34 protein-coding genes (1 of these 34 running past the window's edge) are annotated in these 50,680 nt (G+C 69.4%); 22 read left to right on the forward strand and 12 right to left on the reverse strand.

What is annotated here, in order from left to right:
• Together ABT300_RS01680 and ABT300_RS01685 are read right to left on the reverse strand one after the other, a co-directional pair.
• A protein-coding gene (locus tag ABT300_RS01680) for a Mu transposase C-terminal domain-containing protein (protein ID WP_502977857.1) crosses the window boundary here: on the reverse strand, positions 1-1,357 show its 5' portion. It extends 515 nt beyond the left edge of the window; only the first 1,357 of its 1,872 coding nucleotides appear in the window; the start codon lies at positions 1,355-1,357; its stop codon lies beyond the left edge, outside the window.
• Complete coding sequence (locus ABT300_RS01685) at positions 1,354-2,106, reverse strand: TnsA-like heteromeric transposase endonuclease subunit (protein ID WP_351670539.1); 753 nt, start codon at positions 2,104-2,106, stop codon at positions 1,354-1,356. The genes ABT300_RS01680 and ABT300_RS01685 overlap by 4 nt, the downstream gene beginning before the upstream one ends.
• 290 nt (positions 2,107-2,396) lie before the next feature.
• Between ABT300_RS01685 and acnA the strand changes: the two genes are divergently transcribed.
• Positions 2,397-5,114: an aconitate hydratase AcnA gene (gene acnA / locus ABT300_RS01690; RefSeq protein WP_351670542.1), complete on the forward strand. Its 2,718-nt coding sequence runs from the start codon at positions 2,397-2,399 to the stop codon at positions 5,112-5,114.
• Positions 5,115-5,753: 639 nt separating this feature from the next.
• Positions 5,754-6,830, forward strand: coding sequence for a lytic polysaccharide monooxygenase auxiliary activity family 9 protein (locus ABT300_RS01695; RefSeq protein ID WP_351670545.1), 1,077 nt, complete (start codon positions 5,754-5,756; stop codon positions 6,828-6,830).
• 209 nt (positions 6,831-7,039) lie between these two features.
• On the opposite strand, the gene ABT300_RS01700 is transcribed toward ABT300_RS01695, so the two are convergent.
• Entirely contained in the window at positions 7,040-8,032 is a 993-nt protein-coding gene (locus ABT300_RS01700) for an acetylxylan esterase (RefSeq protein ID WP_351670548.1), read from the reverse strand.
• Positions 8,033-8,310: 278 nt separating this feature from the next.
• Between ABT300_RS01700 and ABT300_RS01705 the strand changes: the two genes are divergently transcribed.
• Genes ABT300_RS01705 through ABT300_RS01730 form a run of 6 tightly spaced genes read left to right on the forward strand, consistent with a single transcriptional unit; the run spans position 8,311 to position 16,319 of the window.
• Positions 8,311-9,306, forward strand: coding sequence for an ABC transporter permease (locus tag ABT300_RS01705; RefSeq protein WP_351670551.1), 996 nt, complete (start codon positions 8,311-8,313; stop codon positions 9,304-9,306).
• Positions 9,303-10,217 (forward strand): carbohydrate ABC transporter permease, encoded by a 915-nt coding sequence (locus tag ABT300_RS01710; RefSeq protein WP_502977858.1) that lies wholly within the window; start codon positions 9,303-9,305, stop codon positions 10,215-10,217. The genes ABT300_RS01705 and ABT300_RS01710 overlap by 4 nt, the downstream gene beginning before the upstream one ends.
• A 33-nt stretch (positions 10,218-10,250) precedes the next feature.
• Positions 10,251-11,906 carry an ABC transporter substrate-binding protein gene (locus ABT300_RS01715; RefSeq protein ID WP_351670557.1) on the forward strand — a complete coding sequence of 552 codons (1,656 nt, stop codon included), beginning with the start codon at positions 10,251-10,253 and terminating at the stop codon, positions 11,904-11,906.
• The gene (locus ABT300_RS01720) at positions 11,903-13,561 is read left to right on the forward strand and encodes a GH39 family glycosyl hydrolase (protein WP_351670560.1); all 1,659 of its coding nucleotides are present in this window, start codon (positions 11,903-11,905) and stop codon (positions 13,559-13,561) included. Before ABT300_RS01715 ends, ABT300_RS01720 begins: the two co-directional genes overlap by 4 nt.
• On the forward strand, positions 13,558-14,277 hold the full coding sequence (locus ABT300_RS01725) for a hypothetical protein (RefSeq protein ID WP_351670564.1): 720 nt from the start codon (positions 13,558-13,560) through the stop codon (positions 14,275-14,277). The genes ABT300_RS01720 and ABT300_RS01725 overlap by 4 nt, the downstream gene beginning before the upstream one ends.
• A complete protein-coding gene (locus ABT300_RS01730; protein ID WP_351670567.1) occupies positions 14,274-16,319 on the forward strand; it encodes a beta-galactosidase in 2,046 nt (681 codons plus the stop codon). The genes ABT300_RS01725 and ABT300_RS01730 overlap by 4 nt, the downstream gene beginning before the upstream one ends.
• On the opposite strand, the gene ABT300_RS01735 is transcribed toward ABT300_RS01730, so the two are convergent.
• The 3 genes from ABT300_RS01735 to ABT300_RS01745 form a co-directional block, all read right to left on the reverse strand.
• Entirely contained in the window at positions 16,313-18,364 is a 2,052-nt protein-coding gene (locus tag ABT300_RS01735; RefSeq protein ID WP_351670570.1) for an alpha-glucuronidase, read from the reverse strand. The two genes, ABT300_RS01730 and ABT300_RS01735, sit on opposite strands and share 7 nt — an antisense overlap.
• Before the next feature lie 80 nt (positions 18,365-18,444).
• The gene (locus tag ABT300_RS01740) at positions 18,445-18,969 is read right to left on the reverse strand and encodes a hypothetical protein (RefSeq protein WP_351670572.1); all 525 of its coding nucleotides are present in this window, start codon (positions 18,967-18,969) and stop codon (positions 18,445-18,447) included.
• Positions 18,970-19,074: 105 nt separating this feature from the next.
• The gene (locus ABT300_RS01745; RefSeq protein WP_351670636.1) at positions 19,075-22,860 is read right to left on the reverse strand and encodes a GH92 family glycosyl hydrolase; all 3,786 of its coding nucleotides are present in this window, start codon (positions 22,858-22,860) and stop codon (positions 19,075-19,077) included.
• Between the two features lie 637 nt (positions 22,861-23,497).
• On the opposite strand from ABT300_RS01745, the gene ngcE reads away from it, so the two are divergent.
• The 9 genes from ngcE to ABT300_RS01790 all read left to right on the forward strand — a co-directional run bounded on the left by ngcE (position 23,498) and on the right by ABT300_RS01790 (position 36,087).
• Entirely contained in the window at positions 23,498-24,898 is a 1,401-nt protein-coding gene (gene ngcE, locus ABT300_RS01750) for an N-acetylglucosamine/diacetylchitobiose ABC transporter substrate-binding protein (RefSeq protein ID WP_351670639.1), read from the forward strand.
• Positions 24,899-24,941: 43 nt separating this feature from the next.
• The gene (locus ABT300_RS01755; protein WP_351670642.1) at positions 24,942-25,868 is read left to right on the forward strand and encodes a carbohydrate ABC transporter permease; all 927 of its coding nucleotides are present in this window, start codon (positions 24,942-24,944) and stop codon (positions 25,866-25,868) included.
• 2 nt (positions 25,869-25,870) lie between these two features.
• Positions 25,871-26,803 (forward strand): carbohydrate ABC transporter permease, encoded by a 933-nt coding sequence (locus tag ABT300_RS01760; RefSeq protein WP_351670575.1) that lies wholly within the window; start codon positions 25,871-25,873, stop codon positions 26,801-26,803.
• Positions 26,804-27,358: 555 nt separating this feature from the next.
• Positions 27,359-28,558: an ROK family transcriptional regulator gene (locus ABT300_RS01765; protein WP_351670578.1), complete on the forward strand. Its 1,200-nt coding sequence runs from the start codon at positions 27,359-27,361 to the stop codon at positions 28,556-28,558.
• Between the two features lie 134 nt (positions 28,559-28,692).
• Positions 28,693-29,781, forward strand: coding sequence for a sugar ABC transporter substrate-binding protein (locus ABT300_RS01770; protein WP_351670581.1), 1,089 nt, complete (start codon positions 28,693-28,695; stop codon positions 29,779-29,781).
• Between the two features lie 314 nt (positions 29,782-30,095).
• Complete coding sequence (locus tag ABT300_RS01775) at positions 30,096-30,887, forward strand: ATP-binding cassette domain-containing protein (protein ID WP_079041026.1); 792 nt, start codon at positions 30,096-30,098, stop codon at positions 30,885-30,887.
• Positions 30,884-32,257 (forward strand): sugar ABC transporter permease, encoded by a 1,374-nt coding sequence (locus ABT300_RS01780; RefSeq protein WP_351670586.1) that lies wholly within the window; start codon positions 30,884-30,886, stop codon positions 32,255-32,257. The genes ABT300_RS01775 and ABT300_RS01780 overlap by 4 nt, the downstream gene beginning before the upstream one ends.
• A 232-nt stretch (positions 32,258-32,489) precedes the next feature.
• Entirely contained in the window at positions 32,490-34,409 is a 1,920-nt protein-coding gene (gene dxs, locus ABT300_RS01785; RefSeq protein ID WP_351670645.1) for a 1-deoxy-D-xylulose-5-phosphate synthase, read from the forward strand.
• A 157-nt stretch (positions 34,410-34,566) separates the two neighbouring features.
• Positions 34,567-36,087: an amino acid permease gene (locus ABT300_RS01790; protein WP_351670589.1), complete on the forward strand. Its 1,521-nt coding sequence runs from the start codon at positions 34,567-34,569 to the stop codon at positions 36,085-36,087.
• 90 nt (positions 36,088-36,177) lie between these two features.
• Here ABT300_RS01790 and ABT300_RS01795 read toward each other — a convergent pair whose 3' ends face one another.
• Positions 36,178-36,549, reverse strand: a complete 372-nt coding sequence (locus ABT300_RS01795; RefSeq protein WP_351670592.1) for a PIN domain-containing protein — start codon at positions 36,547-36,549, stop codon at positions 36,178-36,180.
• 236 nt (positions 36,550-36,785) lie between these two features.
• On the opposite strand from ABT300_RS01795, the gene ABT300_RS01800 reads away from it, so the two are divergent.
• On the forward strand, positions 36,786-37,802 hold the full coding sequence (locus ABT300_RS01800; protein ID WP_351670595.1) for a DUF8189 domain-containing protein: 1,017 nt from the start codon (positions 36,786-36,788) through the stop codon (positions 37,800-37,802).
• Between the two features lie 319 nt (positions 37,803-38,121).
• Complete coding sequence (locus tag ABT300_RS01805) at positions 38,122-38,679, forward strand: DUF3291 domain-containing protein (protein ID WP_351670598.1); 558 nt, start codon at positions 38,122-38,124, stop codon at positions 38,677-38,679.
• Between the two features lie 259 nt (positions 38,680-38,938).
• Here ABT300_RS01805 and ABT300_RS01810 read toward each other — a convergent pair whose 3' ends face one another.
• From ABT300_RS01810 to ABT300_RS01825, 4 genes are all read right to left on the reverse strand, one after another.
• Positions 38,939-41,071: a 3-hydroxyacyl-CoA dehydrogenase NAD-binding domain-containing protein gene (locus tag ABT300_RS01810; RefSeq protein WP_351670601.1), complete on the reverse strand. Its 2,133-nt coding sequence runs from the start codon at positions 41,069-41,071 to the stop codon at positions 38,939-38,941.
• Positions 41,068-42,288: a thiolase family protein gene (locus ABT300_RS01815; RefSeq protein WP_319278193.1), complete on the reverse strand. Its 1,221-nt coding sequence runs from the start codon at positions 42,286-42,288 to the stop codon at positions 41,068-41,070. The genes ABT300_RS01810 and ABT300_RS01815 overlap by 4 nt, the downstream gene beginning before the upstream one ends.
• Before the next feature lie 157 nt (positions 42,289-42,445).
• Positions 42,446-43,483 carry a LacI family DNA-binding transcriptional regulator gene (locus ABT300_RS01820; protein WP_351670605.1) on the reverse strand — a complete coding sequence of 346 codons (1,038 nt, stop codon included), beginning with the start codon at positions 43,481-43,483 and terminating at the stop codon, positions 42,446-42,448.
• Positions 43,480-45,900: a glycoside hydrolase family 2 protein gene (locus ABT300_RS01825; RefSeq protein ID WP_351670608.1), complete on the reverse strand. Its 2,421-nt coding sequence runs from the start codon at positions 45,898-45,900 to the stop codon at positions 43,480-43,482. Before ABT300_RS01825 ends, ABT300_RS01820 begins: the two co-directional genes overlap by 4 nt.
• A 169-nt stretch (positions 45,901-46,069) precedes the next feature.
• On the opposite strand from ABT300_RS01825, the gene ABT300_RS01830 reads away from it, so the two are divergent.
• From ABT300_RS01830 to ABT300_RS01840, 3 genes are read left to right on the forward strand one after another with little or no spacing between them, the layout of a single operon-like run.
• Positions 46,070-47,392 (forward strand): extracellular solute-binding protein, encoded by a 1,323-nt coding sequence (locus ABT300_RS01830; protein ID WP_351670612.1) that lies wholly within the window; start codon positions 46,070-46,072, stop codon positions 47,390-47,392.
• The gene (locus ABT300_RS01835; RefSeq protein ID WP_351670615.1) at positions 47,389-48,396 is read left to right on the forward strand and encodes a carbohydrate ABC transporter permease; all 1,008 of its coding nucleotides are present in this window, start codon (positions 47,389-47,391) and stop codon (positions 48,394-48,396) included. The genes ABT300_RS01830 and ABT300_RS01835 overlap by 4 nt, the downstream gene beginning before the upstream one ends.
• On the forward strand, positions 48,393-49,223 hold the full coding sequence (locus tag ABT300_RS01840; protein ID WP_351670618.1) for a carbohydrate ABC transporter permease: 831 nt from the start codon (positions 48,393-48,395) through the stop codon (positions 49,221-49,223). Before ABT300_RS01835 ends, ABT300_RS01840 begins: the two co-directional genes overlap by 4 nt.
• A gap of 86 nt (positions 49,224-49,309) precedes the next feature.
• Here the strand turns inward: ABT300_RS01840 and ABT300_RS01845 are convergent, their stop codons facing one another.
• Positions 49,310-50,614: an HRDC domain-containing protein gene (locus tag ABT300_RS01845; protein ID WP_351670621.1), complete on the reverse strand. Its 1,305-nt coding sequence runs from the start codon at positions 50,612-50,614 to the stop codon at positions 49,310-49,312.
• Between the last annotated feature and the right edge of the window lie 66 nt (positions 50,615-50,680).

Consider the following 50,680-nt stretch of genomic DNA (forward strand, 5'->3'; position numbering starts at 1 on the left):
AGTTGATCGCCTGCCAGCGCTCCGGCAGCAACTCGACGTAGTCCTCGCCGCTGAACGGGGCCGGAACATAGCCGCACGACTCCAGCAGCATCGCGTACTTCTCGTTCGGCGTGAACGCGCGCTTCGGCGAGTCCGGGTCCCGCAGCGCGTCGTGCGGGCGGTTCTGCCAGATGACGATCCACTCGTCCAGCAGACCCTGGAGTTCGGGCAGGGACCACAGCGGCCCGTGCTCCAAGCCCCGGCCCCGGCGGTCCACCGACCGGCCGGTGTAACCCGCGACGAACTGGGCGAACAAGGTGGCCACCGAACCCAGCGTCTTCTCGATCGCACCCTTCTCGAAAGGCGACGCCTTGTGCGTCGGCTGAAGGCTGATGCCCAAGTAGCGGCAGGACGCACGGAAGTTGTTCGAGATGAAGACCTTGCCGTGGTCGCAGACGATCGTGTCCGGCACGATCACCGGCCTGCCAGCCGCATCCTCCAGCCGCTCGTCCAAGGCCGTCAGCCGCCGGTGCGGCAGCACCGATCTCGACATCCGAAGAGCTTCCGGCCAGCCAGGCCGCATCATCTCAGGGGTAATGCTTCGCGCCAGGAGAGCGGAGGCGTCGGCCGCTTTCGTCGTCGGCCGTAACACTGCGGTGGTCAGTGACCTGGTCGCAAGGTCGATCATGGCCGTCAGCTCGACCTTCCCGGCGATGCCGTCGTCCAGCCGGACCAGGACGTCCAGTGGTGTGGAGTCGATCTGCATCCACTCGCCCGGCGCGCAGGCCGGCACCTCCCCGAACGGCCCGGCCGGACGCGCGTTCACCGAACGGCGTGTGGTCGCCGAGCCCGTCGCGTGCGTGCCCGCGGCCAGCTTGTCGAACAGCCGGTAGAGCGTGCGCTGCGAGGGAACCTCGATGCCGTCTGCGTCCTCACGGGCGGCCAGGATCTGTGTCGCCCGCCAGACCACGAAGCCGATCGTCCTCGACGACGCCTCGGCCGTCTCGTCGATCGCCTGCCGCATCACCTCGACCACCGCCGGGGCTACCCGGCCGAAGGACGGCATCTGCTTGGCCGCCCGGCCGTCGGCCAGTCCGTCCCTCTGGTAGCGCTGGCGCCGCTGCTTGACGCCGCTGGCCGTCATCGCATGCCCGGCCGCCGTCAGCTCGGCCGCCTTGGCCCGCTCCCGCTGGGCCAGCGAGCTGTGTTCCGGGTCGAACTCCGGCCGTGGCACCGTCCCCGCAGGGGCGTCCGGCGGCAAGCCGTCCAGCACCTCCAGAATGTGCCTCTCCCACCAGCGGGCCTGTTCCGCAGCGGTCTGCGGGAACTCCGCGATCCTGGCCGAAGCGGGCACCCGCCGCTCTTTCGCCCCTGTCACCGCACACTTCCCTCCGCCAGGCGCACGATGGTCGACGGCCCCAACAGTGCGAATGCCAGCCCCTCGGCGGCCAGCTCGCGCAGCCAGAGCAGATGGAACAGGACGGGGAGCGTCTCAAGCCGGTCACCGGCCGCATCCGCACCGGCCATCAACAGGGCCGGTGCTGTGAAGATCTCCCGGAGGCGGTCCACGACCGGCCCGCGCCGGCACCGGGGATGCCGGTAACGCGACAGCCACCGGACGTTCGCCAGCAGCACTTCCTCCGGAACCCCCACCCGCTCGAAACCCCACCCCGCCTGACGGCAGGCCCGGCGCGTCACCTCGAACGCCTCCGCGTCCCTCTCCTCGATCCGCTCATCGGCACGGACATCCACGACCACGGCCGAGCCGTCCACGCGGCGCACGAAGTAGTCCGGAGCATGCCGACGCTCACGCTCGCCGTCGTGCCAGTGCAGCCAGAACGGCTGCGAGGCGACCCCCACCACCCCGGGATCGAAATCCATCAGCACAAGCCGGTCCCGCTCCAGCCACGACTCGAAACCCACATGCCGCCCGGTCGTCGCCGCCCAGTACCAGCCCGGGAAGTGACGCTCACCACGCGACCAGCGAAACGGCCGAACAGCGGCCACGTCCTCGAACCGAGCAGTCACGCAGTCCAGCAGCGGACGCCGCCGACACTCGCGTACAGCGTCCACGTACGACAACTCGACGTACGGCTCCGCAAGATCCACCCCGACCGGTACGGCCACCCAGCACCCCCAGTACGTCCCCTCGTACGACTAGGTTCGCTGGCAAGGAAGCCGGAACGACTGGGTTCGCTGTCAAACGCCTCGATTGGATGACAGCGGACAGGCGAGCCCGGGCATGACCATTCCGCGCCCATGTACTAGAGTTATCTCGACATCGAGATATCTGCCGAGGCGCACCGCAGCCGCCACGCCAGTAAGGCTTGCCTAACTTAGCTTGCCCTGAGCTGATCGGCCAAGTCCGCGTGACGGCAGGATGCGGTGGTACGCGCACATCAATGAAGGAGACTGTCGTGTCGGCGAACAGCTTCGACGCCCGCAGCACGCTGCAGGTGGGCGACGAGTCGTACGAGATCTTCCGGCTGGACAAGGTGGAAGGCTCGGCTCGCCTTCCGTACAGCCTGAAGGTGCTGCTGGAGAACCTGCTCCGTACCGAGGACGGCGCGAACATCACCGCCGACCACATCCGTGCCCTCGGCGACTGGGACTCGCAGGCCCAGCCGTCGCAGGAGATCCAGTTCACGCCTGCCCGCGTGATCATGCAGGACTTCACCGGCGTGCCCTGCGTCGTCGACCTCGCCACCATGCGTGAGGCCGTCAAGGAGCTCGGCGGCGACCCGGCGAAGGTCAACCCGCTCTCCCCGGCCGAGCTGGTCATCGACCACTCCGTCATCGCCGACAAGTTCGGCACCAACGACGCGTTCGCCCAGAACGTCGAGCTGGAGTACGGCCGCAACAAGGAGCGCTACCAGTTCCTGCGCTGGGGCCAGACCGCGTTCGACGACTTCAAGGTCGTCCCGCCGGGCACCGGCATCGTCCACCAGGTGAACATCGAGCACCTGGCGCGCACGGTCATGGTCCGTAACGGGCAGGCCTACCCCGACACCCTGGTCGGCACCGACTCGCACACCACCATGGTCAACGGTCTCGGCGTGCTGGGCTGGGGCGTCGGCGGCATCGAGGCCGAGGCCGCGATGCTCGGCCAGCCGGTCTCCATGCTCATCCCGCGCGTCGTCGGCTTCAAGCTCACCGGCGAGCTGCCCACCGGCACCACCGCCACCGACCTCGTCCTCACGATCACCGAGATGCTGCGCAAGCACGGCGTCGTCGGCAAGTTCGTCGAGTTCTACGGTGAGGGCGTCGCCGCCACCTCCCTCGCGAACCGCGCGACCATCGGCAACATGTCGCCGGAGTTCGGCTCCACCGCCGCGATCTTCCCGATCGACGACGAGACCCTGAACTACCTCAAGCTGACCGGCCGTTCCCAGCAGCAGGTCGCGCTCGTCGAGGCGTACGCCAAGCAGCAGGGCCTCTGGCTGGACCCGAAGGCCGAGCCGGACTTCTCCGAGAAGCTCGAGCTGGACCTGTCGACCGTCGTCCCGTCGATCGCCGGCCCGAAGCGCCCGCAGGACCGCATCGTCCTCGCGAACGCCGCCGAGCAGTTCAAGCAGGACGTCCGCAACTACGTCGACGACGTCGACGAGGCCGGCAAGGAGTCCTTCCCGGCCTCCGACGCCCCGGCCGTCGCCCCGAACGGCGCCCCGTCCAACCCGGTCACCGTGACCGCCCCCGACGGCTCGACGTACGAGATCGACCACGGCGCGGTGACGGTCGCGGCCATCACCTCCTGCACCAACACCTCCAACCCGTACGTCATGGTCGCCGCCGCGCTCGTCGCGAAGAAGGCCGTGGAGAAGGGCCTGACCCGTAAGCCGTGGGTCAAGACCACCCTCGCCCCGGGTTCGAAGGTCGTCACCGACTACTTCGACAAGGCGGGCCTCACCCCGTACCTCGACAAGGTCGGCTTCAACCTCGTCGGCTACGGCTGCACCACCTGCATCGGCAACTCCGGCCCGCTGCCGGAGGAGGTCTCCAAGGCCGTCAACGACCATGATCTCGCGGTGACTTCGGTCCTCTCCGGCAACCGGAACTTCGAGGGCCGCATCAACCCCGACGTCAAGATGAACTACCTGGCCTCCCCGCCGCTGGTCGTCGCGTACGCCCTGGCGGGCTCGATGAAGGTGGACGTCACCAAGGACGCCCTGGGCGTCGACCAGGACGGCAACCCGGTCTTCCTCAAGGACATCTGGCCCTCCGAGGCCGAGGTCAACGACGTCGTGGCGAACGCCATCGGCGAGGACATGTTCAACAAGTCCTACCAGGACGTTTTCGCGGGCGACGCCCAGTGGCAGGCGCTGCCGATCCCGACCGGCAACACCTTCGAGTGGGACGCCGAGTCGACCTACGTCCGCAAGCCCCCGTACTTCGAGGGCATGACGATGGAGACCACCCCGGTCTCCGACATCACCGGCGCGCGCGTGCTGGCCAAGCTGGGCGACTCGGTCACCACCGACCACATCTCCCCGGCCGGCGCCATCAAGGCCGACACCCCGGCCGGCAAGTACCTCACCGAGCACGGTGTGGAGCGTCGTGACTTCAACTCCTACGGCTCGCGCCGAGGCAACCACGAGGTCATGATCCGCGGCACGTTCGCCAACATCCGCCTGCGCAACCAGATCGCGCCGGGGACGGAAGGCGGTTACACCCGCGACTTCACGCAGGACGGCGGTCCGGTGTCGTTCATCTACGACGCCTCCCGCAACTACATCGAGCAGGGCGTCCCGCTGGCCATCCTGGCCGGCAAGGAGTACGGCTCGGGCTCCTCGCGCGACTGGGCCGCCAAGGGCACCGCGCTGCTCGGCGTCAAGGCCGTCATCGCCGAGTCGTACGAGCGCATCCACCGCTCGAACCTCATCGGCATGGGCGTCCTCCCGCTCCAGTACCCGGAGGGCGCCTCCGCCGACTCCCTCGGTCTGACCGGCGAGGAGACCTTCTCCTTCACCGGCGTCGAGGAGCTCAACAACGGCACCACACCGCGCACGGTCAAGGTCACCACCGACACGGGCGTCGAGTTCGACGCGGTCGTCCGCATCGACACCCCCGGTGAGGCCGACTACTACCGCAACGGCGGCATCATGCAGTACGTGCTGCGCAGCCTGATCCGCAAGTAACGAGCACGGCAACCGGTTCGGAGCCCCGATCCTGGTCCGCATGTATCAGGCGCGGCAAGCGATTGGGTAACCCGATCCGCGAGTAACGGCACGGCAAGCGGTTGGGTAACCCGATCCGCGAGTAACGGCACGGCAAGCGGTTCGGAAACGGAAATCGCTGACGGAACGCGTGCGAAGTGCTGATCGAGGGCCGCATCCCCGTTGACGGGGGTGCGGCCCTTCGCCGTGTCCGTGCCGATCCATGACCGGCCCATGAAGGGGCACAGGTCCCCTCGGCCTTCGGGGGCGGAATCCGGACATGACCGCCGCACCCGGCCCGCGGGAGTGGGCTCGCTGAAAGTTTCTGCGTAGCCACGAAATGTTGCGCTCACCGTTTACAAGTGAGCCGTACGGCGCTACCTTCCGCCACAGGTGGAGTGGGAGCGCTCCCATTTTGTTCGCGTCCGGCGGACCGGAACCTGCCGGACCGGGCCAGGGCGCTCCCGCTTCGCGCAGCCGACATGCCGGGACAGCGCTGCATCCAACCCGCAACGTCCTGGAGCCCCTGTCGAACCGCGTTACCCGTCCCCGCATCCGCAGTGCACCCATGCATGCGCGGTCCGTACACGGAAGGCGGACTCACTGAGCATGAAATCTGTCATGATCACGTCAATATCGAAATCGTGCGCAAGGACGCGTCTGCGCACCAGAGCCCTCCTCTTGGTTCTCCTGGCCCTGCTGGCCACGGTCCCCGCACTCGGCCTCATCGTGACCGCCGGCGGGGAGGCCCAGGCTCATGGAACCCCCATGAAACCCGGCAGCCGCACTTTCCTGTGCTGGCAGGACGCGCTGACCAACACCGGTGAGATCAAGCCGATCAATCCCGCCTGCAAGAACGCACAACAGGTAAGCGGTACCACACCGTTCTACAACTGGTTCTCCGTGCTGCGTTCCGACGGCGCGGGCCGTACCCGCGGCTTCGTGCCGGACGGCCAGTTGTGCAGCGGCGGCAACACCAACTTCACCGGGTTCAACGCAGCCCGCAACGACTGGCCGCTGACACATCTCACCTCGGGCGCGACCGTCGACTTCTCCTACAACGCCTGGGCGGCGCACCCGGGTTGGTTCCACGTCTACGTCACCAAGAACGGCTTCGACCCCACCCGGACGCTCGGCTGGAACGACATCGAGGACCAGCCCTTCCTCTCCGTCGACCACCCGCCCCTCCATGGCAGCCCCGGCACGGTCGAGGCCAACTACTCCTGGACCGGGACGCTTCCGGCCAACAAGTCGGGCCGCCACATCATCTACATGGTCTGGCAACGTTCCGACAGCGCCGAGACCTTCTACTCCTGCTCCGACGTCGTCTTCGACGGCGGGAACGGCGAAGTGACCGGCATCCACGAGCCGGGCAACCCCAGCGAGCCGGTTCCCGGGACCTGTACCGCTTCCCGCAGGACCACCAACAGCTGGAGCGGCGGCTACCAGTCGGAGGTGACCGTCACCAACTCGGGTGATGTCCCGATGCTCGGCTGGATGGTGGACTGGACGCTGCCCGGCGGTCAGTCGGTGGCGAGCCTCTGGAGTGGCAACGCGACCTACAACGGCCAGGCGGTGATGGTCCACAACGCCGACTGGAACGGTTCGCTGAGTCCCGGCCAGAGCGCGACGTTCGGATACGTGGTCTCAGGCGCGGGAGGTGACACCGCCACGAGCCTCCCCTGCAGAGTCGGTTGAGCGACCAGAGTCGGTTGGTCGACAGCGGCTCCGAACGGACGCTCGGGCGGACGGATCCGAGCGGAGCCGGTGGGCGGGTGAGCGGTGCCCACCGGCTCAGGCGCCGTGGGCAGGACTGCCCACGGCGCTGCCGTGCAGCTCGCCCGTACGGGCGACGGCGGATCGAGCCCGCCCGGCCGGTGAGCGCGCCGCCGGACGGCGATCCGCGATCAGTGGACCAACCGGGCCTGTAGCCAGCTCAGTTGTCGTCTTACCTGCTCAGCCTCACCCCCTTCGTGACCGTTGAACGGATAGGCGTGGATCTCGTTGTGAGGATGCCCGCCGCCGCTCAGCTCGCCGTACCGGTTGAACGCCGCGTACACCCCGCTCGGCGGGCAGACCGTGTCGCGCAGGCCCGTGCCGAAGTGGGCGGGAGCCTGCGCCCGGCGGGCGAAGGACACGCCCTCCACGTACGAAAGAGTTCGGTAGGCGGTTTCCTCGCTGCCGCGGCGGACGGACAGGTAAGCCGAGATCTCACCGTACGGCCCCGCGTCCGTGAGCTCCAGCGACCGCCGGATCCCGCACAGGAACGGAGCCGTGACGAGGACGGCCGTCAGGTCGTGGACCAGGCCCGCGACCGCCAGGGCCAGTCCGCCGCCCTGACTGTTGCCGACGACGGCCGTGCGCGCCGGGTCAACACCGGGCAGCGACCGCACCGCCGTCACCGCGCGCACCGCGTCCGTGATCAGGCGCCGATAGTAGTAGTCGGGCGGGGAGAGAAGGCCGCGGACGGCCGGCCCGGGGCCGCCGGACACGACGGTGTGCGGGTCGGGGGTGTCGCCCCCGCTGCCGTACTGGTCGCCCTGGCCGCGGTTGTCCATCAACAGATGGGCGTAGCCTGCGTTCACCCAGGTCAGCCGCTCGTGCGGGAGACCGCGCCCGCGCCCGTAACCGATGTACTCGACGACTGCGGGCAACGGCTTCCGCGCGTCCGCCGGGAGGCCGAACCAGGCCCGGATCGGATCGCCCGCGTAACCCCGGAACGTCACATCCCAGGTCCGCGTCAGTCGGAGACCGGTTTCGACAGGTCGTACCGACACCAGGGGGTCCCGCTGTGCGGCTTCCTTCCGGGCGGCGGCCCAGTAGGCGTCGAAGTCGTCGGGCTCGGCGGGTTCGGGGCGATAGCGCTCCAGATCCCGTAACGGCAGGTCGAACGCAGGCACGAGGGCTCCTCACACGACATGGGCCAACGATTGTTGCGCTGATCGTCCAGAAATTTGCGGAGTCCCGTAGCGCTCGGCTCCCCGCACGCACACGGGTTCTACCCCGTCCCGCAACGGATTCCACGCCGCGCAACTCCCACCAGCCCGCCGTGCAGCACCCATTGACAGCGCTTTCCGTGACCCCGTACGTTGCCGCAGAGTTACCGGTAAGGGCACGAAAGTTTCGAGATCCCGCACTGAGATCCGAGTGTTTCGAGAACGCCCCGGGAGGCCTGAGCATGAGCACCTCCACCACATCGGCCCCACCCCCCGACACCCAGGACCCGGACCCCTCTGCGAAGACCCCGGGCCGCGCGCCGCGTGCAGCCGCGCAACGAAGCTGGCGCAGGGCGTGGCGCCGCGACTGGCAGTTGTACTCGCTGGCCGTCCTGCCCCTGACGTTCTTCGTGGTCTTCCGCTACGTGCCGATGATCGGCAACGTGATCGCCTTCCGCCGCTTCGAACCCGGCGGTTCGATCCTCGGGGAGCAGTGGGTGGGGCTGCGGTACGTGCGGATGTTCCTGACCGATCCCACCTTCTGGCAGGTCTTTCGCAACACCCTGTGGCTCGGCGGGCTGACGCTGCTCTTCTGCTTCCCCCTGCCTCTTGTGCTGGCGTTACTGCTCAACGAGGTGCGCCGGCGTTCTCTGCGACGGTTTGTGCAATCGGTTTCGTACCTCCCGCACTTCCTGTCGATCGTGATCGTCGCGGGCGTCACCCTGCAGATGCTGGCCACGGACGGTCCGGTCAACCATGCGCTGGGCCTGCTCGGCCACGATCCGGTGCGGTTCATACAGGAGCCGGGCTGGTTCCGGACGGTCTACGTCGGTTCGGAGATCTGGCAGACCGCCGGCTGGGGGACCATCCTCTACCTCGCCGCGCTCACCACCATCGACGAGGACCTCTACGAAGCGGCCCGCATCGACGGCGCGAGCCGCTGGCGGCAGATCTGGCACGTCACGCTGCCCGGAATCCGCCCCACCATGATCACGCTGCTCATCCTCAACATCGGCACCTTCATGGCGGTCGGGTTCGAGAAGGTCCTGCTCCTGTACAACCCCCTGACCTATCCGACGGCCGACGTGGTCTCCACCTACCTCTACCGCGCGGGCGTCGAGTCCAACAGCTTCAGCTACGCCGCCGCGATCGGGCTCTTCGAAGCGATCATCGGCCTCGTGCTGATCACGAGCGCGAACCAGCTGTCGCGCCGCACCGTCGGGACGAGCCTGTGGTGAGCCTCCTGACGCCACGTCCCCGGCGTCCCCGCACGTCCGTCAGCCAGCCGACGCGCGGATACCGTGTGTTCCAGGGCGTCAACGGAGTGATTCTCACCCTCGTCGTCCTGGTGACCCTGTATCCCTTCGTCAACATCATCGCGCGGTCCTTCAGCGGTGAAAGGCACATCCGGGCCGGCGAAGTGGCCCTGTGGCCCAAGGGATTCAACCTCACCACGTACAGAATCGTGTTCCAGGACTCGATGTTCTGGCGGAACTACGGCAACACCGTTTTCTACACGGTCGTCTCCACGGTCATCGCCATGGTTCTGACCACGTGTTACGCCTACGTGCTGTCGAAGCGGAACCTGAAGGGGCGCGGGCTGCTGGTCGGCGTCGCGGTGTTCACCATGTTCTTCACCGGCGGACTGATCCCCAACTACGTCCTGGTCACCAGCCTCGGCCTGAAGAACTCCGTCTGGGCCATCGCCCTGCCGAACGCGATCAGCGTCTTCAACCTGCTGGTGATGAAGGCGTTCTTCGAGAGCCTTCCGACCGAGCTCGAGGAAGCAGCCGAGATCGACGGGCTGAGCACCTACGGAATCCTGCTCAGGATCGTGTTGCCGCTGTCCAAGGCCGTCGTCGCGACGATGGTCCTCTTCTACTCGGTGTCCTTCTGGAACTCCTGGTTCTCGGCCTACCTCTACATGGACCGCACCGAGCTCATGCCGGTCACCGTCTATCTGCGCAACCTCATCGCAGGTGCCACCACCGGGGGCAACGCCGGCGCCGCAACCGACCAGCTGAGCCAGGTCGGGGCGAACATCCAGGCGGTCACGATCGTGTTGACCTCGCTGCCGATCCTCTGCGTGTACCCGTTCGTCCAGCGCTTCTTCGTCTCGGGCGTGATGCTCGGCGCGGTCAAGGGCTGAGATCCGCACCTCCTACGGAACAAAGGAGCAACCGTGAAGAATGCCGGTCAGTTGTCTCGACGTCAGCTCCTCGCGGCCGCAGGCCTCGTCGGCCTCGCTTCTCTCACCGGCTGCGGGAGCGGCGACGAAGGTGAGGACGGCAAGGACCTGTCCAAGAAACAGAACGGAGCGATGAAGGAGTATCGCGTCGGCGAGCAGTTCAAGGCGTCGAAACCGCTGTCCTTCTCTCTTCTGCACAACAACAACCCCGTCTATCCGATGAAGGACGGCTGGCTGTTCTGGAACGAACTGACCAGGCGCACCGGTGTCACCCTGAAGCCGATCGCCGTTCCGTTGAGCGACTACGAGAAGAAACGCAGTGTCCTCATCGGCGCGGGGGACGCACCGTTCCTGATTCCCAAGACGTACCACCCGTCGGAGGTCGCCTTCGTCTCGTCGGGCGCGATTCTCCCGGTCAGCGAGTACACGCATCTCATGCCCAACTTCCGCGACAAGGTCAGAAAATGGAAGCTGGAGCCGGAACTCGACTCCATCCGGCAGTCCGACGGGAAGTACTACCTCCTGCCGGGCCTGCACGAAAAGGTCAAGTCCGGTTACTCGTTGTCGCTGCGCACCGACGTCCTGGACAAGCTCGGACTGAGCCTGCCCACCACCTGGGACGAGGTGTATGACGTCCTCAAGGCGATCAGGGCCGAGTATCCAGACCGGTACCCCTTCTCCGACCGCTGGAGCACCAACACCCCGTTTCCCGCAGCGGCGCTGTGCAGCTACCTCGGCCAGTCCTTCGGTGTGCGGGCCGGCTGGACCTACGACAACATCAGCTTCGACGGCAAGAGGGACGCATTCGTCTTCACCGGCGCGACGGACGGCTACCGTCAGATGGTCGAGTACCTGAGGAAACTCGTCGCCGAGAATCTGATGGACCCGGAGAGCTTCACCCAGACAGACGACGACGCGTTGCAGAAACTCCTCGCCCAGAAGTCCTTCGCGATCAGTGCCAACCCGCAGGAGCTGGTCCAGAGCTACCGCTACAACCTGGAAAAACAGGTCAAGGGAGCGAAGATCGAGATGATCCCGGTTCCGCTCGGCCCGGCCGGACCCGTGCTGCTGGGCGGCGCCCGGCTGGAAAACGGTCTCATGATCTCCACCAAGGCCCTCAAGAGCGACACCTTCGTCGCGATGATGCAGTTCGTCGACTGGCTGTGGTACTCGGACGAGGGGCAGCGGTTCGCCAAGTGGGGTGTGCAGGACACCACTTACACCCTGGACGGCGGGCGGTACCGGCCCGGGCCCGGGATCAGCCTCATGGGCTCGGACCCGAACGCCCCGAAGGACCTGCAGAAGGACTACGGATTCTTCAACGGCGTGTTCACCTACGGCGGCAGCTGGGCGCTCGTCTCGTCCTCCTTCAGCCCGGACGAGAGGAAGTTCCAGGACGCGATGTCGCAGCGCGAGCAACTGCCCGTCGGGCCGGCTCACCCACTGCAGTCCGTGGAGCAGGAGCAGGCCTCCCTCTGGGACACGCCGCTGAGGGACCACGTCACCCAGAACACCCTCAAGTTCGCCCTCGGCAAGCGTCCGCTGTCCGAATGGGACGACTACGTGAGCGAGCTCAAGGGCAAGAACATGGACCGCCTCGTCGGCCTCCACAACAAGGCGCGCGAGCGGTTCGCGAAGGAGAAGGCGTGATCCGGGTACCTGAGGAGCTCGTGGGCCGGCACACCGATGCCTGGCGTCACTGTGTCGGCACCGGCCGCATCGAACTCGCCCTGCGCCGCGACTACCAGGACTCCCTCGCCCTGATACAGCGTGACATCGGTTTCCGATACATCCGAGGCCACGGCCTGCTCAGCGACGGCATGGGCGTGCACCGGCCGTACGACCACGAGGGCGCACGCCGCGTGCATCATGCCTTCACCTACGTCGACCAGGTCGTCGACGCCTATCTCGAGGCGGGTCTGCGTCCTTTCGTCGAACTCGGTTTCATGCCGTACGACCTCGCCTCGGGTTCGCAGACGGTCTTCTGGTGGCGCGGCAACGTCACCCCGCCGCGCTCGTACCGCGAGTGGGCGCACCTGGTGCGGGCGGTCGTCGTCCATCTCGTGGATCGCTACGGCATCGAGGAGGTCCGCACCTGGCCGATCGAGGTGTGGAACGAGCCCAACCTGCCCGACTTCTGGCAGGACGCGGACGAAAAGGCATACCACCGGCTCTACGAGGTGACCGCGCACACCGTGAAGGACGTGGACGCCGGCCTCCAGGTCGGCGGTCCGGCGATCTCCCCGGGCGCCGACGACTGGCTGGAACGGTTTGCGGACTTCGTGGAACAACGCGAAGCCCCCGTCGACTTCGTCTCCAAGCACGCCTACACCTCCGGGCCCTCCCAGCACGTCCCGTTCGGCGTTCACCAGACGCTGGGTCCGGCGTCCGACCTGCTCGACCAGTTCGCCACACCGCGTAGACGCCTCGCAGGCACCCGGCTGGCCGACCTGCCGGTGCACATCACCGAGTTCAACTCCTCCTACCGCCCCGACAACCTGATCCACGACACCGCCTTTCACGCCGCCTACCTGGCCCCGGTCCTCGCGCACGGCGGCGACCTCGCGGACTCCTTCTCGTACTGGACGTTCAGCGACATGTTCGAGGAGACCGGCGTCCCCACCGGCCTGTTCCACGGCGGCTTCGGGCTGCTCACCCACCGGCAGGTCAGGAAGCCCACGTACCACCTGTACGCGTTCATGGCCCGGACGGGCCCCGAACTGCTCGCCCGCGGCGACGACCACCTGATCACCCGGCACCCCGACGGCAGGGTCATGGTCCTGGCCTGGGCGCCCGTCGACCCCACCGGCGAGACCGCGGGCCCCGACCGCCACGAGCTGCGTCTGTCCCTCCCCGTCACGGCCCGAAATTCCTCCGGGGCTCCAGGGATCGTCGGGGCTGGTGGCGCCGATGGCACCGGTGGAGCCGGCACGGCCCGCCAAGACCGGGAAACCCGAAGGAACGGCGTGCGAAGGGTCCTCGACGGTGACCGGGACCCTACGGCCGGAAACGCTCAGGAAGTCTTCGTCCGCCGTTCCAGCGTCGACGAAGAACACGGAAACGCTTACACAACCTGGCGGCACATGGGCAGCCCGCGCTCACCGAAGCCCGCACAGCTGGACATCCTGCACCAGGCGTCCGAACCGGGCCGCAGCCACCGCAGGCTGCCCGTGCGTCAGGGCAGGGCAGAGCTGAGCCTCGTCCTGGCCCGCCACGAGATCACCCTCGTCGAACTCACGCCCGTCGTCGACGAGACGCCGCCCTGGTGGGACGAACGCCGCCTCCTCGGCCAGGCGGCCCCATGAGCCCCACAAGCCCCACGATCCCCACGAGCGCCAGCGGCACGGTGAGCGCCGCAGGCTTCGGCGCCGGTCCTCTCTCCCGAGCCGCCGCCCTGCTGCACACCCTCCTCGTCGTCGAGGCCCTGTTCCTCGCGGCGGCCGCCCCGGGGTTCGCCGGCTTGCTGCTCCTGGGCCCCGACCCGGCCAACCTGCCGCTGGCCGCGGTCTGCCTGCTGCCCCTCGGCCCGGCCGGCTCCGCGGCGCTCTACGCCCTGCACCACCGCAGCAGCGACCTCACCGACCTCCACCCGGCCCGCGCCTACCTGCGAGGGTGGCGTCTCAACGCGCTGCCGGCGCTGCGGATCGAGGCGCCCCTGCTGGCCTGGCTGACGGTGATCGTCTTCACGCTCACGCATTTCACCGCCACCGGACTGCCCGACTGGTGGGCGGTACTGCTCGGGGCCGTCGGCGTGGCATCGCTCCTGTGGGGGGCCCACGCTCTCGTCCTCACCTCGTTGTTCACGTTCCGCACCCGCGACACCGCCCGCCTCGCCGCGTACTTCCTGCTCCGCCGGGGGAGCGCCACCGCGGCCGCGGCCTCCCTGCTCGTCCTGACGGGCGGCCTGACCGCGCTGTTCACGGAGGCCCTCCCCGCCCTGCTGGCCGCCCCGCTGCTGCTCTCACTGCTGCGCTCCAGCCGCCCGGTGATCGTCGAGACCCAGGAGGACTTCACCGCATGACCGCACCCCGCACCGGAGACGACGGCCGACTCCCGCACACCGGCAGGATCCCGTACGGCGGTGACTACAACCCCGAGCAGTGGCCCGAGGAGGTCCACGACGAGGACCATCGCCTCTTCACGCTGGCCGGCGTCGACACCCTCACCGTCGGGGTCTTCAGCTGGTCACTGACCCAAACAGCCGAAACCGATTACGACTTCACGATCTTGGACCGGGTCCTCGACCGCGTCGCCGCCGAGGGCCGCCAGGTCTGCCTGGCCACCGGGACGGCCGCGATCCCGCCCTGGCTCGCGAAGAAGTATCCGGAGGTCAACCGCACCGACTTCGAAGGCCGCCGGCGCCGCTACGGCCAGCGGCACAACTTCTGCCCCAGCTCGGCCGCGTACCGGAGGCTGTCCACGGCCCTGGCCGGCCGCCTCGCCGAACGGTACGCCGCACACCCGGCCCTGCTCGCCTGGCACATCAACAACGAGTACGGCGGCGCTTGTTACTGCGAGCGCTGCGCCGACGCGTTCCGGGTCTGGCTGCGCGCCCGGCACGGCACACTGGACGCCCTCAACGACGCCTGGTGGACCGCGTTCTGGTCCCACCGCTTCACCGACTGGGACGAGATCGAGCCCCCCAGCACACTCACCGAGCACTGGCGCGGCCCCGACCACACGGCCTTCCAGGGCATCACCCTCGACTACCGGCGCTTCATGACCGACGCCCTGCTCGGCTGCTTCACCGCGGAGAAGGAGGCCATCCGCGCCCACGACCCGGACACACCGGTCACCACCAACCTCATGGGCGCCTACCAGCCCCTCGACTACCACCGCTGGGCGCCCCACCTGGACTTCGCCTCCTGGGACAACTACCCGCCCCTGGACGCCCCGCCCACCCGTCCCGCACTGGGCCACGACCTGATGCGCGGTCTCAAGGGCGGCGCGCCCTTCTGGCTGATGGAACAGACCCCGTCGACCACGGCCTGCCGCGACGTCAACCCCCTGCGCCGCCCCGGCGAACTCCGCCTCGCCACCTGGCAGGCCATCGCCCACGGCGCGGACGCCGCCCTCTATTTCCAGATGCGCGCCGCACGCGGAGCGTGCGAGAAGTACCACGGCGCGGTCATCGGCCACGCCGGCCGCGACGACACCCGGGTCTTCCGCGAGGTGGCCTCACTCGGCGAGGAGCTGCGCGCACTGGGCCCCGTCACGCTCGGCGGCCGCACCCCCGCCCGCACCGCCCTGCTGTTCGACTGGGCCAGCTGGTGGGCCCTGGAGATGTCCGACGGACCCTCCCGACTCGTCCGCTACACGGACGTCGTACACGCTTACTACCGGGCGGCGCGCGAGGCCGGCGCCGACGTGGACGTCGTGGCCGTGACCGCGGACCTCACGCCGTACGACGTGGTCCTCGCCCCGGTGCTGCACCTCGTCGGGGCGGATCTCGCCCCTCGGCTCGAGGAGGTGGCCCGGCGCGGCGGAACCGTGCTCGCCACCTTCCTCACCGCCCGCTCCGACGTGCACGACCGGGCCTTCCTCACCGACGTCCCCGGCCCGCTGGCCCCGCTCCTGGGCATCTGCGTCGACGAGTGGGACGCACGGCCCGCGGACGTCGAGAACCCGGTGCGGTTCACCGGGTTCACCGCACCGGGCCGCCTGGTCTTCGAGATCGTCCGGTTGCGCGGCGCCGAGGCGGTGGCCCGCTACGAGGGCGACTTCTACGCCGGAACCCCGGCCGTGACCCGCAACGGTCACGGCGCCGGTCAGGCCTGGTACGTGGCGACGGCCCTCGACCAGCCGGGCGTCGACCATGTCGTCCGCCGTGTCCTCGCCCGCCACGATCTGATCGGCCCCCACGCGGGCCATCGCGGCGTGGAGACCGCCACCCGGGTCACCCCGGACGGCGCTCGCCTCCTCTTCCTGCTCAACCACGGCGCCGAGCATGCCCGCCTCACCGCTCACGCCGCGGCCACCGACCTCCTCACCGGCAAGAGCCACGACCGGGGCGAGACGCTGGTGCTGGACCCGCGGGGCGTGGCCGTCCTGCGGCTTCAGTAGATCGTGCGACCCCGCTCGTCGGCGACCCCGGACTTGCGCAGGAAGTAACTGTTCACCTGGTCGCGCCACTCCCGCGCGCAGCGCACCTGCTCCTCGTAGCGCTCGGCCACCCGCGCATGACGCCCCGGTTCGACCAGGTCCGCGAGGCCCGCCCACACCCGGCGGGCCTCCTCGGCCTCCTCCACGCCCTCGAAATGGGTGTCGTAGATGTGTTGCACAACCGTCTTCCCGCTTTTCAGCACATGCCCGTACGGCACATGGTGGAAGAACAGCAGCAACTCGTCCGGACAGGAGTCGGGCGACTCGTACAGCCCCGCCCACGGCTCGGCGTACTGCGCCGCGTACCCGGTGCCGGTGGCCGCGCTCCGGTCCACGCCGATCCCGTCCCGGTCCGCGAAGTGGTACGTCCCCCACGGGCTGTACTCGTAGCCGTCGACGCCGGGCCCGTAATGGTGCCCCGGCTGCACCATGAAGCCCACACCCAGCGGCGCGGTGTACTTCTCGTACGTCCGCCACGAGCCGTGCAGCACCGTACGCAGCCCGTCCGCCAGGCGTTCGGCGGCCGACGGGAAGGTCAGCGCGATCCACTCGTCCAGAATCCGGCGAGGGTCGGCGTCCGGTTGCCAGGCCAGCCGGCCGAAGGTGTAGAGGTTCGCCTGCGCCAGCGGATGCCCGGTCCAGAAACGGTCGTCCCCCACGTTGGACACAGCGACCAGGCCACCCCGAGTCAACTCGCCGACGGAACAACCGTGTTCGCCCTCGGGGCGGAACCGCAGCACCTCGCTCCACATGGGCCCGAGCCAGCACACGTGCCGCTGCTGCCCGGTGTACTCCTGCGTGGCCTGCACCTCCACGGCGACCCGGGTGCGGGGCAGCGCGCCCAACACCGGAGAGACCGGCTCGCGCACCTGGAAGTCCATCGGCCCGTGCTTCACCTGCAGCACCGCGTTGTCCGCGAACTGCCCGTCCAGCGGGGCGAAATGGTCATGGGCGGCACGCGCCCGGTCCGATGAACGGTCCCGCCAGTCCTGCCGGTGGTCGTACACGAACGCCCGCCAGTGGACGGTGCCGCCGTGCGGCGCGAGCGCGGCGGCCAGCATGTTCGCGCCGTCCGCGTGGGAGCGGCCGTAGGCGAACGGACCCGGCTGCCCCTCGGAGTCGGCCTTCACCACGAACCCGCCGAAGTCCGGGACGACGGCGTACACCCCGCGCGCCGCCTCCGCCCACCACTCGCGCACCGCCTCGTCCAGCGGATCGGCGCCGGCCTGCCCGCCTAGCAGGACCGGTGAGGCGAAGTTCACCGACAGATGAGTGCGGACGCCGTAGGGCCGCAACACGTCCGCGATGCGGGCGACTTCGCCGATACGGTCGGTGAGCAGGTGCGCCTCGGTCTCAAGGACGTTGACGTTGTTGACCGAGACGGCGTTGATCCCACAGGCGGCGAGCAGCCTGCCGTACGCCCGGACGCGTCCCGTTTCCGCACGGGCCCGCCCGTCCTGCCAGAACAACGAGCCGCCCGCGTACCCGCGCTCCACCTGGCCCATGACCGGGTGCACGGCGACGTTGTCCCAGTGGTCCAGCATCCGCAGTTCCGTCGCGGGGCGGTGCGCCTCGGGCGGGCGCTCACCCCGGAAGGCGTCCTCACCGAGCCGGACGACGTGGAACAGCCCGTACAGCAGGCCCCGTTGCCCGTACGCCGTGACCGTGGTCGTACCGCCGGCCCGCTCGTGGACGAATCCCTCCTCGCCCAGGCCGTCGAGGAGACCGGGGTGCGTACGCGCGCCGGCGCCCCCGTCGTGGACCACACGCAGCACGAGATCGTACGAGCTGTCCGGGGCGCCCTGAGCATCCCGTGCGCCCCGCATGCCGCGCACGACCGTCCCGCCGTAAAGGTCGCATCCCCGGGCCACCTCACCGTGGACCGTCTCCACCAGCGGCCCCGAGCCGTCCACCAGCGTGCGACGGGTGCCCAACGGGCGCCACACCTCCCACGGCAGCCAGGCGGGGTCGACGTCCGCCGGCTGCACGGGCAGGGTGATCGGCATATTTCCTCCGTTCTGCGCAGGCACGCCCGGGATCTGCCCCGAAACGGCTCGAACGCGTTTTCAGGGCTTCGGAATGGGCTCTAGGCGACGGCTGCTCCCGAGCCGCGGGCGGCGCCGATGAGGTCCGTCAGGCCGGCGTCGTCGTACACGGAAATGTCGACGTAAGCGCCTTCGGGAAGGTCGAAGTCCTCCACCTCGTAGTCGAGCACGGCGGAGGTCCCGGGCGGGCTGAACGTGCCCAGGGTGTGCGTGGCGCCGCCGAAGGTGTAGCTGACGCGCACGTAGTACGTGTCACCGTCGTTGGCGGTGTCGTACACCCACAGCTTCTCGTCGTTCGGGTGGAACTCCACCTTGCCGACGAACGCTCCGGCGTCGGTCAGCTCCATCTTGACCGCGTAACCGCCCGCGTCGTTCGCGAAGTACGTGTCGTCGAACGGGTCCGTGAGGTTGCCGCCGCTGCAGGGGCAGGCGTCGGTGTCGTAGTAGTACGCGCGGAACGTCGGGTTCGGGCTGTAGGCCTGCGCCGGAGCCGCTGTCGCGAACAGGGCCCCCGCCCCCAGCACCGCGCCCGCCGCCAGTCCCGCGCACCGCTTGACGAAATCCATCGTCTTGCCCCTCCTCGAGGGACCGCCCTCCGCCCGGGGACGGCCCGTCCACCGTGAGGCACGGGTGCCGCGCGGCGCGGTGTGCGATCGCTGTCCGTCACCACATCATGACAGCAACTCCACCTCGGACAGGCGCACTTGACTCACTGCGCCGCCCCTTCTACTCGTGTCCCGCCCGCCGCCTGCGTCGTCCAAGACCAGCCGGTAGGACGTGTACGTCCCGGGGCGGGCGACGGTGAACGCGCGGGTCTGGCGGTCCCAGCGGAAGGATTCCCCCGACCGTCGGTCCAGATCGGTCCAGGTCACCGCGTCATCGGAGCCCTGAAGGGTCCAGCTTCGGGGAGCCCGGGCGTGGTCGGCGGAGGTCAGCGTGTACTGCACCGCCCTGGCGCCGGAGGGGACCGGCAGCGCGAGCGCGCCCGTGACCGACTCCTGCGTCGCCGAGGTGTCGTCGAACAGCGCGCCGTCGCCCTTCAGCACATCCGTCCGCGGGCCCGGCGTGCTGTCGTCGCGGGTGATCGAGACGGGACCCGCGTTGTCGCCCGATCCCCACGCCGAGGGCCGCGGCCCCATCGCGAAGTCCAGCACCCCGCCCTCGGCGAGCAGCGCGTGGGGGAGCGACGTCGACGCCCAGGGGCGTCCGTCGACCTTCAGGCCCTGAACGTAGACGTTTCTCGCGCTGTTACCGGGCGCTCTGACCACCAGGTCCCGGCCGTTCTCCAGGTGCACGGTCGCCTTCGTGAACAGAGGGGAGCCGACGGCGTACTCGCCGCTGCCCATCACCAGCGGATAGAAGCCGAGCGCGGAGAACAGGTACCAGGCCGACTGCTCGCCGTTGTCCTCGTCGCCGTGGTAGCCCTGCCCGATCGAGCTGCCGGTGTAGAGCCGCGCGAGCACCTCGCGGGCCTTCGCCTGGGTCTTCCAGGGCTGCCCGGCTGCGTCGTACATGTAGATCGCGTGATGGGCGACCTGGTTGGAGTGCCCGTACATGCCCATCCGCACGTCCCGCGCCTCCGTCATCTCGTGGATGACTCCGCCGTACGATCCCGCAAACTCGGGGGAAGCGGTTTCCGGGGTGGCGAAGTAGGCGTCGAGCTTCTTCGCCAGACCGCCGCGGCCGCCGTAGAGGTTCGCCAGGCCCCGGCTGTCCTGCGGGGCGGTGAAGGCGTAGCCCCAGCCGTTGGTCTCGGTGTAGTCGTAGCCCCAGATCCGCGGGTCGTAGCTCCCCGACGCCACCCGCCAGGCGCCCTTGTCGTCCTTGCCCTGGAAGAAGCCGACCTTCGGGTCGAAGAGACGGACATAACCCAGCGCGCGGTTGAGGAAGTACTCGGCCTCCTCCCGGTAGCGGCGCTCTCCGGTCCGCCGGTACAGGGCCCGGGCCATGCGGGCGATGCCGTAGTCGTTGAGGCAGCCCTCGAGCGTCCAGGACAGGCCCTCGTGAGTGGCCGTGCTCGTGTACCCGAGGAAGGGGGAGGTCGCCATGCCCTTGCGGCCCACCCCGGAGGACGGCGGCACGACTGTCGCGTTCTTGACGGCCGCCTCGTACGCGGCCTTCGCGTCGAATCCGACGCCCTTGACGAACGCGTCCGCGAAGGCCACGTCCGACGAGGTGCCGGTCATCAGGTCGGCGTACCCGGGAGAGGACCAGCGGGAGGTCCAGCCGCCGTCCTTGTACTGCTGCACGAAGCCGTCGGCCAGCACGCCCGCCTGGGTGGGGGTGAGGAGCGCGTAGGCGGGCCAGCTGGTCCGGTAGGTGTCCCAGAAGCCGTTGTTGACGTACACCTTGCCGTCCACGATCTTGGCGCCGGTGTGGGTCGGGGTGTCGGGTCCCGGCATCGGAGAGAACGGGGAGGCGTACCTGTACGCCGAGCCGACCCTCTCGAAACCGGAGTTGGGGTACAGGTACAGCCGGTAGAGGTTGGAGTAGAGCGTGGTCAGCTGGTCCTGACTCGCGCCCTCCACCTCGACCGTGCCGAGCAGCCTGTCCCACTGCTGTCGGGCGCGCGCTTTCACCGTCTCGAAAGCGGTGTCCTCCGGGATTTCCCGGCGCAGGTTGTCACGGGCCTGGTCGATGCTGATCAGGGAGGTCGCCAGCCGCAGGGTGACGGTGAGGTCGGCGCCCGCGTCGAAACGCAGGTAACCCTTTACTCCGCTGGACGCCGCCTTCGTCACGGGCGCGTCGAACACGCCGTACACGAAGAGCCGGGTCGCGCCGACCGACAGTCCCGACCTGACGTCGGACCAGCCGGTCACGACACCGGCTTCTGCGTCGACGGCCAGACCCGCCTGGTCGGTCACGTTGTCGACGACGACGCTCGCGTCCGATCCGGGATAGGTGAACCGCAGCATGGCCGCATGGTCGGTGGGGGCCATCTCGGCCGTGAGACCGTTTCGGAAACGCACTCCGTAGAAGTACGGGCGGGCCGTCTCGTCGGAGTGGCGGAATGCCAGGGCGCGAGCGGTGCGGCCGGTGTCGGGGACCCCGGCCGCGGCGGACGGCATCACCTGGAACGTCTGACGGTCGCCCATCCACGGACTCGGCTCGTGGCTCGCGCTGAACGCCTGGATCGTCGGCAGGTTGTCCGCGTTGTTGCCCCGTGCGTAGTCGTACAGCCAGCCCAGCGAGGACGCGTTCGTCACGGGCGTCCAGAAGTTGAAGCCATGGGGGACGGCCGTTGCGGGAAACGTGTTTCCGCGCGAGAAGCCGCTGCTGGAGTTCGTGCCGCGAGTGGTCACTGCGTAGTCCGAAAGGTGAGCTTTCCTTGTTTCCGGCGCGACGGTGCGCAGCGCGATGTCGTCCACCCAGCCCCGGAACCGCGCCGGTCCGCCCGCGGAGTCGTAGGCGACGAGGATCCGGTCGACCGTCCTGCCCGCCGCCACCGCCCCGATCCCGGACATCACGTCGTTCCACTGGTTGACGTACAGGACCTTCGCCGCGCCCTGGCCTTGAGGCGACAGCGGGAACCCGTGCTGATCGCTCGCCCCGAGGTCGCTCAGATACGTTCCGTCGGTGAAGGCCAGGTCCACGGAGACGTTCGTGGCGGCGTAGTCGAGGTCACCGTCCGCCATGGACGGGAAGATTCGGTACGAGAGCCGGGTGCGCGCGCTGACCCGCACGTTCACGTCGAAGATCTTGTTGTACGAGTAGGCTCGCCCCGACGCGGTGTGCCGGCCCGCGTAGCGCAGTGCCTGCCGCCCGGTGAATCCGGCGCCGGCCTTCGCCGTCGGTGAGCCGCCGGGACCGCGGTCGACGACCGTGAGCATGTCCGGCGGCACGGGCCCGTCACCGCCGCCCGTGCCGAACCGGACGTCGGCGAGTTGCAGGATCGCCGCGCCGTGGTTCCCGGTGACGTCCAGCCGGAAATGCCGGTACGCGGCTGGGGCGGTCAGAGCGAACCTGCGGGTCTGCAACCGTTGTGAGAACGCTTCCCCGGTGCGGGTGTCGAGGGCCGTCCAGTCGGCGCCGTCCACGGAGCCGGAGAGGGTCCAGTCGGCGGGGTCGCGTTCGGCTGCGTCGTTCGCCGAGGTGAGGGCGTAGGCGCTGACGGACGCGGGTTCGACGAGGTCGAACTCGACCCATCCGGTGGCGGCGAAGGCCAGCCACTTGGTGCTCGCCTCGCCGTCGAGGAGGTTCTCCTTCACTTCGCCGCCGGCGGTGTTCTCGGCGCTCGCCCGGACGTCCGTCACCCGGTCGGTCACGTCGCCGGGGAGCCCGCCAGCGTATCCGCCGTCCACCCCGGAGGCGTGGCGGCCGCCGCCCGGCGTGCTGTCGACGGTGCTCCGCCAGTCGGGGGCGGGCTCCCCCGTCTCGAAGGACGAGGCGAACTCCCGGCCGGGGAGCGGGAGGGGAGGCGGCAGCGCCGTGGCCGTACCCGGTGCGCCGACCGCCATGACCACCGCGACCGTGATCACGGTCGTCCGCAACCGTCTCAACCGCTGCATGCGTGAGCACCCTCCCGCCTGCGGGCAACGCCCCGGACAACGTTGTCCTCCTGCCGCGCTGGAGTCAGTAGGGGGTCAAGTGGACGGCGATGTCAAGGGCGTTGATTGCGCCGAACGGGGTTCATATCGTGCAATTTTCCGGCAACGCGTCCATCGGCCGTTCGTATTTCCGTGAGGTCTCAACTCGGAAAAGACCCATGGCCGACCTTGCATTCGCGCTTGCCCTGTCGATGAGGAATGGACTATACCTGTCGGCACTTCACTGCCGATCCGTCGGTGCGCGGAATCCGTCGAACCTGTCGAACCTGTCGAATCCGTTGAAATCGTCGAATCCGTCGAGATCTCTTGCGCCACGCGCCGTCCGTACGAACCTGCTTGACCCGACCGCGGTGCCGGGAAGGATCCGGTTCACCGCCTGAGTCCTGGAGAAGGCGAGGACTTGAGCATGGGATCCCACTCCGAGAACCACGGCTCCGCGACCGACGGCTCCGCGACCGACGGCTCCAAGGCCGACCGCTTCGAGACCGACGCATTCAAGACAAGCGGTTACGGGAACAACGGCGCCACGGGTGTCGGTCGCCGGGAGATGTTGAGGAGATCCGCGGCGCTCGGGCTGATCTCCGTTCCCGCGATGGGTTTTCTGTCCGGCTGTGCCAGCAGCGGCAGCGGGGGCGGCGAGGACAAGGCCAAGGCGGGAAAGAAGACCGGAAAGAACCCTCTCGCGGTCAACGAGACGGCTCAGATGGAATTCGTCGTGTTCGACGGCGGTTTCGGCAAGGAGTACGCCGAGGACGCGGTGAAGATCTACGAGAAGAACCTGCCGAAGGCGAAGGTGAAGTTCTCGGCCACCCAGAAGATCCAGTCCACGCTTCAGCCGCGGTTCAACCAGGGCGCCCCGCCGGACCTGATCGACAACTCCGGCGCCGAGCAGATGGACATGGGCGTGCTGGTCGGCAAGAACCAGCTCGCCGACCTCACCCCGCTGCTGGACGCGCCGTCGTACGACGATCCGGGCAAGAAGGTGCGCGACACCCTGCGTCCGGGCATCGTCGAGATGGGTCAGTTCGACGGCGACCCGGTCTGGATCATGTACTACGCCTACACGGTCTATGGCGTCTGGTACTCGCAGAAGGCCCTGGACTCGCTCGACGCCGCGTACCCGCAGACCTGGGACGAGATGCTCGCGGTCTGCGAGAAGGCGAAGAAGAAGGGCATCGCGGGCTGGACGTATGCGGGCAAATACCCCTACTACCTCCCCTTCTCGCTGTACGCGATGATCGGCAAGGTGGGCGGTCGCGAAGTCCTCGACGCCATCGACGACCTGGAGCCCAACGCCTGGAAGCACCCTGCCGTGAAAGCCTGTTTCGACGCCTATTACGAGCTTTACCGGAAGGGTTACGTCCTCAAGGGCACCCCGGGGTTGGACCACATCCAGTCGCAGACCGCCTGGGCCAAGGGCAAGGCCCTGTTCATCCCGAACGGCTCCTGGGTGGAGAACGAGTCTGCGGACGTCATCCCCGCCGACTTCGACCTCTCGGTCTCCGCGCCCACCGGCATCGACTCCTCCGACAAGATGCCGTTCGGCGCCATCTGGGCCTCCGGGGGCGAGCCGTTCGTCGTCCCGGCGAAGGCGAGGAACGTGCCGGGCGGCATGGAGCAGTTGCGCATCATGCTCAGCGAGGGGTCCTCGAAGAATTTCACCTCCAAGGTCAAGTCGCTGACCGCCTACAACGGCGGCACCGACGGCATCACCCTCACCCCCGGTCTCAAGTCGGGCGTGGCCGCGCTCGAGAAGGCGGGCGCCAACGTGGTGAATCCACGGCTGCAGGACTGGTACGTCCAGTTGCAGAAGGAGAAGATCGGGGTGTCCGGACTCGGCGAGATGATGGCCGGCCGGCTGACTCCGGCCGAGGCGATCAAGAAAATCCAGGGATACGCCGACGCGGCGGCCAAGGACACGTCGATCAAGCACTACAAGCACCAGTGACGGCGAGAATCACATGAAACGTCCATGAAGCACCGGGGTGGCGATGCAGCACGGCAAGTACCGTTTCATCGTGGGGTTCCTGGCGGCGCCCCTCGCTCTGTACGCGCTCTTCGTGGTGTGGCCGTTCGTCCAGTCGATCTACTACTCGTTCACGGACTGGACCGGCCTGAGCCCCGAATTCAAAACGGTCGGCCTGGACAATTACCGCAGAATGCTGGACGACGACATTTTCTGGAAGTCCTTGCAGCACAGCCTGCTGTTCGCGCTCGTGGTGCCCCTGGTGACGATCGGTCTGGCGCTGTTCCTCGCCTTCATGATCAATGTCGGTGGGCGGAGAAGAAAGGGCGGCCCCGTCGTCTCCGGCGTCCGGGGCTCCTCCTTCTACAAGATCGTGTATTTCTTCCCGCAGGTGCTCTCGATCGCCATCGTCGCGCTGCTGTTCGCCTTCGCTTACAACCCGGACAGCGGCGCCGTCAACTCGTTCCTGCGGGGCATCGGACTGGACGGCGTCCAGCCTCTGTGGCTCGGCGATCCGGACCTCGCCCTGTGGTGCGTGACGGCCGTGCTCGTCTGGTCCACGGTCGGCTTCTTCGTGGTGCTGTTCTCGGCGGGCATGGCGTCCATCCCGGCGGACCTGTACGAGGCCGCCCTGCTGGACGGCGCGAACCGGGCCACGACCTTCTTCCGGATCACCCTGCCGCTGCTGTGGGACACGGTGCAGTCCGGCTGGGTCTACATGGGCATCCTCGCGCTCGGCGCCGAGTCGTTCGCGGTCGTGCAGATCATGACGACCGGACCGGGCGGACCCGACTACTCGACCACCGTCATGGTCCTGTACGCGTACCAGAAGGCGTTCCGGGACGGTCAGGCCGCCTACGCCACCACCATCGGCGTCGCCCTGCTCGTCGTGACGCTGGCCTTCGCCGCGGTCGTGATGCGGCTCGGGCGACGCGAGCGGCTGGAGTACTGACGATGAAGACGACCGAAAGCCCCGCGCCCCGGCCGGCCGAGTCCGGCTCCGGCCTCGTCGTCACCGAGGTCGACGTGCGGTCCGGGAAGCCGCCCGCCGGGAAGAAACCGCAAGGAAACGTCCTCAACGTCTTTTCTCATGGCGTTCTGGTCATCTGGGCGGTGATGGTCGTGCTGCCGTTGCTCTGGGCGGTGATGACGTCCTTCAAGGACGACAGCTCCATCTTCGGTTCGCCCTGGTCGCTGCCGGACCGGCTGCACTTCGACAACTGGTCGCGGGCCTGGACCGAGGCCGACATGGGCGACTACTTCTTCAACACCGTCCTGGTGGTGGGGGGTTCGCTCGTCGGCACGCTGGCGCTCGGCTCCATGGCCGCCTACGTGCTGGCCCGTTTCGACTTCCCCGGCAACCGGTTCATCTACTTTCTGTTCGTCGGGGGCATGAGCTTTCCGATCATGCTGGCGCTGGTGCCGCTGTTCTTCGTCGTGAACAACATGGGACTGCTGAACACCATCCACGGCCTGATCCTCGTCTACATCGCGTACTCGCTGCCGTTCACGGTCTTCTTCCTGACGGCCTTCTTTCGCACGCTGCCCTCGTCCGTCGCGGAGGCGGCCTTCGTGGACGGCGCCTCGCACAGCCGTACGTTCTTCCAGATCATGCTGCCGATGGCCAGGCCCGCCCTGATCAGCGTCGGCATCTTCAATTTTCTGGGTCAGTGGAACCAGTACATGCTGCCGACGGTCCTCAACACGGACCCCGACAAGCGCGTCCTCACCCAGGGCCTGGTGCAACTCGCCGTCAGCCAGGGTTACAAGGGTGACTGGTCGGGCCTTTTCGCGGGTCTGGTGATGGCCATGCTGCCCGTGCTGGCCGCCTACGTCGTCTTCCAGCGTCAGGTGGTGCAGGGCTTGACGGCGGGCGCGCTGAAGTAGGACCCGTCCGGAGCCGCTGGCGCACCGCCCCACCGGACGGACGACCGACGAGCCGCCCGCCCCTGAGGCTCAGCCGCCCGCAGGGCCACCCGCGGCCCGCGCCCCCGACGCCACCCGCGCCCCTCGGGCCCGGTCCGCCCGCCGAACCCTCGGGCCGGGGTCCGCCCGCCGAACTGCGCCGCACCGCACCAGCGGCGTCCGGTCGGCGACTCCGACCGGCCGCCGCACCCGGTGGCCCGCCACACGGTCGTCATGCCACCGGCCATGTCGCGGGCGCTCGCCCGGCGGCGAAGGCCCCCCGAGGCGTGCTCCGGGCGTCCGCATCCCGGCGCGCGATTCGTTGCGCGATCCGTTGCGTGAGCCGATGCGCAACCCCCTGCGCCCGCCTCCGTACCGTCCGTTACCGATCGTTTCGCCACACTCCGTGTCTCTCTGCAACCGGGCGGATACTGTTCAACCTCTTGACGGGAGGCAACGCGAACGGCTCAGCTTAGAGTTCACTAGTTGGACATAGACGGGGTCTCATCGATGCGGCCCCGCGCGCAGGAGGTCGTCGTGGAGACTCCGGGGTCGCAGTCGTCGCTGCACCGAGCCAACCTGGAGCGGGTCGTACGCGCCGTGCGTCTGGCCGGGTCCCTCACACAGGCGGAGATCGCCCGGGCCACCGGCCTGTCCGCCGCGACCGTCTCCAACATCGTGCGCGAGTTGAAGGACGGCGGCACCGTGGAGGTGACGCCCACCTCGGCCGGCGGGCGAAGGGCCCGCAGCGTCAGTCTGAGCGGCGACGCCGGGATCGTCATAGGAGTCGATTTCGGGCATACGCACCTCCGGGTGGCCGTGGGCAACCTGGCCCATCAGGTCCTCGCGGAGGAGTCCGAGCCGCTGGACGTGGACGCCTCGTCGACGCAGGGCTTCGACCGGGCGGAACAGCTGGTCAGCCGTCTGATCGAAGCCACCGGGGTGGACCGCGCGAAGATCGCGGGAGTCGGCCTGGGCGTGCCCGGGCCGATCGATCTGGAGTCCGGCACGCTCGGCTCGTCCGCCATCCTGCCCGGCTGGATCGGCACCAGGCCGGCGCAGGAGATGAGAGGCCGGCTCGGTGTGCCGGTGCACGTGGACAACGACGCCAACCTCGGGGCCCTCGGCGAGATGGTCTGGGGCAGCGGCCGGGGCGTGCGCGACCTGGCGTACATCAAGGTCGCGAGCGGTGTCGGAGCCGGCCTGGTGATCGAGGGCAAGATCTACCGCGGACCCGGCGGAACCGCAGGAGAAATCGGGCATATTACACTTGACGAGTCCGGCCCGGTCTGCCGCTGCGGAAACCGGGGCTGCCTGGAGACCTTCGCGGCCGCGCGCTATGTGCTCCCGCTCCTCCAGTCCAGCCACGGCACGGATCTGACGATGGAAGGCGTCGTGCGGCTGGCCAGGGACGGTGATCCGGGCTGTCGTCGGGTGATCGCCGACGTCGGCCGACACGTCGGCAGTGGAGTGGCCAATCTCTGCAATCTGCTGAACCCGAGCCGGGTCGTCCTGGGCGGTGATCTCGCCGAGGCGGGAGAGCTGGTGCTCGGTCCGATAAGGGAGTCCGTCGGCCGCTATGCGATCCCGAGTGCGGCGCGTCAACTCTCCGTTCTCCCAGGGGCACTTGGGGGTCGTGCGGAGGTGCTCGGAGCGCTCGCTCTCGCACTGAGCGAGATGGGCGATTCGACCCTTTTGGACGGCACCCTGACTGCAGCGACACCTGTCTTCACTTAGAGAACGCATGACGCCGTTGCCATCTCGTTAAGTATTTACTTCTTGACGCCGAACTTGCGGCCGAGTTGACTTCGAGCCACCTCGGCCGCAGCGCTGCGGCCCTGTCAGGGAGGCACACCCCAATGAACGCAACGATGCGTAGAGTCGTGATCGGCGCCACCGCCGTGTCCATGGCGCTGTCGATTGCCGCATGCGGCAAGGCGGGCGACGACAAGGACAGCGACTCCGGCAGCAGCAGCTCGGGCGACAAGTCCATCGGCCTGCTGCTTCCCGACAGCGTCACCGCGCGGTACGAGAAGTTCGACAAGCCGTACTTCGACGCCAAGGTCAAGGCGCTCTGCTCCGACTGCAAGCTCGAGTACGCCAACGCCGCGGCCGACCCGGCCAAGCAGGCGCAGCAGGTCAGCAGCATGGTGACCAAGGGCGTGAAGGTCATCGTGATCTCCGCCCAGGACTCCGCCGCGATCAAGTCCTCGATCCAGTCCGCGGTCAACAAGGGCGTCAAGGTCGTCGCGTACGACCGTCTCGCCCAGGGCCCGGTCAGCGCCTACGTCTCCTTCGACAACGTCAAGGTCGGCGAGCTCCAGGGCCAGGCCCTGCTCGACGCCCTCGGCGCGAAGGCGACCCCCACCTCCAAGATCGTCATGATCAACGGTGACGACGCCGACCCGAACGCCGGCCAGTTCAAGCAGGGTGCGCACAAGATCCTCGACGGCAAGGTCGACATCGCCTACGAGCAGTCCGGCCTCTGGAAGGACACCGTCGCCGCCCAGAAGATGTCCGCGGCCATCACCCAGCTGGGCGCCAAGAACATCGCGGGCGTCTACGCCGCCAACGACGGCATGGCCGGTGGCATCGCCAACACCCTCAAGGGCGCGAAGATCAGCGGCATCCCGCTGACCGGTCAGGACGCGGAGCTCGCGGGCATCCAGCGCATCGTCGCCGGCACCCAGTCCTCCACCGTCTACAAGGCCTTCAAGCCGGAGGCCGAGGCCGCCGCCCAGCTCGCGGTCGACCTGCTCAACGGCAAGGACATCAAGGGCACCGCCTCCGAGACGCTCACCAGCGGCTCCGGCGACAAGGTCCCCTCGCAGCTGCTGACCCCGGTGTCGGTCACCAAGGCCAACATCAAGGACACGGTCGTCAAGGACGGTCTCTACACCGTCGCCGACATCTGCACCCCCGAGTACGCCGCCGCCTGCAAGGCCGCCGGCCTCCAGTAGCGGCTCCCGGTCCCGAGGGCCCGCCCGGCCGCGCCGCACGCCGCGCCGCGTCCCGCAGCCGGCCCTCGGGACCGCCGACCGTCCCGCGGTCCCGTGAGACCTGTCCGACGCCTGCCCCACCTTCACACCCCGCTGCCGGGGCGGGCGTCGGACGGAACCGCTGCTCAGCGAGAGAACCGTTGCCAAGTGCAGCGGATTCACGCATGTTCATCTTGTAAACCTCGTGCGTCGACGTCGCGTCCCGCGCCGTCGTCCACATCCCTCCGCGCCTGTTCTTTGCGCGCGGCATCCCCGCCGGTCAGGCGGCGAAGGAGATGGTTCACGTGTCCGCTACGCCCGTGCTGGCGTTGCGCGGAGTCTCCAAGCGATTCGGTGCGGTGCAGGCACTCACCGACGTCGAGCTGGAGGTCCACGCCGGAGAAGTGGTCGCCCTGGTGGGCGACAACGGCGCAGGGAAGTCGACCCTGGTCAAGACGATCGCCGGTGTCCACCCCATCGATGAGGGCGTCATCGAGTGGGAGGGCCGGCCGGTCAGCATCGACAAGCCGCACGACGCCCAGGGACTCGGCGTCGCGACGGTCTACCAGGACCTCGCACTCTGCGACAACCTCGACGTCGTGGGCAACCTGTACCTCGGCCGGGAGCTGCTGCGCCGAGGCGTCATCGACGAGGTGTCGATGGAGAAGAACGCCCGCGAGCTGCTCTCCACGCTCTCCATCCGCATCCCGAGCGTCCGCATCCCGATCGCGAGCCTCTCCGGCGGTCAACGCCAGGTCGTCGCGATCGCCCGTGCGCTGATCGGCGACCCGAAGGTCGTCATCCTCGACGAGCCCACCGCGGCGCTCGGCGTCGAGCAGACGGCGCAGGTCCTCGACCTGGTCGAGCGGCTTCGCGAGCGCAACCTCGGCGTCATCCTCATCAGCCACAACATGGCCGACGTCAAGGCGGTCGCGGACACCGTCGCCGTCCTGCGTCTGGGCAAGAACAACGGCTCCTTCCCCGTGAAGGACACCAGCCACGAAGAGATCATCGCCGCGATCACCGGTGCCACGGACAACGCCGTGACCCGTCGTGCGGGGCGTCGCACCGCGGAGGCGGCCAAGTGAGCGACACGTCGAAGACCGTGAAGAGCGACTCCACAGAGTCCGGCAAGGCGGAGACGGGCGCGAAGCTCGAGAAGACCCAGGGCGTCGTCGAGGACCAGACGACCGTCGCGCCCGCCGACGACCCCACGGCCGCGCCCGTATCCGTCGTCGACCCGCGACTGCTGGTCCGCGAGGAGGGCCTCAAGGGCTACGTCACCGAGTTCAAGCGCAAGGTCAAGAGCGGAGAGCTCGGTCAGCTCCCGGTCGTCCTCGGCCTGATCGTCATCTGGACGATCTTCCAGCTGAAGAACGACCGCTTCCTCAGCGCCGACAACCTCTCCAACATCAGCTACTTCCTCTCGGCCACCGGCATGCTCGCCATCGGCCTGGTGTTCGTGCTGCTGCTCGGCGAGATCGACCTGTCGGTCGGCTCCGTCAGCGGTCTGGCGTCCGCGGTGTTCGCCGTGTTCGTCGTGGACCACAGCATGAACCCATGGCTGGCGCTCGCCCTGACCGTCATCACGGGCATCGCCATCGGCGCCCTGCACGGATGGTTCTTCGCGAAGATCGGCGTACCGGCCTTCGTGGTCACGCTGGCGGGTCTCCTCGCCTGGAACGGTCTGATGCTGTGGCTGCTGGGCTCCAACGGCACGATCAACCTGCCGTCGGACTCCGGCCCGATCCACCTGCTCGGCCAGAACTCCTTCTTCATGGACCAGGCCATCATCGGGGCCTACCTGCTGGCCGGCCTGGCCGTCGTGCTGTCGCTGGTCGGCAACTTCGGCGAGCAGCGCCGCCGCCGGGCCGCGGGCGTCCCGCACCGGGCGACCGGTGAGATCCTGCTGCGCGTGGGCGCTCTCGCCGTCGCGGCATTCGCCTCCGCCGCGGTGCTGAACAACGCCTCCGGCGTCTCTAACGCCCTGGTCATCTTCCTGGCCGCGCTGGTGGTCGTGGACTTCGTGCTGCGTCGCACCACGTACGGCCGCAAGGTGTTCGCGGTCGGCGGCGGCATCGAGGCCGCCCGCCGGGCCGGCATCAACGTGCCGATGGTCCGGATCACCGTGTTCGCCATCTCCGGCGGATTCGCGGCGGTCGGCGGCATGTTCTTCGCCGGCCAGACCGCGGGAGCGTCGCTGAGCGCCGGCGCCGGCGACACGCTGATGCTCGCCATCGCGGCGGCCGTCATCGGCGGCACCAGCCTCTTCGGCGGCCGCGGCACCGTCTGGTCCGCCCTCCTCGGCATGCTGGTCATCCAGTCGATCCGGACCGGTCTCGACCTGCTGAACATGAACACCTCGATCCAGTACATGATCACCGGTGGTGTTCTGCTCGGCGCCGTCGTCATCGACTCGGTGTCCCGCAAGAGCCAGAAGGCGGCCGGCCGAGGTTAGCCCCGCCGCACGACCCCGTACGACCCGTACGTCCCGTACGAACCCGCACGACCCCCTGTGCCCGGCGTCCGTTCAGACGCCGGGCACAGTCGTGTCATGGGGGCGGCCGATCGTGGGTACGGCCGTTCGGGTGACGTATGACGCACGGGCCGGACTCCGGCCGCCCCGGCGGAACATTAGACTCGACAAGCCCGGCAACAGCTCGATCAGCTTTTACTGCAAGGAGGCACGGGTGCCGCTGCTGACCCGCATCAGGGGACCGCGCGATCTGGACCGGCTCAGCCTGGAGGAGCTGGACCAGCTGGCAGGGGAGATCCGCACCTTCCTCGTGGACGCCGTCTCCAAGACCGGCGGCCACCTCGGCCCCAACCTCGGCGTGGTCGAGCTCACCCTCGCCCTGCACCGGGTCTTCGAGTCGCCCAAGGACAAGGTCCTGTGGGACACCGGACACCAGTCCTACGTGCACAAGCTGCTCACCGGCCGACAGGACTTCTCCCGGCTGAAGATGAAGGGCGGCCTGTCCGGCTACCCCTCGCAGGCCGAGTCCGAGCACGACGTCATCGAGAACAGCCACGCCTCCACGGTGCTCGGCTGGGCCGACGGCATCGCCAAGGCCAACCAGATCCTCGAACGCGACAGCCACGTCGTGGCGGTCATCGGCGACGGCGCGCTCACCGGCGGCATGGCCTGGGAGGCCCTGAACAACATCGCCGACGGGGACCGCCCCCTGGTCATCGTCGTCAACGACAACGAGCGCTCGTACGCGCCGACCATCGGCGGCCTCGCCAACCACCTCGCCACCCTGCGCACGACAGACGGTTACGAGCGTTTCCTCGCCCGCGGCAAGGACCTCCTCGAGCGCACGCCCGTCGTCGGCAAACCGCTCTACGAGACCCTGCACGGCGCCAAGAAGGGCCTGAAGGACTTCATCGCCCCCCAGGGCATGTTCGAGGACCTCGGCCTCAAGTACGTCGGACCGATCGACGGCCACGACATCGAGGCGCTGGAGTCCGCGCTGGCCCGCGCCAAGCGCTTCGGCGGCCCCGTGATCGTGCACTGCCTGACCGAGAAGGGCCGCGGCTACCAGCCCGCCCTCCAGGACGAGGCAGACCGCTTCCACGCCGTCGGCAAGATCCACCCCGACACCGGCCTGCCGATCGCCACCTCCGGCGCCGACTGGACGTCCGTCTTCGGCGACGAGATGGTCAGGCTCGGCGAGGAGCGCGCCGACATCGTCGCGATCACCGCCGCCATGCTCCAGCCGGTCGGCCTCGACAAGTTCGCCAAGGCCTTCCCCGACCGTGTCTACGACGTCGGCATCGCCGAGCAGCACGGCGCGGTGTCCGCGGCGGGCCTGGCCCACGGCGGAGTGCATCCGGTGTTCGCGGTGTACGCCACATTCCTCAATCGTGCCTTCGACCAGGTCCTCATGGACGTCGCCCTCCACAAGTGCGGTGTGACCTTCGTACTGGACCGGGCGGGAGTCACCGGCACCGACGGCGCCTCCCACAACGGCATGTGGGACATGTCCATCCTCCAGGTCGTCCCGGGCCTGCGGCTCGCCGCCCCGCGCGACGCCGACCAGGTCCGCGCCCAGCTGCGCGAGGCCGTCGCCGTCGACGACGCGCCGACCGTCGTCCGCTTCTCCAAGGGCGCCGTCGGCCCCGCCGTGCCCGCCGTGGGCCGCGTCGGCGGGATGGACGTGCTGCGCGAGAGCGGCGTCGACACCCCCGACGTACTGCTGGTCTCCGTCGGTGCGCTCGCCCCGATGTGCCTGGAGATCGCCACCCTCCTCGACCGGCAGGGCATCACCGCCACGGTCGTCGACCCGCGCTGGGTCAAGCCCGTCGACGAGGCCATGGCCCCGCTCGCCGAGCGGCACCGCGTGGTCGTCACCGTCGAGGACAACTCCCGCGTCGGCGGCGTCGGATCGGCGATCTCCCAGGCCCTGCGCGACGCGGGCGTCGACGTCCCGCTGCGCGACTTCGGCATCCCGCCCCGCTTCCTCGACCACGCCTCCCGCGCCGAGGTCATGGCCGAGATCGGCCTCACCGCGCCCGACATCGCGCGGCAGGTCACCGGCCTCGTCTCCAAGCTCGACGGACGGTACGGCAGCGCGGCCGCCGAGTCCGTGGAGCCCGCCCGCGACTGACACGGCCGCAGGCGACCCGAGCCGCCCGGATGGACCGGTTCCACCACTGTGAAGAGTGGTGGAACCGGTCCATTCGCGTTAACCGGCCCGCGGCGGGGCATACGGTCTACGCCCCCTCTCGATCATGTCGAGGACGACACAGCGTGGGAGGTACCCCGTGAGCAGCACCCTCTTCCGGACGAAGAAGGTCGAGCAGTCCATCCTCGATACCGAGGAGCCCGAGCACGCGCTCAAGAAATCCCTGTCCGCGCTCGACCTGACCGTCTTCGGCGTCGGCGTCATCATCGGCACCGGCATCTTCGTCCTCACCGGCACGGTCGCCAAGAACAACGCCGGCCCGGCCGTGGCCCTGGCCTTCGTGGTGGCCGGAGTCGTCTGCGCGCTCGCCGCGCTCTGCTACGCCGAGTTCGCCTCCACCGTCCCCGTTGCGGGCTCCGCGTACACCTTCTCCTACGCCTCCCTCGGCGAACTGCCCGCCTGGATCATCGGCTGGGACCTCGTCCTGGAGTTCGCGCTCGGCACCGCGGTGGTCGCCGTCGGCTGGTCCGGCTACATCGCCTCCCTGCTGGACAACGCCGGCTGGCACCTGCCGGCGGCGCTCGGCAGCCGCGACGGAGCCCACGGCTTCGGCTTCGACATCCTCGCCGCCGCGCTCGTCCTGGTGCTCACCGCCATCCTCGTGCTCGGCACCAAGCTCTCCGCGCGCGTGACCTCGATCGTGGTCGCCATCAAGGTGACGGTCGTGCTGACCGTGATCATCGCCGGCGCCTTCTTCATCAAGGGCGACAACTACGACCCGTTCATTCCCAAGGCGCAGGCCGTGGAGGCCGGCGGCGGCCTGAACTCCCCGCTCATCCAGCTGATGTTCGGCTGGGCCCCCTCCAACTTCGGCGTCATGGGCATCTTCACCGCCGCCTCGGTGGTGTTCTTCGCCTTCATCGGCTTCGACGTGGTCGCCACCGCCGCGGAGGAGACCAAGCACCCGCAGCGGGACATGCCCCGCGGCATCATCGGCTCCCTCATCATCTGCACCACCCTGTACGTACTGGTGTCGATCGTCGTCACGGGCATGGAGCACTACACCAAGCTGTCCATCACCGCCCCGCTCGCCGACGCCTTCAAGGCCACCGGACACCCCTGGTTCGCGGGCTTCATCAGCTTCGGCGCGGCCGTCGGCCTCACCACCGTCTGCATGATCCTGCTGCTGGGCCAGACCCGCGTCTTCTTCGCGATGAGCCGGGACGGACTGCTGCCCCGCTTCTTCTCCCACGTCCACCCGCGCTACAAGACCCCCCACCGGCCCACCGTCCTGCTCGGCGTGATCATCGCGATCGTCGCCGGCTTCACCCCGCTGAGCGAACTCGCCGAGCTGGTCAACATCGGCACCCTGTTCGCCTTCGTGGTCGTCGCGATCGGCGTGGTCCTCCTGCGCAGGTCCCGCCCCGACCTGCACCGAGCCTTCCGCACCCCGTGGGTGCCGTTCGTCCCGATCCTGTCGGTGCTCGCCTCGCTCTGGCTGATGCTCAACCTGCCCGCCGAGACCTGGCTGCGGTTCGGCATCTGGATGGTCATCGGATGCGTCGTCTACTTCCTCTACGGCCGCTCGCACAGCCGCCTCGCACGAGCCGATTCGCCCGCCGCCCCCACCCCGGGCCCGGGCGGCGCCGGCCCCGTATGACGCACACCCCCGAGCCCGGCTCCGACGGCTGCCCGCCCGGCGCCGGGCTCGCGGCCGCACCGCTTCGCCCCCGCGCCGTACGCCGTCGGCTCAGCCGCGTACCGCGCGCGGGCCCGTGACCTCCGCGCCGAGGTCCGTCACACGGCGGCGCAGCTCGCGGTCGGCGGTGACGACCAGACGGCGGCGGCCGGCGGCCTCGGCGACCAGTTCGACGATACGGTCGTCCCCGCTGCCGGGGGCCGCCTCCACCCGTACGCCCGGCGCGGACTCCACACCACGGGCCGTGCCCTCGACGACGAGGACGATGTCCACGGGCCCGGAGTGCCCCGGCAGTCCGTCCGCGACCAGCCGGTCGCGCAACCGCTCCGCCGCGCCCCGCCGGTCCCGCCACCATCCGTCGGGGACCGATCCGACGACGTTCGCGGCGTCGACGATCACGAGCAGCGCGGTGTTGTCGTCCATGCCGACCAGCGTCGCACGGACGGGAGCGACGGATGAGATCGGGCGGACGCGACCCGCGACGACCCCCGCGAGCACAGCACCCGCATCCCGGACTCGGTCAGGACCCGCGAACAGGGCCTGCGGACGGGAGCGACGCACGGGGGGCGACGGACGAGATCTGCGGACGAGATCGGCGCACGAGATCGGGGACGCGACCCGCAGCGGGCGTCCTCCGGCCCCCGGCATAAAGTGATCGGGTGAACGGCGACTGGCTCATACGCGGCCGCGACGGGCGGCTGGCTGTCTATGTGATGTCGGACGACGCCGTCCTGTGCCGGGCGGAACACGTCCCCGGCGGCCCCTGGGAGGCGCCCCGCCGGATAGGCGGGGACCAGGGACCGCGCCAGGTCCTCGCCGTCGGACAGGGCGCGAACGGTTACGCCCACCTGGCGTCCTGGCGGCCCACCGCGGGGGAGGCGGCGGCGCTGGTGCACTCGACGCACTTCCGGCCCCTCCTCGCCCCGCTGGACTGGTCCCCGGTCGGCCATCCCGACAAGAAGGGCGGCCGGACCGGAACGCCCGCGGTCGCCGTGGACGCCCAGGGACGCGCGCACGTCTTCGTCCGCAACGCCGGCGCCGGACTGTCCATGGTCGCCCAGAAGGAGAAGGGCGGCTGGGACCCCTGGCGCGACCTGAAGGGACAGGACGTCGAGGGGCCGCCCGCCGCGGCGGCGGGGGCCTCGGGCCGCGTAGAGGCGTTCGCCGTCGGGTCCGACGGTCTGCTGCACTGGCGGCAGGAGGAGCCGGGCGCCCAGCCGGTGCTGCGCGAGCCGGTCAAGACGCCCGTGCGGCCCGGCACGCTGCGGGCGCTGGCCACCTCGGCGGACCACGTCACGCTCTTCTACACGGACGACGCCGGCGACCTGTGCGCCTTGCGTCCCGGATCCGAGCCCGTCGCCCTGCTCGCCGCCGCCGGACCCGGCCCGGTCGCCGCGATCCGCACCCGGATCGACGACCACGACTGCACCCTGCTCGCCCAGCGCTCCGCGAGCGGCCGCGTCGCGTTCGCCGCCTATCCGACCGAACAGGAGTCGGCCGGCGCCTGGTGGACCGAGTCCGGCCCCCAACTGCCCGCCGACGCAGGCGTGGCGCTCGCGAAGGACCACGAGGACCGGGTGGTCGCGGCCGCCCTGTCCCCGTCGACCGGCCTGTTGCAGCTCACCCGCCGCAAGGACGAGCCGGGCCTGGCCCTCACGGCCTGGCAGACGGTCTGAGCCGGCCGGACCGCCCCCTCGGCGCCCAGCCCCCTCGCCCAGCGCCCCCCGGAAACCTGTGCGGGAGGCCACGCGGACAGGGAAACCGCAACTTCGACAAGCCCCCACCAGGGCGGCTACCTTCACCTGGCCTCCGGCGGCCGCCCACGGTCGGCCTTGGGTCTCCCATGGCCGAGGCGCCGGAGACGGAACGAGTCGGCACCTCCCACGAGCACATCGCGCGAGCACCCCCTACGAGCACGTCCCCCGGATCCCCGGCCCGCTGCGCAAGCCACCGACCCAGCTCTGCGCCCAGGCACCCCCGACCAGGAAGAGACACATGCCTCGTCTCGCTCTGTACACCTTCGGCGTCCTGAAGTCGCCTCTCGTCGATCCCGCACCGCTCACGCGCGACTTCTACGACGTCGGTGAGGCCGTCTACCAGAAGATCGGTCGGCACCCCGGTTACCTCGCGCACGCCGAAGCGGCACCCGGCGAACGGGGCACGCTCTTCGAGGCGGACTGGGGCGCGTGGGGACAGTTCGCCGTACCGGCCTGGTACGGCAAGGGCCGGACACGGGAGACCACCGCCCTGGCCGCGACCCTCTCCCTCTGGACCGGCCTGCGCCCCGCCTTCGACGCCGTCCACACCGGCCCGCACCGCGACGCGCTGAAAAGGCGTGCCGACTGGTTCGAGCGGACACCGCACCCGAATCACGCGTTCTGGTGGGTCCTTGACGGTGTGACACCCACCTGGCAGGACGGGGTTTCCCGGCTGGAGCACCTCGACGACCACGGCCCCGCGCCGCACGCCTTCACCTTCCACCGCCCGTTCGCCCCGGACGGAACCCCGACCGGGATCAGAGGCATCGGGCCGACGAGCGACCGGGTCCACTGACTCGGTGACAGGTCGTCGCCCGTCCAGGGCCACGGCCGTCCAGCCGTCGTGCCGGCCACCCGTCCAGCCGTCGAGGCGTCCACGCCGGCCAGTCGGTTAGGGCGAGGGCTCCACGAGAGAGGGCCCCCGCCGTGAGCGGAGGCCCTCTTCACGTCGCCCTGCCCCCGGAGACCGGAGACGGGCCGTAAGCGGTTACGACTGTTACGGTCCGTTGCAGCCGTTGCAGCCGTTTCGGCCGCAGCAACTCTTACGGCAGCGGTTACGCCGGCACCGACGCGACACCCGGCGCCAGGAACTTCTTGCCGTTCACCCGCTCGGAGACGCCCTCGCGGTCCAGGTACGGCGTGATGCCGCCCAGGTGGAAGGGCCAGCCGGCGCCGGTGATGAGGCACAGGTCGATGTCCTGGGCCTCGGCGACGACGCCCTCGTCGAGCATGAGCCCGATCTCCTGCGCCACCGCGTCCAGGACGCGGGCCCGCACCTGCTCCTCGGTCAGGACGCTGTCGCCCTGCTGCAGGAGCGCCGAGACCTCCGGGTCCAGCTCCGGCTTGCCGCTGTCGTACACGTAGAAGCCGCGCTTGCCCGCCTTGACGACGGCCGCGAGGTTCGGGGAGACCGTGAAACGGTCCGGGAACGCGCGATTGAGCGTTTCCGAGACGTGCAGACCGATCGCGGGGCCCACCAGCTCGAGCAGCACCAGCGGGGACATCGGCAGGCCGAGCGGCTCCACCGCCTTCTCCGCGACCTCGACCGGGGTGCCCTCGTCGATGACGCTCTGCACCTCGCCCATGAAACGGGTGAGAATGCGGTTCACGACGAACGCCGGGGCGTCCTTCACCAGCACCGCGGTCTTCTTCAGCTTCTTGGCGACGGCGAAGGCCGTGGCCAGCGAGGCGTCGTCGGTCTGCTCGCCGCGGACGATCTCCAGCAGCGGCAGGATCGCGACCGGGTTGAAGAAGTGGAAGCCCACGACCCGCTCGGGGTGCTTCAGCTTCGACGCCATCTCGGAGACCGACAGCGAGGAGGTGTTCGTCGCGAAGATCGCGTGCGCCGGGGCGACCGCCTCGACCTCCGCGAACACCTGCTGCTTGACGCCGATCTCCTCGAACACGGCCTCGATGACGAAGTCCGCGTCGGAGAAGCCCTCGGCCTTGTCCAGCACACCGGACACCAGCGCCTTGAGGCGATTGGCCTTGTCCTGGTTGACACGGCCCTTGGCGAGCAGCTTGTCGATCTCGGCGTGGACGTAGCCCACGCCCTTGTCGACGCGCTCCTGGTCGATGTCGGTCAGCACGACCGGCACTTCGAGGCGGCGCAGGAACAGCAGCGCGAGCTGCGAGGCCATCAGGCCCGCGCCCACCACGCCGACCTTGGTGACCGGACGGGCCAGGGACTTGTCCGGGGCGCCGGCCGGACGCTTGCCGCGCTTCTGCACCAGGTTGAACGCGTAGATGCCGGAGCGCAGTTCACCGCCCATGATCAGGTCGGCGAGCGCGACGTCCTCGGCGTCGTAGCCCTGCTGGAGGTCGCCGTTCTTGGCGGCGGCGATGATGTCCAGCGCGCGGTAGGCGGCCGGGGCGGCCCCGTGCACCTTGCTGTCCGCGACGAACCGGCCGCGTGCGACGGCCTGGTCCCACGCCTCGCCGCGGTCGATCACCGGGCGCTCGACGACGATCTCGCCCTTGAGGACGGACGCCGTCCAGATCAGCGACTGCTCCAGGAAGTCGGCGCCCTCGAACAGGGCGTCGGCGATGCCCAGTTCGTAGACCTGCACGCCCTTGAGCTGCTTGTTCTGGTTGAGCGAGTTCTCGATGATCACCGAGACGGCCTTGTCCGCGCCGATCAGGTTCGGCAGCAGGGTGCAGCCGCCCCAGCCGGGGACCAGACCGAGGAAGACCTCGGGCAGCGAGAACGCGGGCAGCGCCGCGGACACCGTGCGGTACCGGCAGTGCAGACCGACCTCGACGCCGCCGCCCATCGCCGCGCCGTTGTAGTACGCGAACGTCGGCGCCGCGAGACCCGCGAGGCGCTTGAAGACCTCGTGGCCGCCCTTGCCGATGGCGAGCGCGTCCTTGTGCTCCTTGAGGAGCTCGACGCCCTTCAGATCCGCGCCGACGGCGAAGATGAACGGCTTGCCGGTGACGCCGACGCCGACGATCTCGCCCGCCGCGGCCTCCTTCTCGACCTGGTCGATCGCCAGGTCGAGGTTGGCCAGCGACTGCGGGCCGAAGGTGGTCGGCTTGGTGTGGTCGAAACCGTTGTCCAGCGTGATCAGGGCGAAGCGCCCCGCGCCGAACGGCAGGTCCAGGTGGCGTACGTGCGCCTGCGTGACGACCTCGTCCGGGAACAGCTCGGCCGCGCCCTTCAGAAGCTCAGCGGTGGTGGTGCTCACTTGTCGCCTCCGTCGAAGTGCGGGTTCTCCCAGATGACCGTCGCGCCCATGCCGAAGCCGACGCACATCGTGGTCAGGCCGTAGCGGACGCCCGGCTGCTCCTCGAACTGGCGGGCCAGCTGCGTCATCAGACGGACGCCGGAGGAGGCGAGCGGGTGGCCGAAGGCGATCGCGCCGCCGTACTGGTTGACGCGCTCGTCGTCGTCGGCGATGCCGTAGTGGTCGAGGAAGGCCAGCACCTGGACGGCGAAGGCCTCGTTGATCTCGAACAGACCGATGTCCGAGATGGACAGACCCGCCTGCGCGAGGGCCTTCTCGGTGGCCGGGATCGGGCCGTAGCCCATGACCTCCGGCTCGACGCCCGCGAAGGAGTACGCGACGAGGCGCATCTTGACCGGCAGGCCGTTCTCCCGAGCGAAGTCCTCGGAAGCGATCAGGGAAGCGGTTGCGCCGTCGTTCAGGCCGGCCGCGTTTCCGGCGGTGACCCGGCCGTGCACACGGAACGGGGTCTTGAGACCGGAGAGGTTCTCCAGCGTCGTCCCCGGACGCATCGGTTCGTCGGCGGTGACCAGGCCCCAGCCCGTCTCACCGGCCTCCGGGTTGGTGCGGCGCACCGAGACCGGCACCAGGTCGGCCTGGATCTTGCCGTTGGCGTACGCCTTGGCGGCCTTCTCCTGGGAGCGCACCGCGTACTCGTCGGCGCGCTGCTTGGTGATCTGGGGGTAGCGGTCGTGCAGGTTCTCCGCCGTCATGCCCATGAACAGGGCGGACTCGTCGACCAGCTTCTCGCTGACGAACCGCGGGTTGGGGTCCACGCCCTCGCCCATCGGGTGGCGGCCCATGTGCTCGACGCCGCCGGCCACGGCGACGTCGTACGCGCCGAAGGCGACCGAGCCGGCGACCGAGGTGACGGCCGTCAGGGCGCCGGCGCACATACGGTCGATGGAGTAACCGGGCACCGAGGTCGGCAGCCCCGCCAGGATGCCGGCGGTGCGGCCGATGGTCAGGCCCTGGTCGCCGATCTGCGTGGTCGCCGCGATGGCGACCTCGTCGATCTTCGCGGGGTCCAGGCCGGGGTTGCGGCGCAGCAGCTCCCGGATCGCCTTGACGACGAGGTCGTCGGCGCGGGTCTCGTGGTAGATGCCCTTCGGGCCCGCCTTGCCGAACGGGGTACGGACGCCGTCTACGAAGACGACGTCCCTGACGGTACGAGGCACGATGGCTCTCCTCCAGGGTGCGGGATGGCACTGCTGCGACACGCAAGCGCTGAGCACGCGCTCAGCGCCCATGCTACTTGTGGGTAACGTAGCTGCACACCCCTCCCGGGAGGAGCGGCGAACGTCACACCCGAAGAGTCTGCGCGATCACTCCGGCTCAGGCCCGCGGCGGGGCCGTCGAGCCCCTCGGCGTGAGTACCGGAGTCGGCACCGGATGCGACCCGGGACCCGCCCCCGTGAGCACCCCGAACAGCGTCCGCGCGGCCTCCGCGCCGAAACCGTGCACGTCATGGCTCATCGCGGAGAGCGTCGGATGAGTGAGCCGGCACAGCTGCGAGTCGTCCCAGGCGAGCAGGGAGACGTCACCCGGCACGGCGAGCCCCATCTCGGCCGCCACCGCCAGCCCCGCCACCGCCATGATGTCGTTGTCGTAAACGATTGCCGTAGGGCGGTCCGGCGGGGCGGCGGTCAGCATCGACCGAGTGGCCCGCGCCCCCGCCTCCCCGGAGTAGTCCGTCGCGACCTGCCGGGCGCCGGCCAGCCCGAGACGCCGCGCCGCCGCGTCGAACGCGGCCGTCCGCATCACCGTGTGCCCGAGCGACGCCGCGCCCCCCACCCGGGCGATCCGCCGGTGCCCGAGCGCCGCGAGGTAGCGCACCGCCTCCGTCACGGCCGTCGCGTCGTCGGTCCACACCGAGGTCAGGCCCCCGGTCAGCGAAGGATGCCCGACGGCGACCACCGGCATCCCGAGCCGCTCGACCGTCGCCACCCGGGGATCGTCCGCCCGGAAGTCCACCAGGATCGACCCGCCGATCTGCCGGCCCCGCCACCACGACTCCTGAAGCCCCGCCTCCTCCTCGACGCTGCGCACCAGCCGCAGCAGCAACGAGCAGGAATGCTCGGTCAGCACGCTCTCCACCCCGGAGACGAAGTCCATGTAGAACGGCTCCAGACCCAGCATCCGGGCCGGCCGGCAGATCGCGAGACCCACCACGTCCACCCGCGAGCTCGACAGCGACCGGGCCGTCAGGTTCGGTTCCCAGCCCAGCTCCCGCGCCGCGGCGAAGATCCGGTCCCGGGTCGCGTCCGACAGCCCCGGCTTGCGGTTGAACGCGAGGGACACCGCGCCCTTGGACACCCCCGCGCGCGCGGCGACGTCCTTGATGGTGACCCGGGACGCCGGGGAGGCGGTCATCGCGGTGGCTCCTGGCAGTGAAGCGCGGCCCGGGCGGCTGCGGCGTCCGGATTCTCCCAGCCCCGCACGCCGATGGTCACCCGTTCCCCGGGGAGCAGCGTGACGAGACCGCGGTCGGCCCGCGCCCCCGGGTCGAGCCGGTCGGCCTGCAGCAGCAGGTCCCGCACCAGGGTCCGCGCGACAACGGTGACGCCGTCCGGGCCCACGGACACGTCGAACTCGGGCTGCGGCCAGGGGATCTCCCGGTCCGGCGCCGGGAAGTGCACGGCCCGCAGCGCGCCCCCGCCCGCACGGCCCGTGTCGGCCCCGCCGGTGCGCAACGGCGCCGACGCGTCCGCCACCAGGAACTCCTTCGGCCCGTCGGGCTCCAGCCCGGCCGGCACCGGCGCCAGCCCCACCTCCCGTGCGCCCACCGCCAGGTGCAGCTCGGCGGAGCCGATCACCTCGCCCTCGACGGACAGCCGGCGCAGCCTCAGCGTGCCCGCCCACCGGTCCCCGCACTGGTTGACGGCGGCCACCACCATCCGCCCCTCGCGCACCTGCACCGTGAGCAACCGGTCCGCGTACAGCCGCCGCAACTCGTGATAGAGCGGTTTCTCCCGCCCGTCCCCGTCGATCGCCGACCACGACGTCACCGGCCAGCAGTCGTTGAGCTGCCAGACGATCGTGCCCGCGCACACCGGCCAGTGCGACCGCCAGTGCTCGATCCCGGCCGCCACCGCCCGCACCTGGTTGACCTGGGTCAGATAGTGCCACCGGTCGAAGTCCCCGTGGGGCAGGGCGAAATGCGGGGCGAGACCCCGCTCCAGCTTGCCGTCGCCGTCCTCCGCCTTCTGGTGGTGGAGCATGCCGCGGGAGTCCGCCGCCAGCTCCTCGCCCGGCAGCGCCCGCCGCAGCGTGGCGTACGCGGGCGGCGCCTGCCAGCCGAACTCGGCCACGAACCGCGGCACTTCACTGCGGTACTCGGCGTAGTCCCGCCGGTTCCACACCTCCCACGAGTGGTGCGTGCCGTGCGCCGGATCGTTCGGATGGCGCTCCCAGGACCCCGACCACGGGCTGCCCGCCGTGTACGGCCGCGTCGGATCCAGCTCGGCGACCACTCTCGGCAGCACCCCCAGGTAGTAGCCCTCGCCCCAGGAATCCCCGCCGAGACGCTCCTCCCAGCCCCAGTCCCGGAAACCCCACAGATTCTCGTTGTTGCCGTTCCACAACACGAGCGAGGGATGCGGCATCAGCCGTACGACGTTCTCCCGGGCCTCCGCCTCCACCTCCGACCGCAACGGCTGCTCCTCGGGGTAGGCCGCGCACGCGAACGGGAAGTCCTGCCAGACCAGCAGCCCCAGCTCGTCGCAGGCGTCGTAGAAGTCCTCGCTCTCGTAGATGCCGCCGCCCCACACCCGGACCAGGTCGACCCCCGCGTCGGCCGCCTGCCGCAACCGCTTCCGGTAACGCTCCCGGGTCACCCGGGAGGGAAACACGTCGTCCGGGATCCAGTTCACCCCCCGCGCGAAGAGCCGCTCCCCGTTGACCACGAGGGTGAAACCGCTCCCGTGCGCATCGGCGGACGTGTCCAGCTCGACGCTGCGGAAACCGACCCGCCGCCGCCAGACGTCGAGCGGCGCGCTTCCGTGGTGCAGCGTCAACTCCACGTCGTGCAGAGCCTGTTCGCCGTAGCCTCGGGGCCACCACAGGTCGGCGTCCGGCACCTCCACCCGTACCACGCCCTGTGTGCCCGTCACCTCGGCACGCGCCCGCCGTCCCCCCACCCGGGCCTCCAGCACGAGACCCGCCTCCACCCGGGTCCGCTCCACCTCCACCCGCAACTCGACGACGCCGACGCCCCCCTCGACCGTCACCAGCGGGCGCACCCGGGCGAGCCGCGCCGTCGACCAGCGCTCCAGCCGCACCGGCCGCCAGATCCCGGCCGTCACCAGCGTGGGCCCCCAGTCCCAGCCGAACGAGCAGGCCATCTTGCGCAGGTACTGGTACGGCTCCGGGTAGGCCCCGGGACGGTCGCCGACCTTGCCCCGCACGGCCTCCGCCTCGGCGTACGCGGAGACGAACCGGACGGCCAGGGCGCCGCTGAGGCCCGTCACGTCGAAGCGGTACGCGCGGTGCATGTTCCGCACCCGGCCGAGGAGACGACCGTCCAAGGTGATCTCGGCGACCGTGTCGAGCCCGTCGAAGACCAGATCGGTCTGCTCGTGCCCCGAGGACACGGACGACACCTGCGTCTCGTACGTCCACTCCCGCCGGCCCACCCACGCGACCTCGGTCTCGGCCCGCCCCAGGAACGGGTCCGGGATCACCCCGGCGGCGAGCAGATCGGTGTGCACACAGCCCGGCACCACGGCCGGCAGCCTCCTGTCCCCGTGCCGCAACTGCCATCCGTCGTCGAGTGACGAGGCCTCCAGCATGCGCACTCCCTAAACCGGTCAAGCCCGCAAGTGAACGCTGTTTCAACCTCGTTGGCGGGAATCTGACTTTACCGGTTGAGAAAGCGCTGTCAGAGTGCCGAATCAGCCAACCCGCTCTCCCCGACCCACCCGCACGTGCTCATCCGTCCCACGAACGGAAGTGATGCACATGAACCGCCGCACCATCCACGTCCTCGCCACGATCGCCGCGGCCGCCCTGCTGCTCCCCGGCTGCACCGGCGCCGGAGGAAGCACGAAGGGCGCGGACGCCGAGGCGCCCGACGACCCGGCCGAGGTCAGCGGATCCATCACGGTCCTCACCGTGCGGACCGACCTCGTGCAGGACGGCACGATGAAGAAGTACGCCGCCGCGTTCAACAGGACCTATCCCAAGGTCAAGGTGGAGTTCCAGGCCCTCACCAACTACGAGGCCGAGATCAAGATCCGTATGAACACGGAGGACTACGGCGACGTCCTGCTGATCCCCGCGGTCATCAAGAAGAACGACTACCCGAAGTTCTTTGCCTCGCTCGGCACCGCCGCCGAGCGCAGCAAGAAATACCGTTTCACCGACTTCACCACCGTCAGCGGCAAGGTCTACGGCCAGAGCCCGGTCGGCGTGATGCCCGGCTTCGTCTACAACAAGCGGATCTGGAAGGAGGCCGGGGTCACCGCGTGGCCCACCACCCCGGCCGAGTTCCTCGCCGGGCTCAAGGCGATCAAGGCCAAGACCGACGCGGTGCCGTACTACACCAACTTCGCCGCGCAGTGGCCGCTCACCTCGTGGACCTACGTCGACGGCTCGGTGCACTGCGACCCGCAGGCGACCACGAAGCTGGCCGAGGGCGACCCGTGGGCGCAGGGCTCCGACCTGCGCGTCGGCGACACGCTCCTGTACGACATCGTCAAGCAGGGCCTCGCCGAGAAGGACCCCACCACCAGCAACTGGGAGGAGTCCAAGCCCCGCACGGCCAAGGGCGAGATCGCCACCCAGTGGCTCGGCACCTGGGCGATCATCCAGTTCCAGGACGCCGCCAAGAAGGCCGGCGTGAACCCGGACGACATCGGTTTCATGCCGTTTCCCGCGCAGACGGGCGGGGCGTACTGCGCGACCGTCGGCCCCGACTACAACCAGGCCGTCAACGTGCACTCGAAGCACAAGGAGGCGGCCCGCGCCTGGATCGACTGGTTCACCGACAAGTCCGGCTACGACAAGGACAACCTGGCCATCTCCCCCCTCAAGGACGCGGCGATGCCCACGGTGCTGAAGCCCTACGAGGACGCGGGCGTCAAGCTCATCGAGCTGGACGACTCCGCGGGCGCGAAGGTCAAGCTCATCGACGACAGGTCCGAGGTCGGCGTCTTCAAGCCCGAGTACCGCCAGGACCTGGTCGACCTCGCGCGCGGCGCGAAGAAGGGCAGCCTCGACGACTTCCTCTCCGGGCTCGGCAAGAAGTGGGCCGACGCACAGGCGAACGTGGGCGACCGATGACGCACGCGGGCGCCCACACCCCGGCGCGGGGCTTCGGGAAGGCCCCCGCCGAGGGCCCCGAGGGCCCTGAGGAGGCCGAGTCCGAGGCCGTGGCGCGGGTCTCGGGGCGCGCCGCCCCGTCGGCGGCGCCGCGCCGCACGCGCACCTGGCGGCTGCTGACCCCCTGGCTGTTCCTGCTCGCCCCGCTCACCCTGCTGATCACGTTCACCTACGCGCCGATCGCCAACATGATCGCCTACAGCTTCACCGACTGGGACGGAGTGAGTCCCGAACTGCACTACACCGGCGCGGAGAACTACGCGGAGATCTTCACCAGGGAGGACCTCTTCCAGGTGTTCTGGGTGAGCGGTTACTACCTGGCCGCCTCGGTGATCCAGATCGTCGCCGCGCTGTACTTCGCGACCGTGCTGAGTTTCAGCGTCCGTTTCCGGAACTTCTTCAAGGGCGTGCTCTTCTTCCCGTCCCTGGTCAACGGCGTGGCCATCGGTTTCGTCTTCCTCTACTTCTTCCAGGACGGCGGGACCCTCGACACGGTGCTGGGCCTGTTCGGCCACCACACCGACCGCGCCTGGCTGGGCACGCCCGAGTCGGCGAACGTCTCGCTCGCCGGCGTCTCGATCTGGCGCTACCTCGGCATGAACTTCGTGCTGTTCCTCGGCGCGATCCAGTCCATCCCGGGGGAGCTGTACGAGGCGGCCGAGCTGGACGGCGCGGGCCGGTGGCACCAGTTCCGCTATGTCATCCTCCCCGGCATCAAGCCGGTGCTGACCCTGACGGTGATCCTCTCCGTCTCCGGCTCCCTGTCGGCCTTCGAGATCCCGTACATCATGACCGGCGGGGCGACCGGCACCGAGACCTTCGTGATCCAGACCGTCAAGCTGGCCTTCCAGTTCAACAAGACGGGGCTCGCCTCGGCGGCGGCCGTGGTGCTGTTGCTGATCATCCTGCTGGTCACCTGGGTGCAGCGACGCCTCGTCCCCGACGACAGGGTGGACCTCGTATGACGCGCCGAGCCGTTGCCCGCGCCCTCGTGTACCTGTCGCTGATCGGGGCGGCCCTGGTGGTGCTGCTCCCGCTGGGCGTCGTCGTCCTGACGTCCCTGAAGACCGAGAACGAGACGGCGTCCGGCAGCGGAGCGCTCACGCTCCCGGACGACCCGCTCAACTTCGACAACTACGTGACGGCGTTCCGGGACGGCGGGATGCTCACGGCGTTCGGCAACACCGCCTTCATCCTGCTGGTCTCCGTCGGCGGAACCGTTCTCATCGGATCCATGACGGCGTATGCGATCGACCGTTTCACTTTCCGTTTCCGGAAACTGGTGATCGCCCTGTTCCTGGTCGCCGCACTGGTCCCCGGGGTGACCACCCAGGTGGCCACCTTCCAGATCGTCCACAGCCTCGGCATGTTCGACACCCGCTGGGCGCCGATCGCCCTCTACATGGGCACGGACATCGTCTCGATCTACATTTTCCTGCAGTTCGTGCGATCGATCCCGATCTCCCTGGACGAAGCGGCCCGCCTCGACGGCGCCAACGCGTTCACGATCTACCGGAAGATCATCTTTCCGTTGCTGAAACCGGCGATCGCGACGGTCGTGATCGTGAAGGGAATCGCCGTCTACAACGACTTCTACATCCCTTTCCTCTACATGCCGTCACAAGATCTTGGCGTGATCTCGACGTCGCTGTTCCGCTTCAAGGGCCCCTACGCCGCCCACTGGGAAACGATCTCGGCAGGAGCGGTGCTCGTCATCCTGCCGACCCTGATCGTCTTCCTCGCCCTGCAGAAATACATCTACAACGGTTTCACAAGAGGAGCGACGAGGTGACCTGCCCACGGCCGCAGCACGGCCGCAGCACGGGCGGCCGTGCCGCCCGCCTGCGACCGGCATGCCCTGCACGACGCCCGCCGCGCTCACTCGCCCTTGTCCGATGTGTCTGACTTATCCGACAGTGCTGCGGCCAGCACCGGCGCGACCTGCTCCACCTGCCAGGGACGCGCTCCGTATCCGGCGAGCGCCCTGGTCACCGCGTCCGGGTCGGCCGCCGGAGGCTCCCAGCAGACCCGCCGCACCGCGTCCGGCGCGATGAGGTTCTCCTGCGGCATGTTCAGCTCCTCGGCCAGAGCCGACACCGCCGACCTCGCCGCGCTGAGCCGGGCGGCGGCCGCGGGGTCCTTGTCGGCCCAGGCGCGCGGCGGCGGCGGGCCCGTCACCGGCTGTCCCGGCTGGGGGAGCTGCGACTCGCCCAGCGCCTTCGCCCGGTCGACCGCCGCCTGCCACTGCTCCAGCTGCCGCCGCCCCATCCGGTGCCCGAATCCGGCCAGTGCGGCCAGCGCGTGCGCGTTCGCCGGGAGGGAGAGCGCGGCCTCCACGATGGCCGCGTCCGACAGCACCTTGCCCGGCGACACGTCGCGCCGCCGGGCGATCCGGTCCCGGGCCTCCCACAGCTCCCGCACGACGCCCAGCTGCCGCCGCCGGCGCACCTTGTGCATCCCGGACGTACGCCGCCAGGGGTCCTTGCGGGGCTCGGGCGGCGGGGCGGAGGCGATCGCGTGGAACTCCTGACGGGCCCAGTCGAGCTTGCCCTGCCGGTCCAGCTCCTTCTCCAGCGCGTCGCGCAGGTCGACCAGGAGCTCCACGTCCAGGGCCGCGTAGCGCAGCCAGGGCTCGGGAAGCGGCCGGGTCGACCAGTCCACCGCGGAGTGACCCTTCTCCAGGACGTAGCCCAGTACGCCCTCCACCATCGCGCCGAGGCCGACCCGCGGGAACCCGGCGAGCCGTCCGGCCAGCTCGGTGTCGAACAGCCGCGTCGGCACCATGCCTATCTCCCGCAGGCACGGCAGGTCCTGGGTGGCCGCGTGCAGCACCCACTCCGCGTCGGACAGCGCCGCGCCGAGCGCGGAGAGGTCGGGACAGGCCACCGGGTCGATCAGCGCGCTGCCGGCGCCCTCGCGGCGCAGCTGCACCAGATAGGCGCGCTGTCCGTAGCGGTACCCGGAGGCGCGCTCGGCGTCGACGGCGACCGGTCCGGAGCCTGCGGCGAAGGCGGCGACGGCCGCGGCGAGGGAGGCCTCGTCGGCGATCACGTCAGGAATGCCCTCGCGTGGCTCGAGCAGAGGTGTCGGCACCCCGGAAGCAGTGGATCCGCCTTCGTCCGGAGGGGCGCCTCCGGTGGTTCGCAGTGAACTGGCTGCTGCGGTTTCTTGGGCGTCGGTCACCTGTCAAGGGTATCCGTGTATCGACGCCGCCCGCCGACGGAACGTTCCGTCGGCAGGTGGGTAGAG

It is taken from the genome of Streptomyces sp. NPDC001027 (assembly GCF_040299045.1).
GTDB lineage: Bacteria > Actinomycetota > Actinomycetes > Streptomycetales > Streptomycetaceae > Streptomyces.

Coding starts and splice junctions, on each gene's coding strand:
- ABT300_RS01695 (WP_351670545.1), top strand. CDS start 5,754: ATGATCACGTCAATATCGAAATCGTGCGCAAGGACGCGTCTGCGCACC.
- ABT300_RS01705 (WP_351670551.1), top strand. CDS start 8,311: ATGAGCACCTCCACCACATCGGCCCCACCCCCCGACACCCAGGACCCG.
- ABT300_RS01725 (WP_351670564.1), top strand. CDS start 13,558: ATGAGCCCCACAAGCCCCACGATCCCCACGAGCGCCAGCGGCACGGTG.
- ABT300_RS01730 (WP_351670567.1), top strand. CDS start 14,274: ATGACCGCACCCCGCACCGGAGACGACGGCCGACTCCCGCACACCGGC.
- ABT300_RS01735 (WP_351670570.1), bottom strand. CDS start 18,364: ATGCCGATCACCCTGCCCGTGCAGCCGGCGGACGTCGACCCCGCCTGG.
- ABT300_RS01740 (WP_351670572.1), bottom strand. CDS start 18,969: ATGGATTTCGTCAAGCGGTGCGCGGGACTGGCGGCGGGCGCGGTGCTG.
- ABT300_RS01745 (WP_351670636.1), bottom strand. CDS start 22,860: ATGGCGGTCGGCGCACCGGGTACGGCCACGGCGCTGCCGCCTCCCCTC.
- ngcE (WP_351670639.1), top strand. CDS start 23,498: ATGTTGAGGAGATCCGCGGCGCTCGGGCTGATCTCCGTTCCCGCGATG.
- ABT300_RS01755 (WP_351670642.1), top strand. CDS start 24,942: ATGCAGCACGGCAAGTACCGTTTCATCGTGGGGTTCCTGGCGGCGCCC.
- ABT300_RS01760 (WP_351670575.1), top strand. CDS start 25,871: ATGAAGACGACCGAAAGCCCCGCGCCCCGGCCGGCCGAGTCCGGCTCC.
- ABT300_RS01770 (WP_351670581.1), top strand. CDS start 28,693: ATGCGTAGAGTCGTGATCGGCGCCACCGCCGTGTCCATGGCGCTGTCG.
- ABT300_RS01775 (WP_079041026.1), top strand. CDS start 30,096: ATGGTTCACGTGTCCGCTACGCCCGTGCTGGCGTTGCGCGGAGTCTCC.
- ABT300_RS01795 (WP_351670592.1), bottom strand. CDS start 36,549: ATGGACGACAACACCGCGCTGCTCGTGATCGTCGACGCCGCGAACGTC.
- ABT300_RS01805 (WP_351670598.1), top strand. CDS start 38,122: ATGCCTCGTCTCGCTCTGTACACCTTCGGCGTCCTGAAGTCGCCTCTC.
- ABT300_RS01820 (WP_351670605.1), bottom strand. CDS start 43,483: ATGACCGCCTCCCCGGCGTCCCGGGTCACCATCAAGGACGTCGCCGCG.
- ABT300_RS01825 (WP_351670608.1), bottom strand. CDS start 45,900: ATGCTGGAGGCCTCGTCACTCGACGACGGATGGCAGTTGCGGCACGGG.
- ABT300_RS01830 (WP_351670612.1), top strand. CDS start 46,070: ATGAACCGCCGCACCATCCACGTCCTCGCCACGATCGCCGCGGCCGCC.
- ABT300_RS01835 (WP_351670615.1), top strand. CDS start 47,389: ATGACGCACGCGGGCGCCCACACCCCGGCGCGGGGCTTCGGGAAGGCC.
- ABT300_RS01840 (WP_351670618.1), top strand. CDS start 48,393: ATGACGCGCCGAGCCGTTGCCCGCGCCCTCGTGTACCTGTCGCTGATC.